The organism is Traorella sp. mt218 (genome assembly GCF_055420025.1).
In genome coordinates this window covers 114,368-172,038 of record NZ_JBVAYM010000003.1, presented here as the reverse complement: position 1 = coordinate 172,038, position 57,671 = coordinate 114,368, and the positions used below count along the sequence as shown (strand labels likewise).

Here is a 57,671-nt window from a genome sequence, read left to right as displayed (position 1 = left end):
ACTCTTTCTTTTTAGCTAAAGTGATTTAGGGACAGATTACATATTTACAAAAAGATTGAAAACACTTACAATATAAGTGTAAACATTATCTTATGAGATTTTAATGATTTGGGAAAGGGGATGATCATCGTGAAGAAATTACTATTTATAATGAGTATATTATTTGCGGTATATTTGGGTACCAGATATACGGGTTTTAGTAATATTGATGGCACGTACCAGTATGTCAGTGATGATTCTGAGATGTCAGTAAGTATAAAGAATGGTAAATATATCTTTAGTGGTGACTTATATTACACTTATTTTAAAGATGATATCATGCAATCCGGCTATATTTATCAGCAGGATGGGGAGTATTGGTATCTTACTTCTCAATTAGGTGAAGGACCTTTTTTTCGAAAAACTAAAAATGGTAATCTCTCTTTAAGTCCTGCTATTTATTTTAGTAGCGTATATGAATTTGAGAAAATCAGATAATTTTGTGTTTTATTAACGAATGGTAAAGATGAAAGGGGAAATTATGAAGCTCATCTATATAAGAAAAGTCTATCATAATAAAAAAGATGATGTCGAAGCACTCAAAGGTATCACATTAGATCTAAATCATAACGGCATCATCATGCTGTTGGGACCCAGTGGGTGTGGCAAGACTACGCTTTTAGAAATCATCAGCGGCAGGGAGAGCTATGAAGGAGAGCTTCTGGATGTTCCTCATTTTGATTATCTGACACAGGATTTTCATCTTTTTGAAGAAATGAGCGTATGGGAAAATCTCTTTCTTGTCAGTCAGGACAGGGAAATGATTCATCATTATCTGAAAGAATTCCAGCTGGAAGAACATAAAAACAAGAAAGTGAAGAAGTTATCCAATGGACAGAAGAAACGGATACAATTCATAAGAGCATTGCTTCATCAGCCGGGACTTCTGTTATGTGATGAACCGACAGCAGCCTTAGATCATGAGAATGTGATACTTCTGATGGAAGAATTGAAGAAAATATCAGAAGACGTTCAGATACTCTTTGTGACCCATGACATTGCCTTGGCAGAGAAATATGCCGACCGCATCATACGCATGGAACAGGGAGTGGTCATCAGCGATGAAATGATCAGAGATCATGAGAAAAGCAAGCAAGGAAAAGAGATCCATCATAAAAGCGAAAAAGAAACCTTATGGCTATCGTTGCATAATCTTCACTCAAGAATAGCGGATACGTTAGGAACCATAATATTATTCACTTTATGTATTTTTTCTGTATTCGTGATGTGTAATTTTTATTTGAATGTCAAGAGTCAAGATGATTACATGAGTGCTTTTAAGAATGCGAAAAATTTGATAGTATCTGTACCGGACAGAGAAATAAAAAATACCGGGGAAACGTATTCAGGTTATACAAAAAAATATTTATTAAGTGAATTTAATCAATTGTATCAATATAAAGACATTCAAAAAGTGATTGAAGAAAATCCGGAAATTATGGCTGTAGAAAGTTATTATAGCTATAAATATGAAATAGATTCAGGTCTAGAGTATATCTTGTGGGAAACGGATAGTAAAATTTTTGAAAAACTGGTTAATGAAAATGAAGAGTATCCTGAATATACAAGAGTTTTTGGAAATCACCCATATGAAACACCTTATATCATCACAGATGAAGAACAGCTATGGAATTTTGATGAATATTTAAACTTTCCTTCCTATGAAATACAGGTGTTTGATTTAGTCAATGATCACGAAGAACTGCCATTGATGTATGGAAGCTATCCTAAGGAAGGAAATGAAGTGCTTCTAAGCAGAAATGTGGCGGATATGCTCATGGAAATGGAAGGATATGAGTCTTATGAAGAAATGATCGGACAGACCATGAAGCTGGGATTGCAGGGAGTAAAAAATGGGTATACGTTTATGCCTGAAGCTATTGGTTATGATGCACTTCCTTTCGCTGACTTATTGGAGGTAAAGATCAGCGGAATCAGCAGTGTTGAGAATGATTATATGAATATGGTGTTCTTTCATAACGGTTATGGGAATAATCCGGTTTTACGTCATTTTGTAGTGAATGACAGTGAATTGTATTTCTATTATGTACGCTTTTTGCTGGAACCTGGAAGTGACTATGAAGCAGTGGCCGAAAAGATCAATAAGAGCCTGTATAAGGACAGTGCAAGTATTACTGTATTTCAGGGAAAGGGCTTAGGAAATGATGTAGTTTTCTATCGTTCGCCGTCAAGCTTTATGATCTATGGGGCAGTAATACTGATCCTTCTGTTAGGAATCCTGTTTGTATTCTATTTATTCAAGAGAAAGAGGATGAGAAAAGAAAGTGAGATCATGAGAACCCATGGGTATTCATCGGTATCGGAAAGTCTGATGCGTAATGGATGCTTATTAATGATTTCATTCCTGCTGGTAGTGATGCTGGGGAATCAGGCGTGCGAGAAGATCAATGCGATTGCCGAGGAGAACTTTTATCAGCCATTTTTGACCATGGATATAGGTATGCTTCTGATGGCTTTGGTGGGTGTTGGTGTGATTGTTAATTTGATTGAAGTCTTCATGAATCGAAATAGAATCATAAAAAAGAAATAGTGGAGGGAGGATCCTTATGAAAAAAATTCTCTTAACTTTAGTGTTGATCGTTTCATTTATCGTAGGTATTTCTCTTGTCATGAATGAAAAAGATAATGTGATATATAGTGGAAATCTGGTGAATGCGAAAATATTATCACACCGTGAAGAATGTCCGGATTGTGGGATAGAGATGATTTTAATCAATGCAAATAATGATGGTGCATGGGAAATTGAAGATGATATTGAATGTATGCATTATCCATATGGAGAAGATTTAAAATATCAAAAACCGGTTATTGTCCAATATATGTGTAAACAATGCAGAGAACAGACGGATAAATTTGTCGTATATTTATATAAAATTGATTGCCATGGATATTATCCAACACTAAGCTATTCATATTAGATATCATACTGAGAATTTTATAGAAAGGGGAAATTATGAAGCTCATCAATATAAGAAAAGTCTATCATAATAAAAAAGATAATGTCGAAGCACTCAAAGGTATCACATTAGATCTAAATCATAACGGCATCATTATGCTGTTGGGACCCAGTGGGTGTGGCAAGACTACGCTTTTAGAAATCATCAGCGGCAGGGAAAGCTATGAAGGAGAGCTTCTGGATGTTCCTCATTTTGATTATCTGACACAGGATTTTCATCTTTTTGAAGAAATGAGCGTATGGGAAAATCTTTTTCTTGTCAGTCAGGACAGGGAAATGATTCATCATTATCTGAAAGAATTCCAACTGGAAGAACATAAAAACAAGAAAGTGAAGAAGTTATCCAATGGACAGAAGAAACGGGTACAATTCATAAGAGCATTGCTTCATCAGCCGGGACTTCTGTTATGTGATGAACCGACAGCAGCCTTAGATCATGAGAATGTGATGCTTCTGATGGAAGAATTGAAGAAAATATCAGAAGACGTTCAGATACTCTTTGTGACCCATGATATCGCGCTGGCAGAGAAATATGCCGACCGCATCATACGCATGGAGCAGGGAGTGGTCATCAGCGATGAAGTGATCAGAGATCATGAGAAAAGCAAGCAAGGAAAAGAGATCCATCATAAAAGCGAAAAAGAAACCTTATGGCTATCGTTACATAATCTTCACTCAAGAATGGCGGATACGTTAGGAACCATAATATTATTCACTTTATGTATTTTTTCTGTATTTGTGATGTGTAATTTTTATTTGAATGTTAAGAGTCAAGATGATTATATGAGTGTTTTTAAGAATGCAGAGAATCTGATAGTATCTGTACTGGATAAATGGGAAAAAATTTCATACAATTTTCTTTATGGATATACAGGCAGATATCCGATAACAGAAAAGGATCAATTTTATTTATATGAAGATATTCAGGAAGTAATTAAAAAGAATCCGGAAATTATGGCAGTGGAGAGTTATTATAGTTATGAGTATGAAATCGATCCAAGATTGGCATATATCTTGTGGGAAACAGATAGCAATATTTTTGAAAAATTAGTATTTCCAAACGAAGGTCATAAGCCCTTTATTATGGGGAATATTCCAAGTGAAACACCTTATATCATCACGGATGAAGAACAGCTATGGGATTTTGATGAATATTTAAACTTTCCTTCCTATGAAATACAGGTGTTTGATTTAGTCAATGATCATGAGGAATTGCCATTGATGTATGGAAGCTATCCTAAGGAAGAAAATGAAGTGCTTCTAAGCAGAAATGTGGCGGATATGCTCATGGAAATGGAAGGATATAAATCTTATGAAGAAATGATCGGGCAGGTCATGAAGCTGGGATTGCAGGGAGTAAAAAATGTGTATTGGGATTCACCGGAGATTATTGGTTATCAGCCTAATGAAATACCCTTAGCTGACTTATTGGAAGTAAAGATCAGTGGAATCAGCAGTGTTGAGAATGATTATATGAAGATGGTGTTCTTTCATAACGGTTATGGGAATAATCCGGTTTTACGTCATTTTGTAGTGGATGACAGTGAATTGTATTTCTATTATGTACGTTTTTTGCTGGAACCTGGAAGTGACTATGAAGCAGTGGCCGAAAAGATTGACAGGAGCCTGCATAAGGACAGTGCAAGTATTACTGTATTTCAGGGAAAGGGATTAGGAAATGATGTAGTCTTCTATCGTTCACCGTCAAGCTTTATGATCTATGGGGCAGTAATACTGATCCTTCTATTAGGAATCCTGTTTGTATTCTATTTATTCAAGAGAAAGAGGATGAAAAAGGAAGGGGAGATCATGAGAACCTATGGGTATTCATCGGTATCGGAAAGTCTGATGCGTAATGGATGCTTATTAGCCGTTTCATTCCTGCTGGTAGTGATGCTGGGGAATCAGGCGTGCGAGAAGATCAATGCGATTGCCGAGGAGAACTTTTATCAGCCATTTTTGACCATGGATATAGGTATGCTTCTGATGGCTTTGGTGAGTGTTGGTGTGATTGTTGGAATCTTGGAGTGTCTTATGTTTAAAAGGAAAATGAGGTGAGTAAATGAGTGAGGTACAACAGGCAGTTGCGGATATTTTGAATCGTTTTGATTTAGGTACTTATTATGCTTTATTGCTGATCGTTGTTGTTTTGGTGGCGGGATGTTTATTTAAGAAAGTAAAATATTATATATCGTTACCGATAACCGTATTTGCTTTATATGCCTGTTTTTCAGGTATGAATAGTTTATTTGGTATTCAGGAATGGGTTCATTGGTATTTATCGGATACTGAATGGAAGGCCTTGTCTGATAGCTATAATATGCAGATGAATCTTATTTTTATGGGGATTATTTTATTGCTTCTGCTTCAGATAGCTTTGATGATTCTTAGATATAGAAAGGCTCGGTCAAAGGAGTGAGATGATGATTCGTATCAAACATGCGTCGAAAGCGTTTGGAAATAATATTATTTTGGATCAGGCAGATCTGTGTATCACTTCTTGTGGTTTATATGTGATCTGGGGAGAATCGGGATGTGGAAAATCAACCTTATTGAATATTTTAGCGGGGTATGATCGTTTTGATTCAGGTGAAGTTGAAATTGATGCTTCTGTGATGATGATTTTTCAGAATTATGAGCTGATCGATGAGTTAAATGTATATGACAATATCTTTCTAAACAGGGAGTTGGATGAAAAGAAAGGGATGGAACTGCTTAAAAAGCTGAAGCTCGATGATCTGATTGAACGCTATCCACATGAGCTGAGTGGTGGGCAAAAACAGCGTGTCGGTATTGCCAGAGCCTTATTGGCAAATCCAAAGATCATTTGTTGTGATGAACCGACAGAATCATTGGATGTTGAGAATAAGTATATCGTGATGGATATTTTAAAAGAATATTCTAAAGATCATATCATCATCATGGCTTCTCATCAGAAAGAAATGGTTGAAACTTATGCGGATCAGATTTTTGAATTTAAAGACCATAAGCTTGTCAGCAAGAATGAATATCAGGGTTCTTTAAATTTCAGTGATGAAAAAGAATGTACATTGAGCAAGAAAAAAGGCCGCAAACTGCTTCATTTAATCATGAGAAAGAAAAATACTTTATTTAGTGTTGCGGTTATCTTTCTTTTAGTGGCAGCACAGACGCTTTTAGTAGTCAAGCAAAAGATGTTTTATATTCCTGATACCGAGAAAACGGTGAATGCGGAAATGCTTTATATAGAAACAGAGAATAAAGAGAATCTATATGCATTAAATATTATTAAAAGTGATAAGATCGTTAAGTTTAAAAATATGGTCATTGATGGTGTTGAATATCAGGTAAATATATATCCATATGTGGATCACGATGAAGAACTTACAATTGAAGGAGATTTGTCGCATGACCTGAATGTGATCTTGAATCAGAATGCTTTGGAACGTTTGGGTATCAAAGACTGGCAGAATACGGTCTTACCTTTGACTTATTCTGTGGCTCCTTATACGGAAGAAGTTGAAATGGGCATCAGTGGCATTGTTTATGAAGAAGATACGGCAGCGATGAATATTTATTATGATCTGGATGATTTTATTGATTATTTAGGAAGTATTGAACTTCAGGAAGGCGGTACGATGAAGGGTCATCTTGAAATCAGGGGAACTTGTTATCAAGGCTATGCAAGCCGCAGCATCATTTCATATGCCTATAATTATGCCAAGGATCTTTCGGGTGTCACGATCAGTAATCCTCTTTATGACGAGCGGGCACGCAGAGAGAGTGAGCAGAAGATCTATACTTATCTTTTCAGCGGTCTTGTTTATATCGTTATTGCCTTATTGGCTGTTTTTGTGGTCGTCTTTACTTATAAAGAAACGAAATATTATGGTAAGCCTTTTGCTGTTTTGATCAGCCAGCAGATGCCTTTAGCGTTTATACGCACGCAGTATCTTCTTGAAAAGATCTGTCTTTTATATCCTTTGCTGATCCTTGATTTTATTGTGACAAGCCTTCTTTCACCGGCGTATATTGATATCTTAGGTGAAGAAAGCGTGAGTCTTTTAAAAATGCTGCCAATCGGTGTCTTTGTGATTTATACACTTGTATTGGTTTATTCTTTGCGGCAATTACAAAGAAAGAAGATCAGTAAGATCATGAAGGAAGAATAGATTTATTTCATTGAAAAGTTTATGAACGATTTTCGCGTTAAAATGATATCGGAATTTATGAAATAGACATTAAAATGATGGGCAAATGACAATGATGAAGAAATGGATTTCTTTGAATTTGCCCTTTTTTTCATTTCAAAAGTTATGTATAATCAAATGGGTGATGATGATGGATTGCAATCAGTTGGCACGGGCGGCTACAAAAGCGGGAGAAATTCTTTTGGAAAGCGGCGCGGAAACATATCGGGTAGAAGATACGATGAAACGTATCTGTTTTGCATATGGGGCAGAGGTGGTGGACGCATATGCGACACCAACGATGCTGTTGATTTCTTTTTCGATTCATGGTGAGCTTTGTCATAATATCAAGCGTACGCAGATCAAAAGTGTGGATCTGAGCAAGATCGATAAGGTAAATGACCTTTCAAGAAGCATTCTTGATAGCAGCATGTCGCTGGAGGAATTTTGCTTTCGGCTTGAGAAGATCAATCAGGAAAGAGTATATCGTAATTGGATCATGGTTTTGGGAGCGGCTGTTTGTACTTTAGGCTTTGCATTCTTTTTTAAGGGGACTTTGAAGGATGCTTTATGTGCCGCAGTTATCGGTATGCTTTTAAAGTTACTGATGATCCAGATGGACCGGATCGATTTCAATTCTTTCTTTAAATATCTCATTGGCGGGGCGTTTACGACCCTGTGTGCCATCATTGCTTCCAAGCTGGGAGTCTGTCATTCGATTGATACGCTGATCATATCGGTGATCATGCTGCTGGTACCGGGATTGGCGATCACCAATGCCATCCGGGATACGGTCAGCGGTGATCTTGTGAGCGGTCTGGCGAGAACGGCAGAAGCCCTGTTTGTGGCTGTGGCGATTGCTTTAGGAAGCGGACTTGTGTTTACGCTTTTAGGAGGATATTGATATGTTGAATGGTTTGGGTGCCATATTGGCCTCATTGGGTTTTGCGATCTTATTTAATGTTAAGGGAGATAAACTGTTTACGGCGGCGTTTATTGGCGGTATCGGTGGTGTCGTTTATTATGCCTCTCTGTACTTTGGCAATGGTGAAGGGTTAAGCTTATTTATCGCAAGCATCATCGTATCATTATTATCTGAGATTTTTGCCCGTCTGTTAAAATGTCCGGTCACGACATTTTTGCTTTGTGCCATCATTCCTTTGGTGCCGGGAGGGGGCATGTATTATACGATGCTGGAAGTGATTTCGGATAATATTGATGGCGCGATCGTATTGGGCGTAGAAACGATCATTCAGGCCTGCTGTATTGCGATCGGCTGTATTCTTGTTTCCAGTATGACGCGTATCTGGTCACAAGCAAAAAGGAGAAAAGTATGACAAAGGTGGAGCTGTTATGTCCCGCAGGAAGCTATGAGGCTTTTGAAGCGGCGTTATATAATGGGGCGGATGCGATCTTTTTAGCGGGAGAGCTGTATGGTGCACGTGCCAATGCTGCTAATTTTACGCTTGAAGAAATGAAAAAGGCCGTTTCCCTGGCTCATCTATATGGTGTAAAGGTTCATGTCACGCTGAATACGCTGATTCATGATGATGAATTGGATCAGTGTCGCGATTATCTTAAAGAACTTGAAGCGATGGGAGTCGATGCAATCATCGTACAGGATCTGGGAATCATGACGATCATCCAGCATGAATTTCCTTCTTTAACCATTCATGCGTCTACCCAGATGCATGTTCATAATCAGATGGGGATCGAGCAGTGCAAGAAATGGCACATCGAGCGCTGTGTCGTCGCAAGGGAAACACCGCTGGATGAAATTGCGAAGATGTGTCAGCAGGGAATTGAAATTGAAGTGTTCGTGCAAGGTGCTTATTGTGTCAGCTATTCCGGGGAGTGTCATATGAGCCGCAGCATTGGTCATCGCAGTGCCAATCGCGGTGAATGTGCCCAAAGCTGCCGTTTGCCTTATACGTTATACCGGATGGCTGATGGCAAAGAAGAAAAGGTCAAGACAGAAGGAAAATATCTTTTGTCGATGAAGGATCTCAATGCCTTATCCCTGATTCCGAAGCTGATAGAATGCGGGGTTTCTTCTTTCAAGATCGAAGGAAGGATGAAGCGTCCGGAATATGTTGCCTGTATGTGCCGCATTTATCGTAAGGCCATTGACAGCTATTATGCGGGTCAGCCATTTCATGTGAATGAAACGGTCGCAGAAGAGATGAAAAAAATCTTTAATCGTGGTTTTACCAGCGGTTATTTGGATAAGCAGGAAGGTATGGCCGTGATGAGCACGCTTCGTCCGAACCATCAGGGAGTACGTATCGGCAGAGTCGTTGGTTTTAGTGGGAATAAAATGAGCATTGCTCTTGAGAAAGAACTGCATCAGCATGATGGGATACGGATCGTGAATGAGAAAGAGGATCAGGGCTTTATTGTTAATTATATCTATAAAAATGGTAAGCTTGTATCTTCTGCTGTCCATGAAACGATCGAGCTGCAAAGGGTAAAGTGCAAAATCGGTGATATTGTCATGAAGACCAGTGATGCAAAGCAGCTGGAAGAATTAAAAAAGCTGCCGGTGCGTAAGATAGAAGTTACGATCGAAGCTCGTTTGAAGCTGCATGAACCTTTTTCCATGGTCATGCATGACGGTGTTCATGATGTTAATATCATAAGTGAAGGAAGGGCAGAGAAGGCATTAAAAACACCTTTAAGCCGTGAGCGTATCGAAGCACAGCTAAAGAAGTTAGGAAATACACCTTTCATATGCAGTAATATTAACATTGATATTGATGAGGGGGTTACATTTCCGATTTCTGAACTTAATGAATGTCGCCGGCGGGCATGTGATGAGTTGATGCAGCGACGCATGGCAGTAAAAAAAGAAGATGTCGTAAAAAAGCCTTATGATGAAATCAAAGTGGAAAGGACCCATCAAATCCGTGTCAGTGTTGCCAGCAGACAGCAATATGACATCGCAAAACAATATCCATGTGAAATTTATGTGGCTGATTCCGGTTTGTTTGAAAAGCTTAGAAATGAAAACAGCCATGTTCATCGTGATTATCTGCGTGTCATGCATCATCCTTATTCACAGGCGGGTTTGATTCATGATATCGGAGGTTTGGAAAAGGGTGATATGGCGAGTCCGTATATGAATTGTATGAATGCATATAGTGCCTATGTCTTATTCCAGGAAGGAATAAAATGTATTTCTCTTTCATATGAATGCAGAGATGATGATATTGAAAGACTGGTAATGGATTATCAAAGGCTGGCACATCATCCCGGTAATTTTGAGATCGAGGTCTATGGACGTGTTGAAAATATGGTGCTTGAAAACTGTCTGATCAAAAGCCAGCTTCATACTGATAAGCATTGTCAGCAGTGTCATAAGTATCAATATTATCTTAAAGATCAGAAAAATAAATCTTATCGGCTTGTGGGTGATGAAGAATGTCATTTGAAGGTTTATCATAGTGATACCTTTGATAAGATCGATCGTTTGGATGATTATCGTCAAAAAGGAATTACGAATTTCGGTATTGTGCTGACTTTTGAAGATGAGCATGAAACGGAAAATATCTTAAAAAGGCTCTTTTCTAAGATGTAAGAAATTTTCATCAAAAAAAGAGGTGTAAACGCTTGCATTTTTCAGATGAAGTGTTTACAATAGAGTCATAAGGAAGAGGAGTGAGGACCATGAAGACAGTTGGTGTACAAATCAGCGACAGATTGATTCATGGGGTTCCTTGCGGGGTTTTGTGAGTTTTTAGCGAGCGTTTGTGTGCGTTCGCTTTTTTTATCTCTTCATTTGATCTGGAAGGAGGAACATAATATGGATCAATTCAACAAAACATTTTGGGATGCATGTGCAAACGGTGATGTTACGGTGGTTGCAGCCCAGATCAAGCAAGGCGTCGATGTCAATTATCAAAACGGTGAAGGAAGAACGGCCCTGATGAGAAGCGCAAAGCGCGGATATAAGGATATCGTTCGTTTGCTCGTTGATAACGGAGCGGATGTCAATCTTCTGGATTCCCGTGGCAAGACAGCGTTGATGGGAGCGGCTAAAAAGGGTCATAAGACGATCTGTAAGAAGTTAATTGAAGCGGGTGCAGATGTCAATGTAGCGGATAATAAAGGAAGAACAGCACTTCAGCGAGCAGCCTTTCAGGGCATGGACCGGGTCATTGATGAGCTGTTGAAAGCAGGTGCTGAGATCAATACGCAGGATAATGAAGGAAGAACGCCTTTGATGGAAGCATGTCTGGCATTTAAATTTGATGTGATCCGTCAGCTGGTCGAAGCAGGTGCTGATGTGAACATGCAGGATAAGCGCGGATGCACGGCGTTGATGCGTGCAGCTTATGGCGGATATACGGAGCTTGTAAATTATCTGCTGGAGCATGGGGCAGATAAGGAAATGAGCGATCAGGATGGCAATAAAGCGATTCATTATGTAAGAGAACATTGTCTGGCTGAATTAAAGCCGATTTTGAAATAGAGGTGCCCTTATGAGAGATTATTTAGCACATGAAGTACGTAACGTAACGGTATTAGGACACAGCGGTGCCGGTAAAACTGCTGTTTTGGAAGCAATGCTTCATTTTACGAAGGCGACCGATCGCTTTGGAAAAACAAGTGAAGGAAGCTCGATCATTGATTATGATCCTGAAGAAATTCGAAGAGGATTATCAGTTTATACTTCGATCGTTCCGATTGAATGGAAGGATACCAAGATCAATTTCATTGATACGCCGGGTTATTTGGATTTTGTCGGTGAAATGGAAAGCGGCTGTGCTGCCGGTGACAATATCCTGATCGTCGTAGGTGCCAAGGAAGGTGTTCAGTCGGGCACGCAGCGGGCATGGGAAGTAGCCATGGAAAAGAAGCTGCCAACGATCTTCTTTGTGAATAAAGTGGATGAAGAGCATGCATCTTTCGATAAGGCTTATGAGAGCTTGCGTGAAGCTTTCGGAAAGAGCGTCATTCCTTTTGAAGTACCGATCCTTGAAAATGATGAAGTGATTGGTTCGATCAATATCCTTCGTGATAAGGCATGGTATTTTAAGGGCGATAAGGCAGATCGCAATAAGAGTTATGAAGTTCCGGATAATATGAAGGAAGTCGTTGCCGATTATAAAAATCAGATTGCTGAAGCGATTGCTATGGGTGATGATGATCTGATGGAGAAATTCTTCTCCGGAGAACCATTTACCGAAGCTGAGCTGACACGCGGTGTACGCTTAGGTGTACGCAACGGTGAAATCCGTCCGGTGTTCTCAGGAAGTGCGATCAATATGACAGGTATCGAGCGTTTGCTTGATCTGATCGATAAATACTTCCCAACGTATGGTGAACAGGGTACGATAACGGTAACAGATATTGAAACCAATGAACCGGTAGAATTACTGACAGATGAAAAGGGTGATCTGACGGCGCAGGTATTTAAAACGATCGTGGATCCGTTTGTTGGCAGAATCAGCTTTTTAAAGGTACGCAGCGGTGTCTTAAGCAGTGATACGACACTCTATAATCCGAAAAAGGATAAGATGGAAAAGATTTCACAGATCTTTATCATCAAGGGTAAGCATCAGACGGCCGTAGGAAAGCTGTTTACAGGAGATATCGGTGCTGTGACCAAGCTGGCATATACGCAGACCAATGATACCCTGTGTGAAAAAGGCAAGCACTATGTCGTTGATGAGATCAAGTTCTCAGAGCCGATGTTGGGGGTTGCGGTATGGCCAAAATCTAAAAATGATGATGACAAATTATCGAATGCGTTGAATAGGATGTGTGAAGAAGATCCGACGACACGTTTGGTGAACAATAAAGAAACCAAAGAAAATATTCTGTACGGTGTAGGTGACCAGCACATTGATGTGATCGTCAATAAGATGAAATCGAAATATAAAGTAGAGGTCAATTTGACAACACCTAAAGTTCCGTATCATGAAACGATCAGAAAGACGGTTATCGGTGAAGGACGTCATAAGAAGCAATCCGGTGGACATGGACAGTTCGGACATGTATTTGTGGAATTCTCGCCAAATCCGGACAGCGAAGATATGGTCTTTGAAGAAACTGTTTTTGGCGGAGCGGTACCGAAACAGTATTTCCCAGCTGTAGAAACAGGCTTAAGAGAATGTATGGCCAAGGGCTATCTTGCCGGTTATCGTATGGTAAATGTCAAAGCCAATCTGAAAGATGGTAAATATCATGATGTCGATTCAAGTGAAATGGCCTTTAAGCTGGCAGCTCATCTGGCATTTAAAGATGCGATGCCAAAGGCCGGCTGTATCTTATTGGAGCCGATCGTAAGTGCTACGGTCGTGATCCCGGATGAATATACAGGAACGATCATCGGTGATTTCAATAAACGTCGCGGTACGATCATGGGCATGGACATGGAAGGTGATCATCAGGTCATCAATGCGCTTGTACCGTTAGCAGAAATGATGAAATATCCGACAGATCTGCGTTCTATGACCCAGGGAAGAGGTAAATATACGCAGGTATTCGATCATTATGATCCTGTTCCGGCTAATATTGCCGAAAAGATCATTGCGAATGCACATAAGTCAGATGATGATGGCGAATAATTAAAGATGAAAGAAAGGGTATCGGTCCGATATCCTTTTTTTATATTAGGAAATTTTAATTTTGATGGGCAGGAAGATAATGAAAGAGAATGAAAAAAGTTAAGTGTGATTTATGTTATGATATTATGTGTCATTAATATCTGTGTGAATACTCTTTTTTCTATCAGGGAGACATCATGAAAGTCTTTTCTCTTTCCAACCGTTTCTATTACCGTGAATTCCCTGATCTGAAGAATATCGTTCTTCATGATCTGAGAGTCTATAACCGTGTTCTTCATAAGGCCTATAAATGTCTTTACGATCGTGCCTATAAGGGAGCCTCACAGTGCGGCGTATGTGATCGCAAGGAGGGGAGAAGGATACCGAAGGAATATCATGAATACAGGGAATGGAGAGAAGTGATCAGGGATCTGGGGAAAGCGACATTGGAGGAATGTCAGAGGACTCCGTATTTAAGCCTGTTCAGATAGAAAAAAAGCAGGACCCGGCAGTCATGCGATTCACTGGAAGATGGGAACATGGGGAAGGGATGGAATCCTGTGAAAGATTAAATCATAAGCTGACAATGGAACATTTCGCCAAAGCCTTGCGCTACAGAGAGAAGCAAAAGAAGGAGATGGGAAGGTGTCAGTGGAACCACGCCGCTAGAAAGGCAGGTGGGTATGCAGATAGGGAAATGCTTATTTGCATATGATTTTGGATACAGAATCATTTTCTTGGAATCAATGAAGGTTTGATTTTGAATAGAAGATGGAAAAAAAGAAGAATCAAATAAAAATATCATCGTATAAGATTTTGTGTTATACTTAAAAAGTCTTACGGTGGGGTGAGAAAATGAAAAAAATAGCGATGATGATCATAGCCGCTATCCTTTTTATGGCCGGATGCAGCCGTGACGGGTATGAAAGAAGCAGAGAATCAGGAGAAATCATTGAGATTTCGTTGAATGAAATGGAAGAAATGATGGCTGCCCAGGAAAGCTTTGTTGTTTCTTTTGAAACCACCTACTGTATGTACTGCGCTCAGTTTGAAGAAATATTTCGTGAATATATTCAGGATCACGAGGTGACATTATATCGCGTAATCCTGGATGAAGAGGCGACGGGCGAACAGGAAAATCTTGCGATCATCCATCGGTATTTTCCTGAATTTTTGACGACACCGGGTATTTTTTATGCTGAAAATGGTAAGGAGAAGGATTATTTGGATACCTATCATTTGGGAATATCTGAGAGCGTGATCGATGAGTGGGTCGTTGAATTACAATTGGACAAGAAAAAATAAGGAGATGCAAAATGAATCAAAATCATGAATTTCAAAATGAATCAGAAAAGAATAATAAAGCGATGATCTTTTATATCTTAGCGGCCTTATTATTGCTGTACATGGGCATGAGCGCAATTACAAGCTATCAGTCTTTTGCCGCTTATTGTGATAATTACGGATTGAATATGTCGGAGCAGTGGTTCTTAGGATTCCAGACGATTCTGGCTGCGATCGTTCCGTGTCTGGTCTATGCCGCCCTTCTTTATGGCATCGGATTATTGCTGGATAAAAAATAAGTGAAGATGAGCAAGCAGAAATGCTTGTTTTTTTTTAATACCAGCAGTGGTTATATCGTCATAATTTGTTGTAATAATTAAAAAAATCACAAGAATGTAATTATTAAAAAATACAAATATTTGCTTAATGAGTACAAAGTCAAATTACCAAAATATGGTTATACTGTATTTGTGAGGGCTTTCATTCATTTTTGAGCATTTTTAAGCAAAAAACATCTGACGGACATTTCGTATTATTTTATTTTGGATGATAATTTACAGACAGGCACATGATCGCTGGGGAAAAGAAGCGATTAATTCAAAATATGATAGAGGAAGTGTACCAATAGAAAATGTCATGCTTTTATATGAGCCAAAAGTGATGAATTCCATGAGGAGGGATAAACTGAGAAATGAACTTACAATTGAATAATAATTGAGAGGAGAATATATGAAAAAGTTAAGAAACGTACTAATGGGTACATTATCATTAACGATGGCTTTGAGCACCTTGACAATTTTCAATTCTGTAAGCGCTTTAGCGAATGCTTCTTCATACAGAGGATCGCTGAATGAAGTAAAAGAGGCTGTTGTGGATAGAAATAATGATAACATCGTGTATGTAACATTTAATGATGATGTAACTGCGAAAATCACTTTTTTGGAAGACGGTATTTTCAGATATAATGTAGATCCTTCGGGCGTCTTTTCTAAGTACGCTTCACCGAGATCGAACAGTCATACTGCAAAGATACAGCAGTATCCGGATGAATCTGAATATTACAGTCATCCAAGTGCAACAGTAGATGATAACGGCGATACGATTACGATCTCCGTTTCAAATGAAGAAACAAAGGAAACGACGAAAATCATTTATGATAAAGATACAGCAAAAATGTCTGTCATGGTCAATGATACAATCGTTTTGCAGGAAAAAGAGTCCCTGTCGATCACCAATGGGGCCACTGTTCAAACGCTAATAAAAAATGATGGAGAAAACTTTTATGGCGGAGGAACACAGAATGGACGCTTTGTTCATACCGGACAGGAAATAAATATTGCTAATGAAAGTGGCTGGGTAGATGGACAGGTGGCATCACCCAATCCGTTTTATTGGACAACTTCAGGTTACGGCGTATTAAGAAATACTTTTGCAAATGGTAAATATAACTTTGGAAAAAATGAAAGCAGTACGGTAACAGCAACGCATAATGAAGCAGAATTTGATGCTTATTTCTTTGTGAGCGATGCTGCTGATGCTGCGAAAACAGCACAAAAGCTCCTTCAGGGGTATTATCATGTAACCGGAAATCCGGTATTATTGCCTGAATACGGTTTTTATGAAGGACATCTGAATTGTTATAACCGTGATGCATGGAATAGCGGAACTTCGAAAGCAGATCCTAGTGCCGGAAATAAAGTATGGTCAACTACAAATCCGGATGGTTCAGTTTTCCAGCAAACAGAAGCGGGCGGAACGGGTTATGTAATCAAAGAAGGATTGAAGGAAGAATCCTTAAACGGTAAGGCGCCGACGGTATTTACGACTCAGATTCCTGAAGGTGTTACGACTCCTTATGAATTTTCTGCGCAGTCAGTCTTAAACAGATATTTTGACAATGATATGCCGATAGGTTATTTCGTACCGAACGACGGTTATGGCTGTGGTTATGGACAGAATGGCTATAATATGACCGGTGGTGTAGATTCCAATGGAAACAGCTCAGAAGATCGTATTGCAGCCGTTGATGCCAATGTCAATAACTTGGCTGAATTTACACAATATGCGAACAGTTTAGGTGTTGCGACCGGCTTATGGACACAGAGCCAGCTGTCACCTACGACAAATAAAGATACTTTATGGCATTTGCTTCGCGATTTTGAAAAAGAAGTGACTGTGGGTGGTATCACGACATTGAAAACTGACGTTGCATGGGTCGGCAGTGGCTATTCGATGCAGCTAGATGGTGTTAAAAGAGCCTACGATATCGTAACGACAACGGTGAATACACGTCCAAATATTATTTCTTTAGATGGCTGGGCAGGTTCACAGCGTTACAATAGTGTATGGACGGGTGATCAGGCAGGCGGTAACTGGGAATATATCCGTTTCCATATTCCTACTTATATTGGACAGTCATTAGCAGGAAATCCAAATGTCGGAAGTGATATGGATGGTATCCATGGCGGAGCACCGCTGATTGCAACCAGAGATTATCAGTGGAAAGCATTCACACCTCAGATGCTGAACATGGATGGCTGGGGTACTTATGCCAAAGTTCCTCATGCATTCGCAGATCCATATAAGAGCGTATCGAGAATGTATCTGAAACTGAAAGCACAGCTGATGCCTTATATTTATACAAGTGCGGCTTCAGCAGCTAATATTGATACGGGCAATGAAGATACAGGTCTTCCGATGGTAAGAGCTATGTTTTTGGAATTCCCGGATGATTCTTATGCATTTAGCAAGAACATGCAGTATCAGTACATGTTTGGAGATGCTTTCCTTGTTGCTCCTGTTTATCAGAATACAGCGGCTGATGGCGATGGCAATGATATTCGTAATGATATCTACCTGCCTGATGGCGAAGTATGGATTGATTATTTTACGGGACAGCAGTATGCAGGCGGTGCAGTGATCAACAATTTTGCAGCTCCTTTGTGGAAGCTTCCGCTCTTTGTAAAGAATGGTTCGATCGTTCCGATGTATGAAGAGAATAATACACCGGATAAAATTGATAAGAACAATCGAATCGTTGAATTCTGGCCTGCAGGTTCTACTTCTTATACAGCTTTTGAAGATGATGGAAAATATATTGAAAACAATACAACAGAAGATAAAGATTATGGAACGATCGACAATATCTCCTATGGTGAACACGTATCCATCAACTATACCTCTGTTGTAGATAATGATACAGCTACACTGACAGCTGGCAAATCAAATGGTACTTACAAAGGATATACACCTGAAAAAAATACGACATTTGTCGTGAATGTTTCTAAAGAACCGACTTCAGTGATTGCAAGAAACGGTAGTGAAGACTTGAAACAGGTGAAGGCTAACAGTAAGGAAGAAGTGTTGAATGCTGATGTTGATGCAGGAACCTTCGTATATTATTACGATGAATCACCGGCGATTGAAACATATGCATTAGATTCAGAAACAAAAATAAAGGAAATGGTTGCAGATGTGAAAGTTTCCCCTAAGTTGTACGTGAAGTTTGCTGAAACAAATGCAGAAGTGAATGAACAGCAGCTGATCATCCATGGCTTTGTCAATGATGGTCATTTACCGGCTGATGAAGTCAATGAAGAATTGTCTGTTCCTCAGGATCTAAAAGCAGATGAAGTTTCTTTCGATTATGTAACGTTGAGCTGGGGTGCTGTGAAAGATGCTCAGTCTTATGATGTAGAGGCAGACGGAATCATTTACTCTTTGATTTCTTCAAATTCTTACACACATAAAGGATTAAGTTACTTGACTGACCATACCTATCGTGTACGTGCAGTAAATCAGGACGGTTATTCTGAATGGAGCGAGCCTTTCAAAGCTCAAACAGAAGATAATCCTTATCGCAATGTTCCAAGCAATATGAGCGTATCTTATGATAATGGAGAAGTTCCGACTGCATATGCCGGAAAATTTGCAAATATGGTTGATGGTGATGACACAAGTGAATATAGTTCAAGAGATGCAGGTGTATTCAATGGTAAGTCATTTACGATTGATATGAAGAAGGTCTATACACTTGAAAAACTGGAATATGCTTTTAGAAAGGACTATGGTAATGGAACCATTCAAAAACTAGGTATAGCTTATAGTACGGATGGTGTTACATGGAAGACTTATGCTGATGAGATCACATTGAATTTAACGAATGATAATTGTCCTCTTGGAAGCAGCAGTGTTCAAAATGCAAATGCACGTTATACAACAATTGAATTTGATCAGCCATTCAAAGCCAGATATCTGAAATTGACCACAGTTCAGACTTCCGGAGGATTCTTGCAGGCGTATGAGATTCGTCCATATCATGCTGATGGTGAAACAGGTATTTTACCGGGTGATTATGATAATAATGGAACGATCAATGGAAATGATGAGGTATGGTTAGAGAATCATCATCCGGATGCTGCCGGTTCGAGAAAAGGACAAGCCATCTATGATGCAGCTCCTCCTAGCGGTACCGGTGCTCATGATTTGAATGAAAATGGTATCTTTGATGCAGCAGATATCGCAATCTTAACAAGCCAGCTGAATGGCGGTGTGAAAGAAAAGCTGGATGCCAGTGGTATAGTTGCTGTTGTTCCGTCAAAAACATCAGTATCAGCAGGTGAAAATTTCACAGTTGATGTTTACGGAAGCAACTTGAAGAATGTTTATGCCTTTGATTTTGAATTGACATTTGAACATGGAGCATTGTCATCGGCATCTGATGATTTCAAGGTAGAATCATCAACAAAGACTTCAAATATGAAAATATATGAGAATCTTCATGAAGGTGATGCTAATGACAGAGTGTATGCAGCCTTTACCAATATCGGTGATCAGGCTTTGGTCAATGGTGACATCAAATTGGCAACCGTTGCTCTGAAGGCAAATAAAGAGCTTCAATTAAACGATTTGAAGGCTTCATTTAGTTTATTGGTAGGATCAAGCCTGAATTATGTCAATGCTTTAGAATTTGAAGCACCACAGATTCCTGAAGTTTCAGAATCAAGAAAATTAGCAGCTCATACTGATATCGTTGATGCCCAAGCGAAATCGACAGGACCAGATGGCAGTGATATTTGGTCAAGTCTGGATGGTAATCCTGTAACTTATACGAATAGTAACTACAATGGTGAGAATGGCAAAACAGGTATTGAACTGGCTCATCCTCAGATTTATACATTCACTTTAAGCAAAGAAATGGAAATCAATAAAGTGGGTGTACAGGCAAGAAGCGCAGGTCATTTAAATCAATTGGTTTCATATGAAGTATGGGTAAGTAATAATGGCAAGGATTATACAAAAGTAGCCTCACAAACAGTAACGACAGGTGATATGACTTATGTTGAATTCAATGCTGTCAAAACACAATATGTTCAATTACAGCTTTATGCGGGTGAAAATGTAAATTGTGTTTCCACAAGTGAAGTAGAGATCTGGAGTGCAGGAGCAACTACTCCGGCAGGCACAGCGCTCAATTTGAACCATATGACTATTACACCGGAGGCAGCTGATCAATTGCAGCCAAATATGGGAGTAGATAAGCTGGTTGATGGTAAAGTAGGTGAAGATGATTATCGCTATGAATTTAAGTGGGGCGATAGTCAGGAAGTCGTTGGTGCACAACTGCCGCATGAAATCCGTTATGATTTTCATCAATCACAGACATTGGCTTCATTACGCATCCAGATCCGTCATAATGGGGATACACTGAATACAGGTGCTTTAAAAGACTTTGAACTCTACGGTATCAGAAAGACAAGTGATGGTGAAGTTAAAACGCTGATAGGCTCTTACACGATGGATACTTATGATAAGACGTTTGATTTAAAGAATCAGACATATGATGCCGTTATTCTGAATTGTAAGACATCCCAGGGAGGCGTGGCTTATAAGCTGAATATCGATGAAACGACGTTTACAACAGGTACAGCAAGCAGTGTCACAGGTATTGAATTTGCTGCAGATACACCGGATGAAATTTATGTGGGACGTTTGACACCGATCCTAGCAAATGTATTACCGGCAGATGCCGCAAATAAGCTTTATACCGTAGAAAGCGATAATGATAATGTTCGTGTGATTACTTACTCGGATGGCAAGAACTATTATTATTCATTATTGGCATTGAAAAAAGATATAAAAGCGAACATTACTGTGAAGTCATTGGCAGATGAGAAGATCAGTGTGACAAAAGAAATAAGTGTAAGCAATGGTGCATATTTAGAAGATCTGAAGGCAGCGATTGCTCAGACTGAAGCATTGAGTGAAAATCTCTATACTGCTGAATCTTATGAGAGAGTGTCAAACGCACTGGAAGATGCAAATAATATGTTAAGCAGTGATTTACAGGACAAGGTTGATAAGGCAGAATTGAATCTGTTAAATGCAATTGCTATGCTTGAATTTAAGGGTTCAGATACGAGCCGTGAAGATAGCGTGCATCATATTGATGAAAAGCAGATGACAGTTACTTTTGTTACTAGCAATGCAGCTGCTGATGGTAAGAAAGAAAATATTATTGATAATCAGGCGGATACGATCTGGCATTCCGCATATGGAGCCAATGATTCGCTTCCGGTAGAAGTTATCGTTGATCTGGGCTATGTTTATGATCTTGAGCAGGTAGATTATCTGCCTCGTCAGAATAGTTCAAATGGTCATATTACTCATTATCGTATTGAAGTAAGTACAAATGGTACAGATTATGTTCCGGTAGTAGAAGGTTATTTATCAAACAACGGCTATGAATTAGATGATAAGACTTCTCCGAAGAAGATCAAATTTGAACCGGTAGAAGCCCGTTATGTGAAGTTTATTGCTATTGAGTCGATCGGTAATGCGGGAGCAGTTAATAACCGTTATGCTTCAATCGCAGAACTTGATTTCTATGGAACAACAGAGGTTGCGGCAACAAAAGTAGAATTTGTTAATACTGAAGAAAAGATGTTTGTTGGAAATGAACTGCAGCTGGTTGCAATGACTACTCCTTCAAATGCATCGTTGGATGGATATATTTGGGCAAGTGACAATATTGAGGTTGCAACTGTTGATGAAAATGGTAAGGTGACGGCGCTTCAAGAAGGAAAAGCAAACATTACCGTTAAATCGGCTGATGAAACAATTACTGCTTCAATACTTATCACAGTTACAGCGGCAGATAAGACGGATCTCGCAGCTGCCATAAAGGATATCGAAGCTTACATAGGATTACTTGACAATGAGCAGATCAAAGCATATCTGACTGCTGAGCTTAATAAGGCACAAGAGGTATATGGTAACGATCGTGTTACGGAAGAGGATGTTTTGAAGGCGTTGAATGATCTCAATGCGGCAAAGGCTACTGCCGAAATGACAGTGACAATACTTGTACAAGCAGATGATCTGATCAATACTGATTTAAGCAAGTATGATCCTGAAGGACAGGAAGAGTTTAAGCAACTGATTGAAGAAACTAAGAAGCTGATGGAAGATCCAATAACAAATTTGGAGGCCTTGAAAACAAAGGTATCAGAATTAGAAGCTCAGAAAGCTCAATTGATCAAACTGGATGTTACAGCTTTAAATAATCTGATCGCGGTTGCAGAAGATATTGATATGGATAAGTATGTAGACGATGCAGGAAAAGAAGCATTCATGAAGGCATTGGAAGATGCCAGAAAAGTCGCACAAGCTCCTGTAAGTGTTCAGCAGATCAAAGATGCGGAGAAAGCACTTGTTGATTCGGAAAGTGGATTAACTTTGAGTATGAATGATGAAACAGAAGAATCGTTAAGAGAGTTATATGAAGCATTCAAAGCTCTGAATAAGAGCGAGTACACTGAAAGCTCGATCAGGATGATTGAAGATGTGATGAAAGATCTTGAATTCGCTTTAAATAATGATCAGACTTCACAAATTGATGCTTCTGAGCTATTGAAAGCAGCAGCTGAAAAATATGCTTCTCTTGAAAAAGTTTCTCATCCGTCTACACCAGAAACTCCAATGGATCCAAACAATCCTGCACAAGCCGGAGAATCTGAGTCCACAGATAAACCAAGTACTACAACAGAAAGTGAAACTCCTTCGACAAGTGATTCCGGCATGATAGCTGTATATGTAAGCTTGTTTGCTGTGAGTGTTCTAGCATTGGCTGTATGCTTGAAAAGAAAAAAAGAAGTAAATTAAATAATACTCTTATTGCTGGATAAAACTATAGAGATTGAAAGACTGAGGGGGGACTGTCTGTTTAAAATGAGGTATTCTCTTTAAACAGCAGCCTCCTTTCTTAACTATTTTTATAAATAGCGAAAGAACAAAGGAGATAACATGAAATTTAAAAAGATACTTAACTTGATCTTGTGCTTAGCTATGACTGTTACAATGTTTTCGACAGGAGCAATAAAAGTGCATGCGGTAGAAACGCCTGTCAATACAAATCTCGCATTAACAAAACCAGTTGTAACTAATTTGTTAAGTGTTAATGATCCTTCATTTCTTACAGATGGTAAAATTGAAACTCGTATGACAAGCAGTATATATGATATTAAACCATCAGTAGACGATCCATTCTGGGCATATGTTGATTTGGGTAGTGTTCAGGAAATGAATTATTTCTCGGTTGTATGGGAAAGTGATTCAAATTATGCAAAAGATTTTAAAATTTATACAACAAGCGAAGAAACAATAAATGATAATACACAATGGACGTTAGTAAAAGAAGTAACAAATAATACTTCCGGAAGAACATCTGAAATTGAATTAGAAAAAGCTGTTTCAGGGCGCTATATAAAATTAGAAGTGACGGCGGTCACTGGTTATCCAAATGTATCAGCTTGTGAATTCATAGTCATGTTAAAGGGAATATCTACTCCTGTTAATACAAACCTGGCATTGGAAAAGCCCATTAATGCATCGGCAGAATATCCTTCTTTACCAGCAAAAAACTTAGTAGATGGTAAAGAAAACACACGCTGGTCAGCAGAAGCAGCTGCTCCACAATCTGTAGTTATTGATTTAGAAGAAAGCTATCAGATGAATTACTTCTCTATCTTATGGGAAGGTGGAAATTTTAATATGATAGGAGCCAGCTATAATATCTATGTTTCTGATGATACGAATAATTGGGGAAGTCCTGTTGTGGCTAAAAAAGGAAATACTGAAGTTAAATCGATCGATACATTAAAGTCACCTGTGAGCGGTCAATATGTAAAACTGGAAGTAACAGAGGTTACAGGAAATTACTCTCAAAAAAACGTTTCAGCATATGAATTTGAGATCATGTTGAAGGATGACTCTGAGAAAACCCCACAAAACCCTCAAGAAAATGTAGCTTTGAATAAAAAAGGATATTCCAGCAGTGATGAAACAGCTGGTCTGACGGCAGATAAAGCATTTGATGGAAATATATCAACAAAGGATTCTCGCTGGTCCAGTAAACAAGGGAATGCACCTCATTGGATCTTTGTTGATTTAGGCGAAGAGAGGGATATCAAAACGATTCGTCTTTATTGGGAAACAAGAAAAGCAACAAAATACAGAATTCAAGTGGCAGATACTGTAACGGATACAGCAACGGGTGATGGTAATTGGAAAGATGTTGCAACTTTAAATGAAAGACCTAATTCAAAAACAGATACGATTACCTTGCCGAATGTTCAAAAGGGTCGTTATGTGCGTTTGTATATTGATTCTTTTACGGCACTTGATCCAGATAGCAGCGAGAGCTGGAATACAATTTCTATTTATGAAATGGAAGTTTATGGAGGAGTACCAGCTATTTCGATGAATGATATTGGTAATATGATTCGTGTTGAATCTCCTGCTAAAGGAAGTACAAAACTGAATGTTACCCTTCCTGAAGTAGAAGGTTATGAAGTTACATATAATGGTACGGATCTTGAACAGGTGATTGATGAAGACTTAACGATCTATACACCAATTGTTGATAAAACGGTGAAGGTTTCATTTAAGATCGTCAATACTGAAACGAAAGCATATGAATTTAAGGAAATTCCTATTACTGTTCCTGGGAAAAATACAGTTGAAACAAATGATAACAAAGCATTAAAAGTATTGCCGGAACTTCAGGAATGGAAAGGCCGTACAGGTGAATTTATTGTTTCAGGCAGCAGCAGGATTATCTATGAAGATGATACGTTAAAAAATGCTGCGGAAGAAATGAAGGCTGATTATGAAGCTTTAACTGGTAAAACGATCGAAGTCGTTAAAGGTACAAAAAGTGATGTAAATGCAGGTGATTTCTTCTTTGGAAAAACTGCAGATACGACTCTTGGCCTGAAGGATGAAGGATATCTGATGGAAATCAATGATTCTGTTACTGTTACTTCTGAAACACAGACGGGGGCTTACTGGGCAACTCGTACGATTCTTCAGGCGTTAAAACAGAATGATTATGTAAGCATTCCAAAAGGGATCACGCGTGATTATCCTTTATATAAAGTACGCGGGTTTATTCTGGATGTTGGCCGTAAGACATTTACATTGGATTATCTTAAACAGCTTGTAAAACAGATGTCTTGGTATAAGATGAATGACTTCCAGGTACATTTAAATGATAATCTAATTCCTCTTGAAAAATATTCAAGCGCAGGTCTTGATCCAATGAATGCTTATTCTGCGTTCCGTTTGGAAAATGATACAGTAAAAAAAGGAAATGTATTGGTAGATACAAATGGGGATCCGGTTCAAGTAAACGGAAAAGAACAAGTATATCAGAATGATCTGACTAGTACGGATTTGTGGTACACCAAAGAAGAGTTTAAAAATTTTATTAAAGAATCACGAGTGTTAGGTGTGAATATCGTACCTGAAATTGATACTCCTGCTCACTCATTGGCATTAACTCGAGTATTGCCAGATTTACGTTTGGGAACTTGGGGACGTCAAAACGATCATTTGGATTTAGTAAAATCTTACGAACAGTGTCTGACATTTGTAAAGACAATCTTTAATGAATATTTAGAAGGAACAGATCCGGTATTTGATAGTGATACGATCGTTCATATCGGTGCTGACGAATATAATGCTTCTTCAGTAGCATATCGTAAGTTTGTAAATGACATGATAGAATATGTTCGTGATGCCAAACAGCGCGTGGTACGTGTCTGGGGAAGCTTTTCGGCAGCTGCTAAGGGTGATGCAATCGATACAGTGGCAGATGATGGCACGAGAGTACAAATCAATCTTTGGAATTTCAGTTATGCGAAAATGAATGAAATGTACGAAAATGGATTTGATCTGATTAACTGTAATGATGGAAATTACTATATCGTGCCTAACGCAGGATATTATTCCAGTGGTAAGATCAGTGATGGCAACATGTATAATCTGGATATCAATAAGATCAGTAATGTGACGATTCCTGCTGGTGATAAACAAATGATCGGTGGAGCATTTGCTGTTTGGAATGATATGACCGATTATTTGGACAATGGTGTTAGTGAATACGATGTTTATAGCCGTATTAGTAATTTATCGCTTTTCGCAGCAAAATTATGGGGTAAAGGAGAGCTTAATTTGAATGAAGCCAATGTGCGTTCAAGTGAATTGGGAGATGCACCTCGTACAAATTTTGGTTATAAGGTTGATAGTGAAACCGATGAATACATGAATTTATCGATGGATGAATTGAAAGATAGCTCTGAGAATAAATTTATTGTAAATGAAGGTGAAAATGCCTCTCTTGTTGAAGTTGATGGTAAAAAAGCATTGGAGCTGAAAGGTTCTACCAGTTATATTACGACAAATCTTGAAACAGTTGGTTTAGGAAGTGATTTACGAGTTAAAGTAAAAAGAACTTCGGCAAGTACTGAGGAGCAGATTCTGTTTGAAAGTCCATATGGAAGTATCAAGGCTGTGCAGGCTGAAACCGGAAAAGTAGGGCTTTCAAGAGAAAGGTTTAATTATTCCTTTGACTATACATTACCGTTGAATGAGTGGGTAGAATTAGAGTTTAAAAATGAACTGAACACGATTTCACTATATGTTAATGGTGAAAAGGTAGATACTCTGGGTGATGGTGAGAAAATACAAGGACGTCCTCTATTGGCTACGATGATGTTCCCTATGGCTGTTATAGGAAGTAAGACGAATGCGTTTATTGGTTTTGTTGATGATGTTCGTATAGGTAAAAGTGATGATTTTAGTAGCACAATGTCATTGGACTATGCATTATGGAATGCTTCAACAGTGATTCGTCATGAAAGTAATAATGATTTGGCATTATTGATTGCTAAGGGCAAAGAATTGTTGAAAGAGTATGATCCAAGTGAAGAAGAGATCACACGTTTAACAAATGAGATCAATGCAATCGTAGATACATATGATTATGAAAAGGCAAATTATAATCGTATCCATGTTTACCATTCATTAGTTGAAGATCTTTCTGCATTTACAGATGAAAGTGCCGCAACTGTTACTCGCATTTTAAATTCAATTCGTTATGATCTTCCTGTTGAACTTCAGACAACAGTAGATGGATATGAGCATGATTTATTAAGTGCAATTGAAAAATTAGAAACAAAACCGTTGACAAATCTATATTTTATTGATCAGTCAACGATGAAAGCAACTGCGTCAAGCAATCATACAGATGGTTCTACACCAGATAAAGTATTGGATGGAAATACCTCTACAATATGGCATACTTTATGGAGCGATACAGAAATGCCGCATTGGATCGATCTAGAATTTAGTGAGCCAACTGAAATAAAAGGTTTGATTTATACACCGCGTCAGAGTGGAAATAATGGTAATGTGACAGAGTATGAGATCCAGGTAATGATTGGTGATAAATATCAAACAATCAAAAAAGGAACCTTACAAAATAATTCAGATGTCAAAACAATTGAATTTGAACCTGTTACAACAACTCATATACGTTTAGTATATGTGAAAGCCGTTAATAATAATGGTTCGGCAGCTGAACTTCAAGTGGTTCGTGCAAATATCAATGCAGATATAGAAGGCTTAAAGGCGGCTATTCAGGAAGCTGAAGAATTATTGGATTCTTTCAATAAGGCTGACTTTGTTGAAGAAACATGGAATGGTGCTGAGCAATTGCTTGCAAATGCAAAGGTCTTAGTATCTTCAGATGATCCTGATGCAAATGAAGTTGCACAAACGATTTATGACATTTCTAAGAAAATTACTGAACTTCGTTTAGGCAACATTGACATGAGTGATTTGAACGCTCTTATTAAAGAAGCAGAATCTTTAAGTGAAAATGAATACACTGCTGAAAGCTGGAAAATGATGCAGGAAAAATTAGCGGCTGCAAAAAAAGTTGCAGATAACAAATATTCATCTCAAACGACAGTTAACCTTGCAATAACTGAATTGGAAGATGCGCTTAAACAACTTGTGAAAGTTGAAAAAATACAAATAGATAAGACAGAATTGCAGAAAAAATTAAATGAAGCAAAAGCTATCAACACAAGCAGATATACGAAAGAAAGCGTAAGTGCTTTGGATAAAGCAATGGCTGATGCAGAAAAAGTGTTGACAGATGAAAGTGCCACACAGGATGTGGTTGATATGGCAGTGAAAGCACTGGAAGATGCAGTGAACGGTTTACACAAATTGACAGATTCTTCAAAAGAATCTAAAGCACCATCTACCAATGATAACAGCATGCTGGGTGTATATATCGGTTTACTGTCTGTCAGCATGGCGGCAATCTTTGTTTTCTTGAAAAAAAGAAAGCAAGAAATGAATTAAATTTTATACGAAAGAAGGGACGGTTCAAATTTCTTCCCTCCCTTCTTTTTGATCCATAATTAAGAGGAGAAGAATAAATAATGGGAAAATTTTATGGAAAATTACTGAGAACTTCATTAGCGATGGTTCTTGCTGCAAACACGTTGTCAATACTGACTCCGAAAGTTACGATTGTAGAAGCAAGTGATGTAGAATATGAAATTTATCCTACACCACATGCAATGACTTATCAGGAAGGGAATTATGTCATACGTCCGGAAGTCAATGTCATCTATGAACAAGAAATTGATGATGTTACAAAAAATAGAATGGCGGAAGTATTGGCAACTAAGGACAAAGAAGTTACGATTAGTAATGAAATTGTAAAAGGGAAAACAAATATTCTTGTAGGTACATATGATTCAAAAGGATATGTAGATCAGTATGTACAGAATCATTATGTATTTAGTGATGGACTGTTTGATCATTATGGAGCTTATTTCATGGCCTCTAATAACGATGAAATCATTATTTTGGGTCGAGATACAGATGCTGCTTTTTATGGAATCACTTCCTTAAAACATATTTTCAATCAAATGGATGGTTCGAGTATTCGAAATTTTGAGATGAATGACTATGCTGATGTAAATATCCGTGGTTTCATTGAAGGTTATTATGGTATTCCATGGTCAAATGAAAATCGTATGGCTTTAATGAAATTCGGTGGCGATTTTAAGATGACTTCTTATATCTTTGCGCCAAAAGACGATCCATATCATCAAGGGAAATGGCGGGATCTATATCCGGAAAATGAGCTTAATGCCATCAAAGAAATGGTTAAGGTAGGTAATGAGTCTAAGTGCCGTTTCGTTTGGACAGCTCATCCGTTTATGGGCGGATTTAATTCAGCGAAGGCTGATGAGGAAATTCAAAGCCTGTTGAAAAAATTCGATCAGCTTTATGATGCAGGTGTCCGTCAGTTTGGGGTGCTGGGTGATGACGTAGGAAATCTTAATCGCGAAATCGTAATTAAGATGATGACAGCTGTTTCAGAATGGGCGAAAGAAAAAGGCGATGTTTATGATACGGTTTTTTGTCCTGCCGGATATAATCATTCATGGCAGGGAAATTACTCTGAATTAAATGAGTATGATGCCGGTTTCCCTGATGATATTCAGATATTTTGGACCGGTGAAGCGGTGTGTAAGCCGGTCGAACAGAAGACCTTGGATCATTTCAGAAATCAGAATGCGATGAATGGTGAAAGACGTGCACCGTTATTCTGGTTAAACTGGCCGGTCAATGACATTAATCATGGCCGTTTGCTGATGGGAAAGGCAAGTCTGCTGCATACAGATATCAATGTGGAAGATATTGCAGGTTTGGTTACTAATCCAATGCAGGAATCGGAAGCTTCAAAGGTCGCTATTTTTGCGGTTGCTGATTATTCTTGGAACGTAAAAGGTTTCAATGTTGAAAAAAGCTGGGCAGATTCTTTTGAATATATTGAGCCGGATGCTGCGAATGAATTACATATACTTGCAAAGCATATGTCTAATCCTCAGCCAAATGGGCACGGACTTGTTTTAGAGGAATCAAAAGAGCTCCAGCCGTTGATCAATACATTTAAACAGGCATTGCAAGGCAACGGTTCCGTTGAAGAAACAGGAAATCAGCTGATTGAGGAAATGAATATCATCATTCAGGCTTGTGAAGATTTCCACGCTAAGAGTAAAAATGTCAAACTTAAAGAAAATTTATTGCCGTTTACCAATTCATTAAGAGATTTATGTATTTCGATTCGATCTTTTACGAAAGCCAGAATTGCTTTAGAAATGAATGATCTATATACTGCTTTTAATCAATATACAGACGGGACAGCTTATTTGAGCCAGTCAAAGACATATACGAAAAATAAGCTGAACGGTGCTTTGCAGGTCGTAAGTCCGGGTTCAACTCATTTGATTCCTCTTGCGGCGTCTTTGCAGGACAGCTTATCAGCGCCGATCAATGATTATGTTTCAGGAAATGATGATACACTGATCATTACAGCTGAATCCAGTTTTAAGACTTTCCATGCCGGTACGGTTGACAATATCATAGACGGAAAGACAAATACACATGCATGGTATAACGGTTATGAAGCTGTCGGGCAATATTATCAGGTAAATTTCAGTGTCCCTGCAACAATTTATGGTGTGAATATCTTGAATGGTGCAAGCCAAAACGGTAAAGAAAAAGATACTTTCGGTTATGCAAAATTAAGATATAAAACTTCTGATTCCGAAGAATGGAAGGATTTAGATGGCGGCAAAGAATATGGCGAATACGCAGAAACGGTGAATGTCAGCGGTATTGAGATCGAAAATGTCGTTGCTGTCAGATATGAATGTACAAGGACAGGTAGTGGTAATAAGTGGCCTTCAATGCGTGAATTTGAAGTGCTGCTGGAGCCGGTAAGCAAAACTTTTACGAAGGAAGTTATTCGTACAAAGGATCGCTGGGCGATTTATCAAGGTGCTGATGATAATATAGTCGATGGCCTCACGTCAACCGGAACATGGTATAAGGTAAGAAACGATAATGGTGAAAACCGAGATACCGCTATGCCGGGTGACTTTATCGGGGTCAAGCTGTCCCAGCCGATCATCCTGGGAAAAATTGACATCTTACAGGGAATGGATGATAAAACAAGTGATTATTTCCAAAATGTAACACTGCAATGGTCATTGACAGGTAATGACGATGATTGGCACGATATCCAGTCATATACCGATACACGTCATATTCAGATCGATTTATCTGATCAAAATATTACAGCTCAGTATGTTCGTGTAGTCAACACAAAAGTTCAGCAGAATTGGATCGGTATGCGTGAATTTGATGTTCAGTCAAAGGTATATTTCAATTCAAAAGCATATACCAATGTTGATACATATCGCAATATCGGTGTCAATGTATTAACCGATAATGCTTATCTCGATCCTCAAGGTGATCTTACCTTGGATCAGAATGAATATATAGGTATCAAATTAGATCGCGTTCATGAAGTAATGTCTATTCAGGCAGATTTAGAAAATGCTGATGGCATTCTTATAGAAACATCTTTGAATGGTTATGAATGGATAGCTTATGATGAAAATGACGGCAATATAAATGCCCGTTATATTCGTTTGATCAATCATTCAGATACACCGATTACTTTTGATATCAATGCACTCACTGTGAATACGCTTGAGTATTATGAAAAATCCTTATCTCAGGAATTAACCAAAAACTTTACATTGGACAGTGCAACGCCGGCAGGTAATTTATTTGACGGTGATCGTACGACACAGGTGAATTTTAAACCGAATCAGAAACAGGGCAATCAGTTTGTTTATGATTTAGGAAGAACGATCCATATTGATACGTTGAAGGTCGTTTGCAAAGATAGTGAAATTGATTATCCGCGTCATGCGAAAATATCTGTTTCTATGGATGGTAAAATATGGCGTGATATCATGTTTATCGGAAATCAGGATGGACCAAACGAAGGTGAAGCAACCAACGAAGAAGATATCAATGATGTACTTCCTTTGCATGAAACATCGTATAATGCCAAAGAGGTAACGGATGTCAATGTGGAAGCCCGTTATTTAAAGCTTGAGATCACGCGCACAAAGGTCGAAGATAATAAATGGCTGCGTCTTCAGGAAATCGAGATCAATAAGGGTGAGTATGTGCCAAGCACGAATGATCCTACATTTACCGGCTGCAATGATACGAAAAACGGACAGTTTTCATATATGACAGATGGTAATTTAGCAACCGCATTTATTCCTGATAGCAAGAGCGGGACATTGAATTACACCATATCTGATAACCATGATATGAATCACATCAAGGTGATCCAAAATGCCAATGCAATTTCAAATGCAAGCGTTTATGCACGTTTATTGACTTCAAATGACTTAGCTCGTTTTGAAAGCACATGGGTTAAGTTAGGTAATTTAGCGCAGACCGTAAATGAATTTATATTACCTGAAAATTCAATTCTATTGGATCTTAAATTTGAATGGGAGAATACAGATGTAAGCATCTCGGAGGTCATACTTTCAAAGGGGACTTATGTCGCAGCTAATAAAGAAGAGCTTAAAAAGCTTTTAGAAACCCCTGCGAATACTTCAATATGGACGAAGAGTGCTGCTGATAAATATGCAACGGCATTTGAAGCGTTAAAAGCAGTGTATGCAAGTGAATATGCTGATCAGAGCAGTATTGATACCGTCGTTTCTTCTATCAAGAATCTCTTAAATGCTCCTGAACTAAAAGGAGATATGACCCGGCTTCAAAAGATTGCAGATGATGCGTTAACAGATAGTGAAAATTATACAGCTCGTTCATGGCGGTTATATGATAATGCATTAAATGCGGTAAAAAATGCGATAGCTGATCCTGAAAATGTATCGATTGCTGATGTTGAAAAATTGGTTGCAGATTATGCTTCCGCAAAACAGGCACTTATATTCAATCCGTCGAATATGGAAGAGGCAATTCTTATGTCAGAATCTGAAAATGACTTCATTAACTCAATTGAAAAGGTAGAAAACACTTATACAAGTCATTCATGGAAGGCTTATCTTGAAGCAAAAAAGGTAATGGATGACTTGATTAAAAAGCATGAAGCGGAAAATATCCATCCAATACAATTTGCGCAGGCATTAAAAGATGTGAAATCTGCCAGAGAAGCTTTAGTGAATATTTCAGAATTAGCCGAAGCAATCACAGCTTTTGAAGCAGTAAATGAAAATCTTTATACAGATGCTTCTTATGCTGCTTACAAGAAAGCGGTGGATGAGGCCAGGGAATTGTTGATTGATGGCAGCAAAACTTCGGTCATATCTGCAGTTGTTTCGATTGAAAATGCTAGAAAACAACTGGTCATCAAAGATAACGACTCTCTCAATACGTTGAATGAGCTGATTGCTCAGCTTGAAAATCATGCGGAAGAAGATTATACTACTGAAAGTTATTCAAAGTTGCAGAAAGCTCTAAACGAAGTAAAATCGTTAGATTTAAATAATCTGTCTTCTGAGCAGTTAAAAGATGCTATCGCGAGATTAGATAAAGTCTAAAAAGAGCTGGTTTCAGTAAAAACATTGCATCAATGGATGGAAAAAGCGGATAAATTAGATCAGAAGCTCTATACAAAAGAGAGCTATGCAAAACTGTTAGACAGCGTAGAAAAGGCCAAAATTATTCTTGTAAGCGGAACTGCAGAAGCTGTTTCTCAGACAATTGTTTCTATTGAAGACGCTATTTTGAATTTAGCTGTTAAAGCAAATGCAGATGAAGTAAAAGCCTATGTCGATCAGATCGTTGTAGAAGATGCTTCTAAATATACATCAAAAACATATGAGCAATATGAGGATGCTTATCATACACTTATAGCTTTGTCGAATGATCTTGATAATCTGTCTGTGGAACAATTCAATCAGGCTAAAACGGCATTTGAAACGGCTTATAAGAATTTAGTTATTAAAGATGATACGCAGAATGTAGGAGAACCAAGTGATACACCATCAACGAATGATAACAATAAGCTGGGTGTCTATGTGGGTCTGGTTGTACTCAGTACAGGTTTAATGCTTGTGCTTTTGAAAAAAAGCATACTAAGATTTAAAAAATCATCTTTGATCAGATAAAATGATGAAGGAGCGGATATACCATTCAAGTATATCCCTCTTTTTTATCACTGCAGACTATATCAGCAGAATAATAAATAGAACTGTCAAAATGAGGGTATTGATGCAATATAAAATAATCAAAACAAGTGAAGGATTCGATATAGACACCAATGAAAAAAGCACCCGGGGGTGCTTTTTAGATATCATAAATTTTAGAAAACTTGTCAATCAAATAATCTATATAGATATTTGGATCAAAAGGTTCATGACATACCTTTTCGATGATTTCATCAGCCTTATATAATGCTCCATACTGATGGATGTGCTCTCTTAGCCAATCCTCGATCAAAGAGAAATGATTGCCTGCCAATGCGACATCCACATCAATATCTTTTTTCATTGCTTTAAAGAATTGTGCCCCAAAGGCGCTTCCTAATGCATAAGTTGGAAAATAACCAAAGCTGCCGTCAGACCAATGGATATCCTGAAGAATGCCCTCACTGGCATCCTGTGGACGAACACCCAGGTATTCTTCGTATTTATCTGCCCATATTTGATCAAGATGATCCATATCAATATGACCATTGATCATTTCTTTTTCAAGCTCATAACGTATCAGGATATGTAAAGGATAGGTCAGCTCATCGGCTTCTGTACGAATGAGCGAAGGCTGGGAAACATTGATCATTTCCATAAAATCATCAAAAGCAATGTTCTTCAGTTGATCAGGGAAGATTTCTTTTACTTTAGAAAAGTTATTGACCCAAAAGGATTTACGCTTTCCTATATAATTTTCAAGAAAACGGCTTTGTGATTCATGCATGCCACTGGTCATACTGCCACTAATATAAAGACCTTCCAGTTTTTCATCTACATGCATCATATATAAAGCATGTCCGTATTCATGAATGATCGTAAAGATTGAGCTTACTAGTGAATCTTCCACATATTTGTTTGTAATACGTACATCATGCAAAGAAAAACTGCAAGTAAAAGGATGAGCACTTAATCCCATATAACATTCCTTTGGATTAAAATTCATATAATCCTTTAAGACATCCATGACCTTTTCTTGCCCTTCAATATCAAATATTTGATGTAAAGGCTGATCATCGATCTTTTTCCCTTCTTTTTGAAGTTTTTTAATAAAAGGAACCAGTCTTTCTTTGATACAGTTAAAGAAAATGTCATATTTTTCAATCGTCATACCGGTTTCATAATCATCCAGCATTGCATCATATAATGTCTTATCATACCCATAATAGCCATAGGCTTTCTTTTTCATTGTGATCAACTCTTTAAGCGTATCTTTGAAAAGTGTATAATCTTTTTCTTTTTTCGCTTTTTTCCAAGCCAGCTCACCCTTAGCTGTCAATTCCTGCATATAAATATAGAAATCACGTGGCAGCTTGCTGATACGATGAAGCTCTTTGAGAACCTGACGAATTTCTTCATTTATGATTTCTCCCAAATCAAGCTTTGACATTTCTTCTAATTTTTCGATATTTTCAGGTGCTGTCTGATAATCAAAAGCTTCGCCGCCTAGTAAAGACATCATCTTAATACGATAATCACTGCCGTTTTCAGGAGCAATGGTGGACATATCAAAAAATATCGTTGTTTCTGCCAACTGATATGCATTACATTTATCACGATATTGTTTATAAAAGGATAATGCTTCCTCTTTGTTCATAAAATTCACCTCTCCCCTATTTTAAATGAAAACGTTTTTACTTACAAGTAAACTTATGAGATAATATAGAAAAAGAGGGAAAAGTTATGAAAAGGAAAACAATAATAATAAGTAGTTTAATTTTCATTCTGACAATAACAGGCTGTGAAGAAGAAACATTAGAAGTAAGGGAAACAAAAAGAGGTTATACCATAGAAGAAATAGCAACACTGCCAGGAAGCACCAGCTATTTTATTTGGAGCTCAAATCGTGATGATATTCTTTACTATAGATATTATGATCAAGATGTTCATTTTTATTATGAAATCAACTTAGAAAATAAGCAGGTCGTTGCAATTGAAGAAGATGTTATTTATGATATGTCTGAAGAGACATGTGATCAGTGTAAATATGGGTACATTTCTTCTGAGCGGAGTATTTTAAAAGATGGTGAAGAACAGATAGGATTTCATGTTACCTATTATAGTCAACAAAACGGTGAGAAAAAGATCTTGTACGAGAAAGATATATACTATAATGACACTGATGGAAGGACAAGCACTTCTATTGGTTATGATTTGACAAGAGAGCATTTATATTTGCTTGATGACAAAGAAAATGAAGCTGTTTTATATGAAAGAGAAGATGATGATTGGAAAGAAATAAAAAGTTTTCCTTATGAACAAAATGGATATACGTTATATTCCTGTTATATGATTTATGGTGTGCTGCGAGTAGAATATCGAAATGATGAGAACATATGGCTGATCTTACAAGATGAGGAATATATCTTGGATATAGATGAATCATATCGGGTGTTTGAAGGTTATATTCTTGTAGAGCATTTAAATGAACAGAAAAGTCAAGAAACAACTTATCTGATAGATCGAAATACCCAGAAAATCTATGATCTCAATCGAATAATTGATATGGATGAGATATTTTTAATGTCTTATGAGGACGCAATATTTATTTATCCTGATACAATAGATTCTAAAACATATTGTATCGCAAGTATTCGTGATTTAAAGATGACGATTTATGATACACCATTTGAATTAAATTTTCGACCTGGGGGAATAGAAGAGAAAAGTACCTTATTCTTAGTAGCTAATGATAATCAAAATACGGTGACAGTATATCTTTTAACATTAGAAGAATAGAAAGGAAAATATGAAAAAAATTATTTTATTAATGATTTTATGCTTCGTTTTAGTGGCTTGTGAAGATGATACGATTCAAGTTGAATATACTGAAAGAGGTTATACGATTGAAGAGGCAGGCAGGCTTACTTATGATCAAGATTATAATATGAGCACTGCTTATATGATTGATGAAAAAACGATGTGTCTTGTTGGATTTGGAAATGAAAACAAAGAAAACATATATTATCAAATCAATATAGACACAGGTGAGAAGATTGAAACGGATAGTGATGCCTGTGTCGTTTCTTATACGAATACATTAAATGATGAAATTGAGATTTATACATCCGAATCCCATGATGATAAACAACTTGTTTATCATTCTGAGGTATATTATTTAAAGAATGGAAAAATAAAATACTTATTTGAAGATGATTTTATTTATGATACAAATGATCTTTCTGAATATCAAAGAGGTGGATTGAATAAGTTTTATAGTCATAAGGATAAAACATGGTATCTGTATTGGGCAAATAAAAATGAATATGTGATATATGAAGTGAAGGATGGTGAAGTAAGCGGAGGAGAAAAGATTTATCTGATGGATAATTATACGATGTCTGAAATGAGTCTGACGAGTGATTTTTTGATATTTCAGTTTGAAAATGATACAGATAAAAAAATAGTGATAGCAGGGGATCATACATATCAATTAGAAAAAGAACAAGAGTATATGATATCAGATAATTATCTTATATTATATGAAAATAATGTGATCGACTCGCTTATCGTTAAAGGCACTCAAAAAGAAATGGTTTTATCAGAACCAATTAGATTACAGGGTTTTGGTGTTTTGAATGATATGATTATTTATCGTGATCTTTCAACGGGGACATGGTGCATTGCGAAAATAATGGATAAAATGATAACTGTTTATCAGACATCTTTTGAAAATGAAACGGTTGAATATACATTTTCTCCAAGTGAAGAATCTTTTATATTTAAAGTCGATGAAGATGATTCAAATCAAGCTATCTTTTACTTGATGAAATTAGATTCAAGGGTCTGAATTGCCAACTTGCTGCACCCTACTTACAATTTAAGGTAAAAAGGCTTATAATAAAGAAAAGGAGGAATGAGATGAAGGAATTATGTGTAAGATTATTAAATGAAAGAGGCGTAGAGTTGAAAGATATCGCCGAGTGCGTTGTTTTTTTACAGTCCAAGTATTATCCGCAGCTGAATGTGGAGATGGCTTTGGAAGGTGTTGAGGCGGTGCTGGATAAAAGAGAAGTACAGAATGCGATTCTGACAGGAATATTTTTAGATAAAAGTGCTGAAAAGGGAATGATAGAAGGTCCGCTTTCAGAAATGCTTTTAAAAGATGAAGGATTATATGGAATTGATGAAGTGCTGGCTTATGGCATCTGTAATTTATATGGTTCGATTGCTTTGACGAATTATGGGTATATTGATAAGGTAAAGCCTTTGATCATTAACAAGCTGAATTCAAAGGGAAAACAATGTAATACCTTTTTAGATGATATCGTAGGAGCGATCGCGGCGAGTGCCGCAAGTCGTTTGGCGCATAACCGCTAGGAGGTGGAGAGATGGAAGAGATGCTGACAAAAGAAGATATCAAAGCCGCATTGCAGAGAATCGGTGTAAAGAAGGGGATGCTTTTGTATGTGTCTGCTTCCATGAAACCCTTTCGCTATGTGGTCGGTGGTGCTCAAAGCATCATTGAAGCATTGATGGAGCTTGTAGGTTATGATGGAACACTTGTGATGGCTGCCCCGACCCGTCATTTATGCGATCCTGTAGAAATCAGGAAGGTACCGCGGGATCAGGTGGCTGAGGCCAGGAGAAATGCATTGCCGTTTAATAAGAAATTAAGTGCACCAAGCGGAGTGGGTGAAGTGGCGATTCAATTTATGCGCAATGATGCGGTATTGAGGAGCAATCATCCAATGGTATCTTTCTTGGCGTGGGGCAAATATGCGAAACTGATCATTGAGAAGCATCCGCTTCATTTTGGTATGAATCAGGATTCACCTTTAGGTAAGATCAGAGAATATAACGGCTATGTCGTGAATATCGGGGTGGATTATGATCGCTGTGAAATTTTTCATCTGGTACAGTATCAGACGATGAAATGTCCGATACGCATCTATTCATGTCCTATTGAAAAAAGTGGAGCGACGAGCTGGATCCAGATATTAGATCTGGAGCTTAGCAGTGAAGGCTACAACGAAGTAGGCAAGCTGATGGAAGATAAACAGATCGTAAAAGCTACGGATCTGGGCAAATCCTTCTGCCGTTTATATTCGGCTAAGTCAGCACAGGAATGTGCAAATGAATATTTTAATTCTATTTAGATTTTCGTCATCAGGCGGAAATCTTTTTTTTGAGAAAATGTGACATGAGCATAATAAAAAGTCAATCCTGGGATTGACTAAAATAAATGACCGATATAATCTGTAATCTCACTTAATATCTTTTCATCTTCACTTGAAAAGCGATTGAAAAGAGGTGAATCAATATCTAATACCGCAACGACCTCATCATTTTTATAGATAGGCAATACAATTTCACTGTTTGAAGCGCCATCACATGCGATATGGCCTTTGAATTGATGGACATCATCAATACGCAATACCTTTCTTTCCTTGACGGCACTGCCGCATACCCCTTTACCTATAGGAATGCGGATACAGGCCACTTTTCCTTGAAAAGGTCCTAAGACAAGTTCTCCTTCTTTCATCAAATAAAAACCTACCCAATTGATATCTTTCAAGTGTTCATTCAGACAGGCAGATATATTTGATAGATTGGCAATTAAATCTTTTTCGTTTTCACTGATTGCTTTGATCTGTTCATACATTATTGATTTCATGTATCTATTATAAAAAAGTTGAAGAGGTTCTTCAACTATTTCATTTCATTTATTTTGGTTTTTAACTGCTTATGACTTTTTTCGATGGCACTTGCGGTTTGTGCCTGTACGCTCATCCAATTTTGTTCAATCATCAGATCATATGTATTTCTCTGCATCTGTGTGACTTCTTCAAATAATTCATTGGCTGTTTGAAAGCATTCCGGTGTTCCGGCTTCTTCTGCGAAATAAGCATACATGATTCTTAGATGTTTTAAGGATACGAGTGCACAGTTAATGATCTGCTCATCTGTGAAGTTCATTATTTTGCACCTCCCATCATCTCTGTCAGGGTCGTTGCCTGATCCTTTAGATCGGTACAGATGTTTTCAAGATAGGTTTTTAAATCCTCATCTTGAAGCTGTTCGATTTCCAGCTTTGTTTTTTTGTATATCAGCATTGAAGCATTGACAAGGTCTTCGATATACAGGCAATCCTTAGGGGTCAGCGTTATTTTTTTTGCCATAATAATCTCCTTTACTAGTATCTAATATGTACGTAATTAAAAAGACCATTCAAAAATGGCATACTTTTGTGTATAATAATTAGAGTTAGTAAGGAGTGAGAAAATGCTGCCAAAAGTAAAAGAATCAATTTATATTCAAAGTTTCAAGCATGATGGCTCACTTCATCGCACATGGGCGAAAGGATATGTGATGGAAGCCAATGTGAAAAGAATCGTCTGTGTTACCAATAAGACATGGGTCAGTGAAAGTGATGGCAGAAAATGGGTGACGCGTGAACCGGCAATCTATTTCTTCTATCCCGATAAGTGGTTTAATGTTATCAGCATGATACGTAAGACAGGTATTTTTTATTACTGTAATATTGCTTCACCAAGTATCTATGATGGGGAAAGTTTAAAAAATATTGATTATGATTTAGACTTGAAAGTAAATCCGCAATATGGCTGGACGATTCTGGATGAGGATGAGTATGCGGAACATGGCAAGAAAATGGGGTATTCCGAGGATCTGAAAAAAGCGATCGAAAAAGGACTCAGACAGCTGATCGATCTGGTAGAGTCTAAAAAAAGTCCTTTTGATCATGATGAAGTACATGCAATCTATGAACGTTATCTGGAAGAAACACAGCGGTAATCATCTTATGATAAATAATATGAAAAACAGAAATGGCAAAAAGATCCGGTATCGTTTGATTGCAGCGCTGATCTTGTTTGGAGGAAGTTTGGCGCTGAGTGTGGCTTCTTCATGGATCCAAGGTTTTGCTTCGTGGCATGCAGTACATATTTATCCGTTTTTAGTGAGTACCATAGGACGCATCAGCGGCTTTTTTTCTTTTTCGCTTTGTGAAATATTGCTTTATCTTTTAGTGATATCATTGATTTTTACTTTTATACAGGCAGTAAGGAAAACAAGAAGATCGCTTTGGCAGCAAAAAGAAAAGACTTGTTTTTCAGATAGTGATATGAATAATGAAAAAGCATCGGTATGGATGGTTTCATGGTTTTCAGGCGTCTTGCTGGGAGCCGGAATTTTAATATTTCTTTATGTAATTTGTTGTGGCATCAATTATAAGCGTACCTCTTTTTCTGAAGAAAGCGGCCTGATGCCTATGGAATACAGCGCTGAAGAATTGAAAGAGATTTGTATTCAGCTAACAGAGAAATTAAATGAATTAAGCGATAAGGTCGCAAGAGATGAGAATGGTATCATGATATTGTCTGGACAAGTTGATAAAAAGGCCATTTCCGCAATGACTTCTTTAGGTGAAGAATATGATGTATTATCGGGATATTATCCGCGTCCAAAACAGTTGATCATTTCTGAATTATTATCGTATCAGGGCCTGTCCGGCATTTATTTGCCGTTTACGGTTGAAGCAAATTACAATGGTGATATGATTCCTTATAATATTCCTTTTACTGCCTGTCATGAGCTTTCTCATCTGCGTGGTTTCATGCAGGAGGATGAAGCAAATTTTATCGCATTTCTCGCATGTATTCATGATGAGGATCTTGATTTTCAATATAGTGGGTATATGCTTGGCTGGACCTATTGTATGAATGCGTTGTATCGTATGGATCATGAGTTGTGGTCGGAAGTACGGGTATTGCTTGATGAAGTCATTGAAACGGATCTGTTGGCTAATAATGAATTCTGGGATCGCTATGAAGGGGTCATATCTGAAGTATCAAATCAAATGAATGATCTTTATTTAAAAGCCAATGGGGAGTCAGAAGGGGTTCAAAGTTATAGCCGGATCGTTGAACTGATTGTTGCTTATTATAATAATTGAAAAAATATGTAAAAAAGAATGTACATACTTTCATAAAAATGATAAACTTTCATATAGATATTTTTAATTATGGGGGGGTATCATATGAATAAAACACATAGTATTGATATGATCAATGGACCATTGCTTAAAAATATTATATTGTTTGCAGTTCCATTGATGTTCACAAATTTCCTTCAAATTTTATTTAATGCCGCTGATACGATCGTTGTCGGTAAGTTTGCGGGTGAAACGGCGCTGGCTGCCGTAGGGGCCACCGGTTCCATCGTTTTTTTAATCACTTCTTTATTTAATGGGTTATCGACCGGTTCAAATGTGGTTATTGCACGTTATATAGGGCTTAAAAAGGACGATCTGACGAGTAAAGCTGTCCATACTTCAATTGTTATGGCTTTGGGCGGCGGTATTTTGCTGACAGTGATTGGGGTGGTCTTCGCAAAAACTTTTTTGCTTGCTATGTCAACACCGGATGATATCGTGGATTTAAGTAATTTGTATATGCAAATTTATTTTTGTGGGTCTTTGTTTTTGCTGGTCTATGATTTTGGTGCAGCCGTCCTTCGTTCAAAAGGAGACACGCAACGGCCATTGTATTATTTATTCGCCGGTGGTATTTTAAATGTCGTCTTAAATTTAATTTTTGTGATCGTCTTCCAGATGAGTGTCGCAGGGGTTGCGATTGCGACCGTGGTTTCACAAGCTGTTTCTGCCGGTCTGGTCATGATGACATTATTGCGTGAAGAGGATGCCACTCGTATAGATATCCATCAGCTAAAATTAGATAATACCATAGCGTGGGATATTTTAAAGATCGGTTTTCCAGCCGGTATACAAGGTGTCGTTTTCTCTCTGAGTAATGTCGTGATCCAGTCCAATATAAATTCATTTGATTCATCTACGATCGTAGCTGCCAATAGTGCGGCTGCTAATATTGAGAATTTTACTTATATCGGAACAATGGCTTTTACACAGGCGACGATTACTTTTACCAGTCAGAATATCGGTGCTGGTAAAAAAGAAGCCGTTTTAAAGATCATGTTAGTGACGTTGGCGTTGACCGTGTCTAGTTCATTTTTGATTGGTGTGCTGGTTTATGGTTTTGGAGATACATTTCTAGGATTTTATACAAATGAGGCAATTGTTCGTGGGTATGGCATGATCCGTTTAAAATATGTCGTGCTTTGGCTGTTTCTAAATGGAATCTTAGATGTCTTTGTATACTCCATGAGAGGAATGGGGATATCCACATTGCCAACGGTATTGATGATCATTGGTATTTGCGGAGTACGTCTTGTATGGTTATATTTCGCCTTCCCTTATTATCATACATTAGAGAGTATATATATTTGTTTTCCGATCAGCTGGCTTTTTACTTCAGTTATACAATTTGTATTATGGTTATGGGTTTATAAGAAGAATATAAAGATGATTTAGGAGGAGCGTTAAAATGAACTTAGAAAAAATGATTCGCAAATATGCTTATACATTGGCCAAGGTTGGTTTAAATGTGCAGAAGGGACAGACTGTGCTTGTTGAGGCCTGTGTGGAAGGATATGAATTTACACCTGTTTTTGCGGAGGAATGTTATAAGCTGGGAGCCGGGAATGTTGTGGTTCATTATCTGGATATGGCCAATATGAAAGTTGCATCGAAATATCGCAGTGATCAGGATGTGCGTAAGGTAGAAAAATGGGAAGTGGAGATGCATGAGCCTTATTTGGAAGAGGGAGCCTGTTATGTGCGTTTAGAAGGTGTTGATGTAGAATTGATGGAGGACGTGAGCGAAGAGCGGGCAAATGCGATATTTGCCCATGTAGATGCAGTCCGGAATATCATGCGCAAGGCAAGCCGTGAAAAGCATTGTCAATGGCTGATTGCGATGATCCCTACTAAAAGATGGGCTTCTTATATATTGAATGAAAAAGATGAAGAGAAGGCTTTGGAGAAGCTGTGGAAGCTGTTGTTTAAGCTTTGTTATATCGATGAGGAAAATGATGTTGTGGAAACATGGAAGCAGTTAAATGAGAAAAGACGTCTGATGGGAAATAAGATCGATGCCTTGCATTTGAAGAAATTGCATTATACGGCTTCCAATGGAACAGATCTGATCATTGGTTTGTCAAAGGATTCCAAGTTTGGTTATGAAAAGTCAAATGAAGAACATGTCTCTTTTAATGCGAATATTCCGACAGAAGAAATCTGTACGACACCGGATAAATATCAGACCGAAGGTGTTGTCTACGCTTCCCGTCCATTAGTGCTGGGTGGTAAGAGAATCGAGAATTTTGGTTTTCGTTTTGAAAAAGGAAAAGTGGTCGAGGTGCTGGCAGATGAGGGGAAGGATATGCTGGAGGCCTTGATTCATACGGATGAGAATGCGGCTTATCTCGGTGAGTGTGCATTGGTAGAGTATCATTCACCGATTTCGATGAGCCATCTGGTTTACTATACGACCTTGATCGATGAGAATGCCAGCTGTCATCTTGCCTTGGGCAGAGGTTTTGGTAAGGGCGAGAATTTTAATGATTCTTCGATTCATGTTGATTTTATGATCGGAACACAGGATATGCAGATCGTGGGCATTGATGAAAAGGGTCATGAAACATGGATATTTAAAGAAGGAGATTTTGCCTTATAATACAAGAATATGGGCAGTGGTATCGCTCATTTGACGATGCTGCTGCTTTTTTTGAAAAAAAGTGAAAAAAGCAGTTGACATGCAAGCTTTTGAAATGGTATCATATCAAAGCTAGCGTAAGTGTGTTCCTATTTCATGGGAACATTCATTTATCGCTTGAAATGACACACCCGGAAATGTGTGTTTGAATGAAAGGAGGACAATATGCCTACAATTAATCAATTAGTTACTAAGGGACGTACAAAGAAAGTTTGGACAAGTAAATCCCCGGCACTGAACAGAGGGTATAACTCATTAAAGCGTCGTCCGACAAATTTAAGTTCACCGCAGAAGCGTGGTGTATGTACTCGTGTTGGTACGATGACGCCAAAGAAGCCAAACTCAGCGCTTCGTAAATATGCCCGTGTCCGTTTATCAAACGGAATGGAAGTTACGGCTTATATTCCGGGAATCGGACATAACCTGCAGGAGCACAGCGTTGTATTGATTCGTGGAGGACGTGTGAAGGACCTGCCAGGTGTTCGTTATCACATCATTCGTGGTACGCTTGACTGCGCCGGTGTAAATAACCGTAATCAATCTCGTTCATTGTATGGAACGAAAAAACCTAAAGCAAAGAAATAGATCGTGAAAGGAGGAAATCAGTATGCCTAGAAAGGGACATATCGCAAAACGTGATGTATTAGTAGATCCGATTTACAACTCGAAGCTGGTTACTCGTCTGATCAATAAAATCATGATCGATGGTAAAAGAGGGGTTGCACAGACGATTCTATACAATGCGTTTGACATTATTGAAGTAAAAACAGAACGTCAGCCGATGGAAGTTTTCGAGCAGGCACTTGAGAATGTCATGCCGGTGCTTGAATTAAAGGTTCGTCGTGTCGGCGGTGCCAACTATCAGGTTCCTGTTGAAGTAAGTCAGGAAAGAAGACTGACTTTAGGACTGAGATGGTTAGTTAATTATTCTCGTTTAAGAAACGAAAAGACGATGGAGCAAAGACTGGCTGCCGAAATTATCGATGCAGCGAATGGTACAGGAGCTTCAGTGAAGAAGAAAGATGACACTCACAGAATGGCTGAAGCAAATAAAGCATTTGCTCACTATCGCTGGTAAAAGGAGTTTAGAATATGGGACGCGAATATTCATTAGCAAATACTCGTAATATCGGTATCATGGCACACATCGATGCCGGTAAGACAACAACCACTGAACGTATTCTTTACTATACAGGAGTAAATCACAAGATCGGAGAAACGCATGACGGTGCTTCTACCATGGACTGGATGGCCCAGGAACAGGAAAGAGGTATCACGATCACTTCAGCTGCAACGACGGCACATTGGAAGGGTACGAGAATTAACATTATCGATACTCCGGGTCACGTTGACTTTACTGTTGAAGTAGAACGTTCATTGCGTGTGCTGGACGGTGCTGTAACGGTTCTGGATGCGAAAGCAGGTGTTGAACCACAGACAGAAACTGTTTGGCGTCAGGCTTCTCAGTATGGCGTTCCGCGTATCGTGTTTGTCAATAAGATGGATGCGATCGGTGCCGATTTTGAGATGTCGGTAGATACGATCAGAAAACGTCTGGGTGCTAAGACAGCAGCTGTACAGCTGCCGATCGGTGCAGAATCAGATTTCGTAGGCGTTATCGATATCATTCAGAGAAAAGCTTTTGATTTTGAAGGTGAATTAGGTGTTAATGTCGTTGAGATTCCGATACCTGAAAATTTGAAGGATAAGATGGAAGAAAAACGTCAGGAGCTGCTTGAAACAATTGCTGATTTTGATGATGATATCATGATGATGGTGCTTGAAGGTGAAGAACCAAGCATCGATCAGATCAAGAAGGCTATTCGTAAGGCTGTATGTACAGGTGAATTCTTCCCTGTATTCTGCGGTTCAGCTTATAAGAACAAGGGTGTTCAGCTGATGCTGGATGGTGTTGTGGAATACCTTCCTTCACCACTTGATATTCCTGCAATCACAGGTGTGGATGAAGATGGCAATGAAGTGGCTCGTCATGCAGATGACAATGAACCATTCTCTGCTTTGGCATTCAAGATCATGACAGACCCATTCATCGGAAAATTAACTTATTTCCGTGTTTATTCAGGAACATGCTCAGCAGGAAGCTACGTATTGAATGCAACGAAGAACAAGCGTGAAAGATTTGGACGTATCGTACAGATGCATGCCAATTCACGTAAGGAAATCGATATGGTTTATTCAGGAGATATCGCTGCAGGTGTTGGTTTGAAAGAAACAACTACCGGTGATACGTTGTGTGCAGAAAATGCACCGGTAATCCTTGAGTCAATGGTTTTCCCTGAACCGGTTATCCAGATTTCTGTTGAACCGAAATCAAAAGGTGATCAGGATAAGATGACATTGGCACTGCAGAAGCTTGCTGAAGAGGATCCGACATTCAAGACTTATACAGATAAGGAAACAGGTCAGACGATCATTGCCGGTGTAGGTGAGCTTCATCTGGATATCATCGTTGACCGTATGCGCAGAGAATTTAAAGTAGAGGCCAATACAGGTGCTCCGCAGATTGCCTATCGTGAAACGATTCGTCAGGCTGCTGACTGTGAAGGTAAGTATATCAAACAGTCAGGTGGTCGTGGTCAGTACGGTCACGTATGGATCAGATTTGAACCGAATGAAGAAGGTAAGGGTTATGAATTCTATGATGAAACAGTTGGTGGTTCTGTACCGAAAGAATACATCAAAGCCATCAATGAAGGAACAGAAGCTGCTCTTGAAAATGGTCTGATTGCCGGTTATCCGGTTATTGACATCAAGGCAACGCTGTTCGATGGTTCTTACCATGATGTCGATTCAAGTGAAATGGCTTATAAGATCGCTGCCAGCATGGCTTTAAGAGAAGCTGCTAAGAAATGTAAGCCGGTTCTTCTGGAACCAATCATGTTAGTAGAAGTTACGGCTCCTGCTGAATACTTGGGAAGTGTCATGGGTGATATTTCATCACGTCGTGGACAGATCACTGAACAGGAAGAAAGAGGAAATGCTGTTATGGTCAGCGCCTATGTTCCGCTTTCAGAAATGTTCGGTTATGTAACTGACTTACGTTCATTCACACAGGGTCGTGGAAACTATTCCATGAAAATGGACCACTATGCTGAAGTTCCTAAGTCAATTGCAGAAAAAATCATTAAAAACAACGCTTAATAATAATTATTAGTGTTGCTTTTATAGAAAAATTGAATTAAAATAAAAAGGTAAAAACTAGGAGGAAATCAAGAAATGGCAAAAGAAAAATTTGACAGATCCAAAGTGCATGTTAATATTGGTACTATCGGTCACGTTGACCACGGAAAAACTACATTAACTGCTGCGATCACAAAAGTTCTTTCTGAAAAAGGACAAGCTGAATACAAAGCATATGATGCAATCGACGGTGCACCTGAAGAAAAAGAACGTGGTATTACAATCAATACAGCTCACGTTGAATATCAGACAGCTACTCGTCACTACGCTCACGTAGACTGCCCGGGTCACGCTGACTACGTTAAGAACATGATCACGGGTGCAGCTCAGATGGATGGTGCTATCTTAGTTGTTGCTGCAACTGATGGACCTATGCCTCAGACTCGTGAACACATCCTGCTTGCTCGTCAGGTTGGTGTTGAAAAGATCGTTGTATTCTTAAATAAGTGCGATATGGTTGATGATGAAGAATTGATCGACCTTGTTGAAATGGAAGTTCGTGAATTGCTGAACGAATACGGATTTGATGGCGATAATGCTCCGGTTATCCGTGGTTCTGCTTTAGGTGCATTGAACGGAGATCCAAAATGGGTTGAAAAGATCAACGAATTGATGGATGCTGTTGACAGCTATATCCCTGAACCAGCTCGTGAAACTGATAAACCATTCTTAATGGCTGTAGAAGACGTATTCACAATTACTGGCCGTGGTACAGTTGCAACTGGACGTGTTGAACGTGGTATCTTAAAGCTTGGTGAAGAAGTTGAAATCGTTGGTATCAAAGATACTAAGAAGACTGTTGTTACAGGTATCGAAATGTTCCGTAAGCTTCTTGACTTTGCTGAAGCAGGTGATAACATTGGTACATTGTTACGTGGTATCAACCGTGATGAAATTCAGCGTGGACAGGTATTATGTAAGCCAGGATCTGTACATCCACATCATCACTTCAAGGCTCAGGTTTACGTACTGACTAAAGAAGAAGGTGGACGTCACACTCCATTCGTATCTAACTACCGTCCTCAGTTCTATTTCCGTACAACTGACGTTACTGGTGTCATCACTCTTCCAGAAGGTGTTGAAATGGTTATGCCAGGCGACAACGTTGAAATGGAAGTTGAATTGATCCACCCAATCGCTGTTGAACAGGGTACTAAGTTCACGATCCGTGAAGGTGGTAGAACTGTAGGAGCTGGAAACGTTACTTCAGTTATCGCTTAATTTGAGTATCTCAAAGGGTTGACCTGATATCAGGTGACCCTTTTTTTGACAAAAAAATTTGTTTTAAGAGATGCTGCGTTTTTGAAATAATGAGTGATATAATATAGATAATTGAATTTGGAGGAAAAAAGATGAAACCGGTGATTGCGATTGCTTCAGGAATCAAAAAAAATAAAGAGGCAGGTATCTTTGAAGGAGAGCTTTATAGTTATATCACAGAGGAATACGTAAAAGCTGTTGAAATGTGCAATGGACTTCCGTTTATCATTCCGCTGCAGAAAGAAAAAGAAGATGTTGAACGGCTTTTAACGATGGCTGATGGAGTGATCCTTCCGGGTGGCAATGATATCGATCCTGCTTTTTATCATGAAAAACCCATACCTGAATGTGGTGAGATCTTTCATGAGGTAGATCAGCTGTATCTGTGGGTGATCGAGCTTGCTGAAAAATTAAACAAGCCATTATTAGCTATCTGTAAAGGTCATCAGATGTTGAATGTAGCTTATGGCGGTAATCTGTATCAGGATCTTCATATTCAAAAAGAATTTGTCATGGATCATTCACAAAACATACCACGACATCTTTCATCACATGAAGTACGGATTAAAAAAGATTCCCTTCTTTATGATATCTTCCAAAAGAAGGCCAATGTGAATAGTTTTCATCATCAGGCCATTCATAAATTGGCTGATACATTTGAAGCGGTTGCGACCAGTGAAGATGGTATCATCGAAGCGATTTTCAAAAAAGAGGGAAGCTGGATGTTAGGAATCCAGTGGCATCCGGAAATGATGGCAGCTGCTGATGAAAAGATGAAAGCTATTTTTCAATTATTTATCGATCAATGTCAAAAAAGATGATGAATGTCATCTTTTTCTTTACATTTATAAAAATAAGTTTATAATAAAAACGTCGACAGGGGTGCGTGAAGCTGAGAGAGTCCCTTTGACCTGATCTAGTTAGTACTAGCGTAGGGAGTCAATTTTTTTGATGTTCTTACGCCTCATGGAGGTGTTTTTTTATGAACAAAACTAGAAATGAAGTATTGAATTTAGTCTTTATGGCCTTTTATGTGGCCCTATCACTCGTCTTGACCTATCTGAATGAAATGTTTCCGATCATTCAGATGCCTAATGGCGGATCACTGGAATATTCCGTCATTGCCTGCTTTGTAGCCAGCTATCATTTAGGATGGGCAAGAGGTGTTGTGGTATCACTGTTAAGCTGGGTAATTGGAATCCTTTTTGGAATGCATAATTATATTGTTACGCCCATGCAAACCTTATTGGATTATGTGATTCCTTATGGTCTGTTAGGCCTTGCCAGTCTTTTCCCGCGTATTAAGTTAGGTAATTTTACGATCAGTAATATTTATACGGGAATCGTTGGCTGCATGTTTCTAAAATATGCTTCTCATGTGTTGGCAGGGGTCTATTTCTGGTTTCCTGAAGGTGAAGCGGCTGGCAGTCTGGCGGCTTGGATCTATTCGGCATGGACTTATAATCTGGCATATAACTTATTGACATTAGCTGTTGCGTTAGTTATTACACCACTTTTGATCTATTCAGTCAGAAGATTGCATACGGTAAAGTTTATTGGAATTAAAGATTAATTGTTAGCCTGTTTGAGTTTCAAACAGGCTTTTGTTATGGTAAAATAAAAGAGGTTTGGTTTTGTGAAAGGAGGATATTTATGGATAGGATCCGGATGGTACTGTGCGATATTGACAGTACTTTGATTACAGATGATCAGCGGTTAACGCCTTATACAAAAAACATCATCGATCGTTTGCATGATCATGGCATCCTTTTTGGTATTGCCTCAGGAAGACCGATCAATGAAGTGAATACCAAAGCAAAACTATGGGGCTTTGATTATAATTTTGATATCCTGATCGGTATGAATGGTTCTGAGCTATGGGATGAGAAAGCGCAGAAGCAGTATGATTACTATAAGCTGAAAAGAGAATGGATGAAGGAAATCATTGAGCTGATGGAACCCTATCATAGTAATCCTTATATTTATTATCATGATGTTATGATGTGTAAGGATGCTGATGAAAACATGATGCGTTCTTCAAGAAAAAACGGTAAGGAAGTTATTGTCGTAAAAGATATGAAAGAGATGTATGCGGAAGAGAATGCCAAGATCATGTTTCGTATCAAAGAGAGTCAGATGGACGAGATCGAGGCAATGCTTGAAAAACTGGATGCACCCTATAAGGGGTTTAAAACACAGCCTACATTAATTGAGTTTGCGGATAAGAGAACTTCAAAAGATTATGCCCTTAAAGAATTTTGTAAGATGAATGACATTGATTTGAAGGATGTGCTGGCTTTTGGTGATACGAGCAATGATAATTCAATGCTGGAATGTGCCGGATGGGGTGTTTGTATGGCCAATGGCAGCGATGATACGAAAGCAATTGCTGATGATATCACAGAAAGAACGAATAATGAAGATGGTTTTGCTTATTATATGGAAGAACATTTTATGAAAAAATATAATTGGTAATGGGAGGTAATCATGAAAATAGGAACGATAGGAACCGGCTCAATTACAGACTGGGTCATGGGACAATTGCTGGAATATGAACAAAATGAATATGCGGCGATTTATTCAAGAAAGCATGAAACAGCTCAGGCATTAGCTGAAAAATATCATGTGGATAAGATTTATACCGATTTGGACGAGATGCTGAAAGATGATGAGATTGACTGCATTTATGTGGCTTCACCGAATTCATTACATTTTGAACATGCGAAAAAGGCCATGCTGGCAAATAAGAATGTGATCGTAGAGAAGCCTTTCTGTTCAAATGTAAAGGAATGTGAGGAATTGATTGCTTTATGCAGGAAAACAACATGTTTTCTTTTTGAGGCCATTACAACTGTTTATAATCCTAATTATCTGGCTGTTAAAGAAAAACTGAAGGATATTATGCCAGTTAGGATCGTAGAGTGTAATATGTCGCAGTATTCACGTAAATATGATGCTTTTTTAGAGGGTGGGAAGCCGAATGTATTTACACCTGCTTTTTCCGGTGGTGCCTTGATGGACATCAATGTATATAACCTGCATTTTGTCGTTGGTTTGTTTGGTATGCCGCAAAGCGTTCACTATGAGGCCAATATCAAAGAAGGAATCGATACGAGCGGTGTATTATCCTTAAATTATGAAAACATGGTTGTAAGCTGTGTAGGAAGTAAGGATAATATCGGTGTTAATTTCTGTCAGATTCAGGGTGAAAAGGGTTATATCTATGTCGAAGGTGTCAGCAGCATGACAAAAAAAGCGGTGGTTCATTTGCGCAATGGTGAAGAATATCACTTGGATCTTCAAAAGCATGATGGGGCTCATTACTATTATGGCGGAGCTATGCTGAAGATGATTGAAGAAAAGGATCATGAGAGCTGTTATAAGATGCTGGAACATTCATTGCAGGTAATGAAAGTCATTGATATGGCAAAGAAAAGTGCCGGTATCGTATTTGATGCGGATCGATGAGAAGTACGGGAAGGATCTCGTACTTCTTTTTAATAATGAAAACGAAGTGAAAGAAATTTGAAAAAATATCGAACGTTCTATTGACAAAAAAGTTAGCCGGTGGTAATATTTTCCTGTAAGTTAGATTTGACTAACTGAGAGGAGAAGGTATATGCCATTAACTTTAGCGAGTACGGGTAAAATGATGCGGATCTATAAGATCACGGGTAAGGATGATGTGAAGCGTCATCTGGCTGATCTAGGTTTTATTGAAGGGGTTGAATTAAGTGTTGTCAATGAGCTTGGCGGTAATTTGATCTTAAATGTCAAGGGTACACGTATTGCGGTAGATAAGAAGATGGCAAGCCGTATTCTTGTTGATTAGGAGGGTAGCATGAAAACATTGAGAGAGTGTTCACCGAATGAGAAGGTTACAGTAGTGAAAATTCATGGAAGTGGTCCGGTAAAAAAAAGGATCATGGATATGGGCATTACAAAGGGAACGGGTATTTTAGTGCGTAAGGTTGCGCCTTTAGGTGATCCAATCGAAATCAATCTCCGCTCGTATGAATTGTCATTGCGTAAGGCAGATGCGGAAATGGTTGAGGTAAAGTAATTTTTTTTAATCGTATGGTTAAATTTGGCTAACTAAATGGAGGGACTTATGATATATGCTTTAGTGGGGAATCCAAACTGTGGAAAAACGACTTTGTTTAATGAGCTTACCGGCAGCAGTCAGTATGTGGGGAACTGGCCGGGGGTTACCGTTGAGAAGAAAGAGGGAAGACTGAAGGGCAGAAAAGATGTCATCATTCAAGACTTGCCGGGTATTTATTCATTATCGCCTTATACTTTGGAAGAAGTGGTCGCACGTAATTATATCGTGAGCCAACATCCGGATGTGATCATCAATATCGTAGATGCGACGAATCTGGAGAGAAACTTATATCTGACAACACAGGTCATGGAATTGGGCGTGCCGATGGTCATTGCATTGAATATGATGGATGTTGTTCGAAAGAATAAGGATGAAATCAATGTCAAAGAATTAGAAAAGCGTTTAAATTGTAAGGTGGTTGAGATCAGCGCAGTGAGCGGTGAAGGCTGTAAGGAACTGATGGAAGCTGCTCACCAGCTTGAAAAACAACGTGCCCAAAAATATTTAAAATACAACGGTGAGCTTGAAAAAAGCTTAGGAGAAGTAAGTGCCCTGATCGATGGCAAGTTTGAACATCACCTCTTACGCTGGTATGCCGTGAAACTTTTGGAAAATGATGAGAAGGTCGTAGAGGAAGTTGATCTGGCTGAGAGCATCAAGAGTGAAATCAATAAGATTCGTACAGCACTTGAAGAGAAAATGGATGATGATGCGGAAAGTATCATAACTTCCGAAAGATATGAATTGATCAGCTCGATCTTAAAAGATATTTATGTCAGAAAGAATAAGTCTGATTTATCAACAAGTGATAAGATCGATAAGATCGTGACCAACCGCTGGCTGGCTCTGCCAATCTTTGTCGTTGTGATGTGGCTGGTTTATTATATTTCTGTGACAACGATCGGTACATGGGCCACAGACTGGGCCAATGAGGGTGTATTTGGTGATGGCTGGCACTTATTTGGTATCGGTACGAGCGAATATGAAGAAGATGCTGCTGCATATAGCCGTGCGGATCAGATCATGGCTGCAGTGGAAGAAGGTGAAACGGTTGTCGTTATCTATGATGATGAAGATGTTGAACTTGAAACTGTTACGATTACAGACAGTGTTGTAGATGAGGCTGAAGCAATCGTTGAAGCAGGTGAGCCGGATACTTCTGAATATGGTATCTGGGTACCGGGCGTTCCGGTCATCGTAGGTGATGCGTTAGAGTCAGCAGGAGTTGCTGATTGGCTGTATTCACTGATCATTGATGGTGTTATCGGTGGTGTGGGTGCCGTATTAGGTTTCCTGCCGCAGATGATGGTCTTATTCTTGCTGTTAGCACTTCTTGAAGACTGTGGCTATATGGCGCGTATTGCGTTTATCATGGATAGGATCTTTAGAAAATTTGGTTTATCCGGAAAGAGTTTTATTCCTATGCTGATAGGAACGGGTTGTGGTGTACCTGCAATCATGGCAAGTCGTACAATTGAAAATGACCGTGATCGTAAAATGACGATCATGACAACGACGTTTATTCCTTGTTCCGCTAAACTCCCAATTATTGCTTTGATTGCGGGTGCATTATTTAATAATGCGTCCTGGGTATCACCAAGCGCGTACTTTGTAGGAATGGCAGCCATTATTGTGAGTGGAATTATATTAAAGAAAACGAAGCTTTTTGAAGGCGATGCAGCTCCATTTGTCATGGAATTGCCGGCCTACCATATGCCGAAGGCAAAAGGTGTCCTTCTGCATATGTGGGATCGTTCAAAAGCTTTTGCGAAAAAAGCGGGTACGATCATCTTTGTTTCGGCAATCGTCCTTTGGTTCTTACAGGGCTTCAACTGGCGATTCGAGATGGTCGATAACAACGAATCTATCTTAGCTTCGATTGGTAATGCCTTTGCCTTTGTCTTCTCGCCGCTTGGCTTTGGAAACTGGAAGGCAACAGTTGCGACCGTCACAGGCTTGATTGCGAAAGAAAATGTTGTATCAACGTTTGGAGTACTTTATGGATTTGCGGAAGTTGCAGAAGATGGTGCTGAAATCTGGGGCACGCTGGCAAGTGAATATACGATGCTATCTGCTTACAGTTTCTTAGTCTTCAATTTGTTGTGTGCTCCATGCTTTGCGGCCATTGGTGCGATTTCAAGAGAAATGGGCAGTGCCAAGTGGACATGGATCGCTATTGGATATCAGTGCTGCTTTGCTTATGCCATCGCCTTGATCATCTATCAGCTGGGCAGCTGGATCACAACGGGAGTCTTTGGAATTGGAACAGTGTTTGGCATTGCGGTGCTTGTACTGCTGCTTTATCTGCTGCTTCGTCCGGCTAAAAAGTGATGGTGTAAGATGGATATAGTTGTATTATTGATCCTTGCTGGCTGTGTGGTGCTTGCATTGCGTTCGATACGTAAATCAAAGTCTTGCGGATGCTCAGGCAATTGTGCAGGATGTCAGAAATGCAGCCGCCATTAACAAGAGGACAACTGAAATGCCTGCTCATGGGTGTGATTACCCAAAAAGCAGCGTGTGAGGGTATCAGAGGTATTGATATTGCTTCCGCATTAGGTGTATCGAGAGCTTCGATCCGCAAAATACTGGCAATACTTACGGAAAAAGGATATCTCGTGCATCAGAAACAGCAGGTATATCTGCTGAGTGATACAGGGAAAGAAATGGTTGACCGGATATTTCCCTTGTATGAGAAGATTTTCTGCTACTTTCATCAAATCGTACATCTCAGCGAATTTGATGCAAGAGAAGGAGCGCTTGCATTGGTCATAACCTTAAATGAAGACAACCTTAAAGACTTATGTAAGCATTTATAGAAAGAAAGACAAGGAAATACTGGCTTCCTTGTTTTTCTTATATTATAATGAAAATGAAAAGAAAGGGGGATCTTATGGCATCTTATCATCAGTGTTTAACAGGAGATTTTCATGATTTTATAGGTTATCTTGAACAAAGTCTTAAAGATGGTTCATCTTCTTTGGAAATTGTTGATAAACAAAATACGATCATCAATGATGTTGAATGTTTTATTTTAATATGTGAACGTTATAGTTTGTTGAATAATAGCTGGGTAAGCATGAATATAACGATTTTACATTATCAGGAAAAGATTGAGTTGTTTGCGATAACAGCGGGTGGAAGTACGGGATTATTGCGCATTGATGGTTATGGTGAAGATACTTTCTTACGGACATTGATCAGGCCTGTGGAGGATTATATTCGTTTTCAAAATGATTGATATATGATTGTTGATTTTTAAGGCGTTTCATTGGAGAATTTCTTTATTCTAAGGCAAAAGGGTGGTTTTTGCCTTATTTTTATGAAAGGTCTACAAATTATAACGATCAGAATTTTAAAATAAGAAGTGATTTTCATTTATTCAGAAAGATATTGTAATCAATTATTTAATAAGAAGAAAATCCATTTGGAGAAAATAACGGAATATTTATAAATATATTTTGAAAATAAGCATCGTACAACTAAAAAAGTTATAAATGGCAAAAAAACAACTGTTAAGAACCTGAAGGTGCATGATGGAAGAAATAGTGCGAAAAAAAGCCAAAAAAGGTAAAAAACGCAAAAAAAAGGCTTGCATTATAGGGTTTTGCTTGTTATAATATTGGAGATTCCGCGTTGACATGCGAGGTTGCTGACACACTGAGATACGTTGTCACGGTGTACAGTCAGGGAATTTGTATCGAGCGGTTGAACTCCGTCGAGAACGGAAGAGAAGGAGAGATAACATGGCAAAGAATAGCGTTAGAATTCGCTTAAAGGCTTACGAGCACAGAATCCTTGATTCAAGTGCAGAAAAGATCGTAACAGCTGCCCAGGCACATGGTGCTAAAAAAATCGTTGGACCTGTACCACTTCCAACTGAAAAGCAGGTAGTAACAATCCTGCGTGCGGTACACAAATACAAAGACTCTCGTGAACAGTTCGAAATCAGAACACACAAGAGATTGATTGAGATCGTTGGACCTACAGCAGAAACAATCGATGCATTGAGCCGTTTGGAGCTGCCGAGTGG

46 protein-coding genes and 1 riboswitch (1 of these 47 cut by a window edge) are annotated in these 57,671 nt (G+C 38.5%); of the genes, 42 read left to right on the top strand and 4 right to left on the bottom strand.

The window, feature by feature from the left end; genetic code table 11:
• Positions 1 to 129 precede the first annotated feature (129 nt).
• The 19 genes from ACZYT3_RS02920 to ACZYT3_RS02830 all read left to right on the top strand — a co-directional run bounded on the left by ACZYT3_RS02920 (position 130) and on the right by ACZYT3_RS02830 (position 34,402).
• A complete protein-coding gene (locus ACZYT3_RS02920) occupies positions 130 to 477 on the top strand; it encodes a hypothetical protein (RefSeq protein ID WP_464087619.1) in 348 nt (115 codons plus the stop codon).
• Between the two features lie 43 nt (positions 478 to 520).
• Positions 521 to 2,590: an ABC transporter ATP-binding protein gene (locus ACZYT3_RS02915; protein WP_464087618.1), complete on the top strand. Its 2,070-nt coding sequence runs from the start codon at positions 521 to 523 to the stop codon at positions 2,588 to 2,590.
• 16 nt (positions 2,591 to 2,606) lie between these two features.
• A complete protein-coding gene (locus tag ACZYT3_RS02910) occupies positions 2,607 to 2,978 on the top strand; it encodes a hypothetical protein (RefSeq protein ID WP_464087617.1) in 372 nt (123 codons plus the stop codon).
• Positions 2,979 to 3,013: 35 nt separating this feature from the next.
• Positions 3,014 to 5,074: an ABC transporter ATP-binding protein gene (locus ACZYT3_RS02905; RefSeq protein WP_464087616.1), complete on the top strand. Its 2,061-nt coding sequence runs from the start codon at positions 3,014 to 3,016 to the stop codon at positions 5,072 to 5,074.
• Between the two features lie 4 nt (positions 5,075 to 5,078).
• Complete coding sequence (locus ACZYT3_RS02900; protein ID WP_464087615.1) at positions 5,079 to 5,435, top strand: hypothetical protein; 357 nt, start codon at positions 5,079 to 5,081, stop codon at positions 5,433 to 5,435.
• Positions 5,436 to 5,439: 4 nt separating this feature from the next.
• Entirely contained in the window at positions 5,440 to 7,167 is a 1,728-nt protein-coding gene (locus tag ACZYT3_RS02895) for an ATP-binding cassette domain-containing protein (RefSeq protein ID WP_464087614.1), read from the top strand.
• 169 nt (positions 7,168 to 7,336) lie between these two features.
• Complete coding sequence (locus tag ACZYT3_RS02890) at positions 7,337 to 8,089, top strand: threonine/serine exporter family protein (protein WP_464087613.1); 753 nt, start codon at positions 7,337 to 7,339, stop codon at positions 8,087 to 8,089.
• A gap of 1 nt (position 8,090) precedes the next feature.
• Entirely contained in the window at positions 8,091 to 8,522 is a 432-nt protein-coding gene (locus tag ACZYT3_RS02885; RefSeq protein ID WP_464087612.1) for a threonine/serine exporter family protein, read from the top strand.
• On the top strand, positions 8,519 to 10,762 hold the full coding sequence (locus ACZYT3_RS02880; RefSeq protein ID WP_464087611.1) for a peptidase U32 family protein: 2,244 nt from the start codon (positions 8,519 to 8,521) through the stop codon (positions 10,760 to 10,762). The genes ACZYT3_RS02885 and ACZYT3_RS02880 overlap by 4 nt, the downstream gene beginning before the upstream one ends.
• 225 nt (positions 10,763 to 10,987) lie before the next feature.
• Positions 10,988 to 11,656 (top strand): ankyrin repeat domain-containing protein, encoded by a 669-nt coding sequence (locus tag ACZYT3_RS02875; RefSeq protein ID WP_294561791.1) that lies wholly within the window; start codon positions 10,988 to 10,990, stop codon positions 11,654 to 11,656.
• Positions 11,657 to 11,666: 10 nt separating this feature from the next.
• Positions 11,667 to 13,757 (top strand): elongation factor G, encoded by a 2,091-nt coding sequence (locus ACZYT3_RS02870; RefSeq protein ID WP_294561792.1) that lies wholly within the window; start codon positions 11,667 to 11,669, stop codon positions 13,755 to 13,757.
• A 176-nt stretch (positions 13,758 to 13,933) separates the two neighbouring features.
• Positions 13,934 to 14,227 (top strand): hypothetical protein, encoded by a 294-nt coding sequence (locus ACZYT3_RS02865; RefSeq protein ID WP_464087610.1) that lies wholly within the window; start codon positions 13,934 to 13,936, stop codon positions 14,225 to 14,227.
• A gap of 59 nt (positions 14,228 to 14,286) precedes the next feature.
• Positions 14,287 to 14,451 (top strand): hypothetical protein, encoded by a 165-nt coding sequence (locus tag ACZYT3_RS02860; protein WP_464087609.1) that lies wholly within the window; start codon positions 14,287 to 14,289, stop codon positions 14,449 to 14,451.
• 140 nt (positions 14,452 to 14,591) lie between these two features.
• Positions 14,592 to 15,041, top strand: a complete 450-nt coding sequence (locus tag ACZYT3_RS02855) for a DUF6568 family protein (RefSeq protein WP_464087608.1) — start codon at positions 14,592 to 14,594, stop codon at positions 15,039 to 15,041.
• Between the two features lie 11 nt (positions 15,042 to 15,052).
• Positions 15,053 to 15,319, top strand: coding sequence for a hypothetical protein (locus ACZYT3_RS02850; protein ID WP_294560970.1), 267 nt, complete (start codon positions 15,053 to 15,055; stop codon positions 15,317 to 15,319).
• Between the two features lie 430 nt (positions 15,320 to 15,749).
• Positions 15,750 to 23,183, top strand: coding sequence for a discoidin domain-containing protein (locus ACZYT3_RS02845; RefSeq protein ID WP_464087607.1), 7,434 nt, complete (start codon positions 15,750 to 15,752; stop codon positions 23,181 to 23,183).
• Between the two features lie 141 nt (positions 23,184 to 23,324).
• Entirely contained in the window at positions 23,325 to 28,736 is a 5,412-nt protein-coding gene (locus ACZYT3_RS02840; RefSeq protein ID WP_464087606.1) for a discoidin domain-containing protein, read from the top strand.
• Between the two features lie 80 nt (positions 28,737 to 28,816).
• Positions 28,817 to 33,832: a beta-N-acetylglucosaminidase domain-containing protein gene (locus tag ACZYT3_RS02835; protein ID WP_464087605.1), complete on the top strand. Its 5,016-nt coding sequence runs from the start codon at positions 28,817 to 28,819 to the stop codon at positions 33,830 to 33,832.
• A gap of 36 nt (positions 33,833 to 33,868) precedes the next feature.
• A complete protein-coding gene (locus tag ACZYT3_RS02830; RefSeq protein WP_464087604.1) occupies positions 33,869 to 34,402 on the top strand; it encodes a hypothetical protein in 534 nt (177 codons plus the stop codon).
• A gap of 178 nt (positions 34,403 to 34,580) precedes the next feature.
• Here ACZYT3_RS02830 and ACZYT3_RS02825 read toward each other — a convergent pair whose 3' ends face one another.
• Positions 34,581 to 36,077 carry a carboxypeptidase M32 gene (locus tag ACZYT3_RS02825; RefSeq protein ID WP_464087603.1) on the bottom strand — a complete coding sequence of 499 codons (1,497 nt, stop codon included), beginning with the start codon at positions 36,075 to 36,077 and terminating at the stop codon, positions 34,581 to 34,583.
• A gap of 86 nt (positions 36,078 to 36,163) precedes the next feature.
• On the opposite strand from ACZYT3_RS02825, the gene ACZYT3_RS02820 reads away from it, so the two are divergent.
• The 4 genes from ACZYT3_RS02820 to ACZYT3_RS02805 all read left to right on the top strand — a co-directional run bounded on the left by ACZYT3_RS02820 (position 36,164) and on the right by ACZYT3_RS02805 (position 39,579).
• The gene (locus ACZYT3_RS02820) at positions 36,164 to 37,219 is read left to right on the top strand and encodes a hypothetical protein (RefSeq protein WP_464087602.1); all 1,056 of its coding nucleotides are present in this window, start codon (positions 36,164 to 36,166) and stop codon (positions 37,217 to 37,219) included.
• Positions 37,220 to 37,229: 10 nt separating this feature from the next.
• Positions 37,230 to 38,270: a hypothetical protein gene (locus ACZYT3_RS02815; RefSeq protein WP_464087601.1), complete on the top strand. Its 1,041-nt coding sequence runs from the start codon at positions 37,230 to 37,232 to the stop codon at positions 38,268 to 38,270.
• Between the two features lie 71 nt (positions 38,271 to 38,341).
• Complete coding sequence (locus ACZYT3_RS02810) at positions 38,342 to 38,800, top strand: phosphatidylglycerophosphatase A family protein (protein WP_294561941.1); 459 nt, start codon at positions 38,342 to 38,344, stop codon at positions 38,798 to 38,800.
• A gap of 11 nt (positions 38,801 to 38,811) precedes the next feature.
• Complete coding sequence (locus tag ACZYT3_RS02805; RefSeq protein WP_294561942.1) at positions 38,812 to 39,579, top strand: AAC(3) family N-acetyltransferase; 768 nt, start codon at positions 38,812 to 38,814, stop codon at positions 39,577 to 39,579.
• A 77-nt stretch (positions 39,580 to 39,656) separates the two neighbouring features.
• On the opposite strand, the gene ACZYT3_RS02800 is transcribed toward ACZYT3_RS02805, so the two are convergent.
• Genes ACZYT3_RS02800 through ACZYT3_RS02790 form a run of 3 tightly spaced genes read right to left on the bottom strand, consistent with a single transcriptional unit; the run spans position 39,657 to position 40,602 of the window.
• Positions 39,657 to 40,097: a GAF domain-containing protein gene (locus ACZYT3_RS02800; RefSeq protein ID WP_464087600.1), complete on the bottom strand. Its 441-nt coding sequence runs from the start codon at positions 40,095 to 40,097 to the stop codon at positions 39,657 to 39,659.
• A 35-nt stretch (positions 40,098 to 40,132) separates the two neighbouring features.
• A complete protein-coding gene (locus tag ACZYT3_RS02795; protein WP_464087599.1) occupies positions 40,133 to 40,399 on the bottom strand; it encodes a spore coat protein in 267 nt (88 codons plus the stop codon).
• Complete coding sequence (locus tag ACZYT3_RS02790) at positions 40,399 to 40,602, bottom strand: hypothetical protein (RefSeq protein WP_464087598.1); 204 nt, start codon at positions 40,600 to 40,602, stop codon at positions 40,399 to 40,401. The genes ACZYT3_RS02795 and ACZYT3_RS02790 overlap by 1 nt, the downstream gene beginning before the upstream one ends.
• Before the next feature lie 103 nt (positions 40,603 to 40,705).
• Here ACZYT3_RS02790 and ACZYT3_RS02785 point away from each other — a divergent pair, with 103 nt between their 5' ends.
• The 19 genes from ACZYT3_RS02785 to rpsJ form a co-directional block, all read left to right on the top strand.
• Positions 40,706 to 41,236 (top strand): DUF402 domain-containing protein, encoded by a 531-nt coding sequence (locus ACZYT3_RS02785; RefSeq protein ID WP_464087597.1) that lies wholly within the window; start codon positions 40,706 to 40,708, stop codon positions 41,234 to 41,236.
• 19 nt (positions 41,237 to 41,255) lie between these two features.
• Entirely contained in the window at positions 41,256 to 42,395 is a 1,140-nt protein-coding gene (locus tag ACZYT3_RS02780) for a DUF3810 domain-containing protein (RefSeq protein WP_464087596.1), read from the top strand.
• 84 nt (positions 42,396 to 42,479) lie between these two features.
• The gene (locus ACZYT3_RS02775; RefSeq protein WP_464087595.1) at positions 42,480 to 43,829 is read left to right on the top strand and encodes an MATE family efflux transporter; all 1,350 of its coding nucleotides are present in this window, start codon (positions 42,480 to 42,482) and stop codon (positions 43,827 to 43,829) included.
• A 13-nt stretch (positions 43,830 to 43,842) separates the two neighbouring features.
• Positions 43,843 to 45,033: an aminopeptidase gene (locus tag ACZYT3_RS02770; RefSeq protein ID WP_464087594.1), complete on the top strand. Its 1,191-nt coding sequence runs from the start codon at positions 43,843 to 43,845 to the stop codon at positions 45,031 to 45,033.
• A gap of 204 nt (positions 45,034 to 45,237) precedes the next feature.
• The gene (rpsL, locus tag ACZYT3_RS02765) at positions 45,238 to 45,657 is read left to right on the top strand and encodes a 30S ribosomal protein S12 (protein WP_071441956.1); all 420 of its coding nucleotides are present in this window, start codon (positions 45,238 to 45,240) and stop codon (positions 45,655 to 45,657) included.
• 22 nt (positions 45,658 to 45,679) lie between these two features.
• A complete protein-coding gene (gene rpsG, locus ACZYT3_RS02760; RefSeq protein ID WP_071441957.1) occupies positions 45,680 to 46,150 on the top strand; it encodes a 30S ribosomal protein S7 in 471 nt (156 codons plus the stop codon).
• Between the two features lie 14 nt (positions 46,151 to 46,164).
• Positions 46,165 to 48,234: an elongation factor G gene (gene fusA, locus ACZYT3_RS02755; RefSeq protein WP_464087593.1), complete on the top strand. Its 2,070-nt coding sequence runs from the start codon at positions 46,165 to 46,167 to the stop codon at positions 48,232 to 48,234.
• Positions 48,235 to 48,309: 75 nt separating this feature from the next.
• Complete coding sequence (gene tuf / locus ACZYT3_RS02750; protein ID WP_464087592.1) at positions 48,310 to 49,494, top strand: elongation factor Tu; 1,185 nt, start codon at positions 48,310 to 48,312, stop codon at positions 49,492 to 49,494.
• A gap of 131 nt (positions 49,495 to 49,625) precedes the next feature.
• Positions 49,626 to 50,354: a gamma-glutamyl-gamma-aminobutyrate hydrolase family protein gene (locus tag ACZYT3_RS02745; protein ID WP_464087591.1), complete on the top strand. Its 729-nt coding sequence runs from the start codon at positions 49,626 to 49,628 to the stop codon at positions 50,352 to 50,354.
• Positions 50,355 to 50,401: 47 nt separating this feature from the next.
• Positions 50,402 to 50,488: riboswitch (TPP riboswitch) on the top strand.
• A gap of 27 nt (positions 50,489 to 50,515) precedes the next feature.
• The gene (locus tag ACZYT3_RS02740) at positions 50,516 to 51,106 is read left to right on the top strand and encodes an energy-coupled thiamine transporter ThiT (protein ID WP_464087590.1); all 591 of its coding nucleotides are present in this window, start codon (positions 50,516 to 50,518) and stop codon (positions 51,104 to 51,106) included.
• 80 nt (positions 51,107 to 51,186) lie between these two features.
• Positions 51,187 to 52,008: a Cof-type HAD-IIB family hydrolase gene (locus ACZYT3_RS02735; protein ID WP_294561972.1), complete on the top strand. Its 822-nt coding sequence runs from the start codon at positions 51,187 to 51,189 to the stop codon at positions 52,006 to 52,008.
• 12 nt (positions 52,009 to 52,020) lie between these two features.
• A complete protein-coding gene (locus ACZYT3_RS02730; protein WP_464087589.1) occupies positions 52,021 to 53,001 on the top strand; it encodes a Gfo/Idh/MocA family protein in 981 nt (326 codons plus the stop codon).
• A gap of 151 nt (positions 53,002 to 53,152) precedes the next feature.
• Positions 53,153 to 53,365 (top strand): FeoA family protein, encoded by a 213-nt coding sequence (locus tag ACZYT3_RS02725; protein WP_294561970.1) that lies wholly within the window; start codon positions 53,153 to 53,155, stop codon positions 53,363 to 53,365.
• Positions 53,366 to 53,374: 9 nt separating this feature from the next.
• Positions 53,375 to 53,596 carry a FeoA family protein gene (locus tag ACZYT3_RS02720; protein ID WP_294561969.1) on the top strand — a complete coding sequence of 74 codons (222 nt, stop codon included), beginning with the start codon at positions 53,375 to 53,377 and terminating at the stop codon, positions 53,594 to 53,596.
• A 48-nt stretch (positions 53,597 to 53,644) separates the two neighbouring features.
• Positions 53,645 to 55,969 carry a ferrous iron transport protein B gene (gene feoB, locus ACZYT3_RS02715; RefSeq protein ID WP_464087588.1) on the top strand — a complete coding sequence of 775 codons (2,325 nt, stop codon included), beginning with the start codon at positions 53,645 to 53,647 and terminating at the stop codon, positions 55,967 to 55,969.
• Between the two features lie 9 nt (positions 55,970 to 55,978).
• The gene (locus ACZYT3_RS02710; RefSeq protein ID WP_294561967.1) at positions 55,979 to 56,104 is read left to right on the top strand and encodes a FeoB-associated Cys-rich membrane protein; all 126 of its coding nucleotides are present in this window, start codon (positions 55,979 to 55,981) and stop codon (positions 56,102 to 56,104) included.
• Complete coding sequence (locus ACZYT3_RS02705; RefSeq protein ID WP_464087587.1) at positions 56,089 to 56,457, top strand: helix-turn-helix domain-containing protein; 369 nt, start codon at positions 56,089 to 56,091, stop codon at positions 56,455 to 56,457. Before ACZYT3_RS02710 ends, ACZYT3_RS02705 begins: the two co-directional genes overlap by 16 nt.
• Positions 56,458 to 56,531: 74 nt before the next feature.
• Positions 56,532 to 56,879 (top strand): DUF6054 family protein, encoded by a 348-nt coding sequence (locus tag ACZYT3_RS02700; RefSeq protein ID WP_464087586.1) that lies wholly within the window; start codon positions 56,532 to 56,534, stop codon positions 56,877 to 56,879.
• 505 nt (positions 56,880 to 57,384) lie between these two features.
• Positions 57,385 to 57,671, top strand: partial view of a 30S ribosomal protein S10 gene (rpsJ, locus tag ACZYT3_RS02695; protein WP_071441969.1) — the 5' portion only. The gene runs 25 nt beyond the window's last position; only the first 287 of its 312 coding nucleotides appear in the window; the start codon lies at positions 57,385 to 57,387; the stop codon falls past the right edge of the window.

Coding starts and splice junctions, on each gene's coding strand:
- ACZYT3_RS02745 (WP_464087591.1), top strand. CDS start 49,626: ATGAAACCGGTGATTGCGATTGCTTCAGGAATCAAAAAAAATAAAGAG.
- ACZYT3_RS02700 (WP_464087586.1), top strand. CDS start 56,532: ATGGCATCTTATCATCAGTGTTTAACAGGAGATTTTCATGATTTTATA.
- ACZYT3_RS02800 (WP_464087600.1), bottom strand. CDS start 40,097: ATGAAATCAATAATGTATGAACAGATCAAAGCAATCAGTGAAAACGAA.
- ACZYT3_RS02905 (WP_464087616.1), top strand. CDS start 3,014: ATGAAGCTCATCAATATAAGAAAAGTCTATCATAATAAAAAAGATAAT.
- ACZYT3_RS02890 (WP_464087613.1), top strand. CDS start 7,337: ATGGATTGCAATCAGTTGGCACGGGCGGCTACAAAAGCGGGAGAAATT.
- ACZYT3_RS02785 (WP_464087597.1), top strand. CDS start 40,706: ATGCTGCCAAAAGTAAAAGAATCAATTTATATTCAAAGTTTCAAGCAT.
- ACZYT3_RS02820 (WP_464087602.1), top strand. CDS start 36,164: ATGAAAAGGAAAACAATAATAATAAGTAGTTTAATTTTCATTCTGACA.
- ACZYT3_RS02815 (WP_464087601.1), top strand. CDS start 37,230: ATGAAAAAAATTATTTTATTAATGATTTTATGCTTCGTTTTAGTGGCT.
- ACZYT3_RS02895 (WP_464087614.1), top strand. CDS start 5,440: ATGATTCGTATCAAACATGCGTCGAAAGCGTTTGGAAATAATATTATT.
- ACZYT3_RS02865 (WP_464087610.1), top strand. CDS start 13,934: ATGAAAGTCTTTTCTCTTTCCAACCGTTTCTATTACCGTGAATTCCCT.
- ACZYT3_RS02810 (WP_294561941.1), top strand. CDS start 38,342: ATGAAGGAATTATGTGTAAGATTATTAAATGAAAGAGGCGTAGAGTTG.
- rpsG (WP_071441957.1), top strand. CDS start 45,680: ATGCCTAGAAAGGGACATATCGCAAAACGTGATGTATTAGTAGATCCG.
- feoB (WP_464087588.1), top strand. CDS start 53,645: ATGATATATGCTTTAGTGGGGAATCCAAACTGTGGAAAAACGACTTTG.
- rpsL (WP_071441956.1), top strand. CDS start 45,238: ATGCCTACAATTAATCAATTAGTTACTAAGGGACGTACAAAGAAAGTT.
- ACZYT3_RS02720 (WP_294561969.1), top strand. CDS start 53,375: ATGAAAACATTGAGAGAGTGTTCACCGAATGAGAAGGTTACAGTAGTG.
- ACZYT3_RS02900 (WP_464087615.1), top strand. CDS start 5,079: ATGAGTGAGGTACAACAGGCAGTTGCGGATATTTTGAATCGTTTTGAT.
- ACZYT3_RS02850 (WP_294560970.1), top strand. CDS start 15,053: ATGAATCAAAATCATGAATTTCAAAATGAATCAGAAAAGAATAATAAA.
- ACZYT3_RS02705 (WP_464087587.1), top strand. CDS start 56,089: ATGCAGCCGCCATTAACAAGAGGACAACTGAAATGCCTGCTCATGGGT.
- ACZYT3_RS02770 (WP_464087594.1), top strand. CDS start 43,843: ATGAACTTAGAAAAAATGATTCGCAAATATGCTTATACATTGGCCAAG.
- tuf (WP_464087592.1), top strand. CDS start 48,310: ATGGCAAAAGAAAAATTTGACAGATCCAAAGTGCATGTTAATATTGGT.
- ACZYT3_RS02845 (WP_464087607.1), top strand. CDS start 15,750: ATGAAAAAGTTAAGAAACGTACTAATGGGTACATTATCATTAACGATG.
- ACZYT3_RS02915 (WP_464087618.1), top strand. CDS start 521: ATGAAGCTCATCTATATAAGAAAAGTCTATCATAATAAAAAAGATGAT.
- ACZYT3_RS02735 (WP_294561972.1), top strand. CDS start 51,187: ATGGATAGGATCCGGATGGTACTGTGCGATATTGACAGTACTTTGATT.
- ACZYT3_RS02730 (WP_464087589.1), top strand. CDS start 52,021: ATGAAAATAGGAACGATAGGAACCGGCTCAATTACAGACTGGGTCATG.
- ACZYT3_RS02855 (WP_464087608.1), top strand. CDS start 14,592: ATGAAAAAAATAGCGATGATGATCATAGCCGCTATCCTTTTTATGGCC.
- ACZYT3_RS02840 (WP_464087606.1), top strand. CDS start 23,325: ATGAAATTTAAAAAGATACTTAACTTGATCTTGTGCTTAGCTATGACT.
- fusA (WP_464087593.1), top strand. CDS start 46,165: ATGGGACGCGAATATTCATTAGCAAATACTCGTAATATCGGTATCATG.
- ACZYT3_RS02885 (WP_464087612.1), top strand. CDS start 8,091: ATGTTGAATGGTTTGGGTGCCATATTGGCCTCATTGGGTTTTGCGATC.
- ACZYT3_RS02710 (WP_294561967.1), top strand. CDS start 55,979: ATGGATATAGTTGTATTATTGATCCTTGCTGGCTGTGTGGTGCTTGCA.
- ACZYT3_RS02780 (WP_464087596.1), top strand. CDS start 41,256: ATGAAAAACAGAAATGGCAAAAAGATCCGGTATCGTTTGATTGCAGCG.
- ACZYT3_RS02725 (WP_294561970.1), top strand. CDS start 53,153: ATGCCATTAACTTTAGCGAGTACGGGTAAAATGATGCGGATCTATAAG.
- ACZYT3_RS02825 (WP_464087603.1), bottom strand. CDS start 36,077: ATGAACAAAGAGGAAGCATTATCCTTTTATAAACAATATCGTGATAAA.
- ACZYT3_RS02835 (WP_464087605.1), top strand. CDS start 28,817: ATGGGAAAATTTTATGGAAAATTACTGAGAACTTCATTAGCGATGGTT.
- ACZYT3_RS02880 (WP_464087611.1), top strand. CDS start 8,519: ATGACAAAGGTGGAGCTGTTATGTCCCGCAGGAAGCTATGAGGCTTTT.
- ACZYT3_RS02790 (WP_464087598.1), bottom strand. CDS start 40,602: ATGGCAAAAAAAATAACGCTGACCCCTAAGGATTGCCTGTATATCGAA.
- ACZYT3_RS02805 (WP_294561942.1), top strand. CDS start 38,812: ATGGAAGAGATGCTGACAAAAGAAGATATCAAAGCCGCATTGCAGAGA.
- ACZYT3_RS02870 (WP_294561792.1), top strand. CDS start 11,667: ATGAGAGATTATTTAGCACATGAAGTACGTAACGTAACGGTATTAGGA.
- ACZYT3_RS02740 (WP_464087590.1), top strand. CDS start 50,516: ATGAACAAAACTAGAAATGAAGTATTGAATTTAGTCTTTATGGCCTTT.
- ACZYT3_RS02775 (WP_464087595.1), top strand. CDS start 42,480: ATGAATAAAACACATAGTATTGATATGATCAATGGACCATTGCTTAAA.
- ACZYT3_RS02795 (WP_464087599.1), bottom strand. CDS start 40,399: ATGAACTTCACAGATGAGCAGATCATTAACTGTGCACTCGTATCCTTA.
- ACZYT3_RS02875 (WP_294561791.1), top strand. CDS start 10,988: ATGGATCAATTCAACAAAACATTTTGGGATGCATGTGCAAACGGTGAT.
- ACZYT3_RS02910 (WP_464087617.1), top strand. CDS start 2,607: ATGAAAAAAATTCTCTTAACTTTAGTGTTGATCGTTTCATTTATCGTA.
- ACZYT3_RS02830 (WP_464087604.1), top strand. CDS start 33,869: ATGGAAAAAGCGGATAAATTAGATCAGAAGCTCTATACAAAAGAGAGC.
- ACZYT3_RS02860 (WP_464087609.1), top strand. CDS start 14,287: ATGGAATCCTGTGAAAGATTAAATCATAAGCTGACAATGGAACATTTC.